The sequence below is a fragment of the Vibrio sp. nBUS_14 genome, from assembly GCF_051201655.1.
In the GTDB taxonomy this organism is placed as follows: domain Bacteria; phylum Pseudomonadota; class Gammaproteobacteria; order Enterobacterales; family Vibrionaceae; genus Vibrio.
Map to the genome: position 1 here is coordinate 980,416 of NZ_CP179206.1, position 57,671 is coordinate 1,038,086.

Here is a 57,671-nt window from a genome sequence, read left to right on the forward strand (position 1 = left end):
CGGTATAGACGTGGTGCTGTCTCTAGGTTGTGGTTGAAAACATCTGGCGGGTTGTCTTTCATTAGATCAAGTGCAACGTCCATACGACCACGGAAGTCAGGAACCAGCGTTTCAATGCGAATATTTGGATTCTGTTCGCGAATTTCACGGTTACAGTCAGCAAAATGCTGAGCACCACCATCACGCAGGTCATCACGGTCAACTGAAGTGATTACAACGTACTTCAGCTTCATGTCTTTAATCGTCTTAGCTAGTTTCTTCGGCTCTTCTGCTTCAGGAGCAACAGGACGACCATGGGCAACATCACAGAACGGGCAGCGACGAGTACAGATAGCGCCAAGAATCATAAACGTTGCCGTGCCGTGGTTAAAACACTCGGCTAGGTTAGGGCAAGACGCTTCTTCACAAACTGAGTGCAGATTGTTTTTACGCATTGCTGATTTGATTTCTTGAATACGATGGCTGTCTGAAGGAAGTTTAATCTTCATCCATGCAGGCTTACGTAGAACTTCTTTCTGTTCAGCAGGCATATTCTTTACGGGAATTAATGCCATTTTGTCAGCGTCACGATATTTAACGCCTTTTTCCATTTGGATTGGTTTGCTCATGATTTTATGCTTCTGCTGTAATGTTACTGGTGGCTTGAATGTCTACTTGGTCATATCCGAGTAGTTCTACTAGCTCTTGTATTAACTGTTGCTCAACGCTCTCTAATTCACTGGGTCCGCCTAACTGGCTTACCTGTGCCATTTCCATACCTTGGTAACCACATGGGTTAATGCGTAGGAACGGAGACAGGTCCATATCGACGTTGAGTGCAAGCCCATGAAATGAGCAGCCGCGTCGAATGCGTAATCCGAGTGAACAGATTTTCTTGCCATCGACATAGACACCAGGGGCGTCAGATCGGGCAGTTGAATTTATATTGTAAGCTTTCAGAGTGTTGATTACGAGGTTCTCAATATGAGTCACCAAATCACGTACTCCGAATTTTTTGCGGCGGATGTTAATCAAAAAGTAAGCGACTAACTGACCTGGGCCGTGATAAGTCACTTGGCCACCGCGATCGCTTTGAATCACAGAGATGTCACCAGCATTTAATACATGCTCGGCTTTACCTGCTTGTCCTTGAGTGAAGATAGGGTTGTGTTCAACCAACCAAACTTGGTCTACGTCTTCTTCTGTGCGTTCGTCTGTGAACTTATGCATGGCTTTCCATACAGGTTCGTAATCCTGACGGCCTAATTTTTTGACGATTAGCTTATTTTGCAAAGTAGCACTCCCCCAAGGATTAATAAAGTGAACGCATTATAAACGCGAAACAGGTTTCTAACTACAGACGGACTGCAAGGTTTTTCAACTTTCTTTGTATTTATTGAAAATTAAGTTGAATGATTTTGAGTCCGATAGGGTGCTTTAAACAAAAACAGCGGCAATAAGCCGCTGTTTTCTATGCGTAATCGTCTATTACAGAACCATACGAACGATTTCGATGTCGCCCAGTTCTTTGTATAGCGTTTCTACTTGTTCAATTGAAGTCGCTGTAATATTGATTGAAACAGAGTGGTAGTTGCCTTTCGCACTCGGTTTTAGTGTTGGGCTATAGTCACCAGGAGCATGACGCTGGATCACTTCTAGCACTAGCTCTGTAAGCTCTGGCTTAGCGTAGCCCATTACTTTGTAAGTGAATGAACAAGGGAACTCTAAGAGGTCTTTTAGTTTTGCATCAGAATTGATGTTCATGATTAGCTCCAAAAGGCTAGACTCTCGCAAATTGGCGAAATGTCGATAAAAAGCGTGTTCGGTCAACAGACACGAGTAATAAGGCGGAATATTACGTGTAAATATCACCGAACTCAAGATCAACAAAAGCCGCACGTAGCGGCTTTTGTTTCGTTAATGAGTAAATAAGTAATTTACTCATTAGGTTAGCTAGACAAGAAGTTTGTGTATTGCTTAAAACAAACCTTTGAACAGCAGTACTAGGTAGTCCCATAGACGGCTAAATAGGCTGCCTTGGTCTACATCTTCAAGTGCAAGTAGCGGGTATTCAGCAACATCTTCACCATCAACTTGGTAGAATAGTTTACCTACAACATCCCCTTTGCTAATTGGTGCTTCCAGCTCTTTTTCAAGAACGAAGCTAGCCTTTAGGTTCTTCGCTTGGCCACGAGGTAGAGTAACGAAAGTATCTTCGTCGACACCTAAAGCAACCGTGTCCTTGCTACCCATCCAGATTTTTTCTTCAACGAATGTCTCACCAGCAGTATGTGGTGCCACTGTTTCGAAGAAACGGAAACCGTAGCTCAGTAGCTTTTTGCTTTCTGTTTTACGGGCGTTCGCATTCTTGGTGCCCATCACAACCGCAACTAGGCGCATTTTGCCTTCTGTTGCTGAGCTTACTAGGCTGTAACCTGCGTTGCTTGTATGGCCAGTTTTAATGCCATCAACGTTCATGCTCTTATCCCATAACAGACCGTTACGGTTGTACTGGGTGATGCCGTTGTAAGTGAATTTTTTCTCTGAGTAGATACGGTACTCATCAGGAACGTCACGAATCAGTGCCTGACCAAGTAGAGCCATATCATAAGGCGTTGAGTATAGGTTTGGATTGTCTAGACCGTGCACGTTAGCGAAGTGCGTGTCTTTCATACCAATAGAGCTTGCCCAAGCGTTCATTAGGTCAACGAATGCGTCTTCAGAGCCAGCAATATGCTCAGCCATTGCGACACAAGCATCGTTACCTGATTGAATGATGATGCCATGGTTCAGTTCTTCAACTTTAACCGTTGTACCCACTTCAACGAACATCTTAGATGAGTCTGGGAAGTTTTTAGCCCAAGCGTTTTCGCTAATGACAACGTCGTCGTTTAAGTTGATGTTACCACGGTCAAGCTCTTGGCCAATCACGTAGCTCGTCATCATCTTGGTTAAACTTGCTGGAGAAAGCTGAGTGTTCATTTCTTTCTCTGCTAGTACTTTGCCTGAATGGTAATCCATCAGAACAAAACCTTTAGCGGCGATTTGAGGTGCATCAGGTACAACAATAGGAGCGGCGAATGACGATGTAGCTATCGTTGCAGAAAGAGCAACAGAAGTAGCAAAAATCGATTTAACAAGTTTATTAGATTTAATCATTTTGAATGCAATTATTTGGTGAACTATTCATATATTAACAGAATCACTCTGTCACACCAGAGCGCTTATTACCAGAAGTAACTGTTAGATTAATTAGCGAGTTAGCGTGTGCTTTTTTATATAAGCTGACGGGTAACCCATTAGCTTAACTTGTTCTAATTTCTCTTGAGTCAGAGCATAGTCATGAAATGGCCCAAGCATCAGACGGTAGTTGTCGTCATTTGGCTGCAAGAACGTTGCTACAGCTAGCTTTTCGCCTAGATCTTGGGCTAACTTCTCGGTTCTACCTTCATGTGGCGATGTAGCTACCTGAATAATAAATTGCGGCAAAGCAGCCTTTTTATTCGCGTCGGTTGGCATAGCCACAGTGATGACTTCTATCTCAACATTTGCTGTGCCTGTTCTCAAGACATCGAGCTTGTAAGCTGCCGCATAACTAAGGTCAATGATTCGGCCTTCATGGAATGGACCTCGGTCATTGATACGAACAATCGTCGTTTTATTGTTATCGGTATTTGTCACTTTTACATAGCTTGGAATGGGCAATGTTTTGTGCGCTGCTGACATGGAATACATGTCGTAGATCTCGCCATTTGAGGTTAAATGGCCATGAAATTTCTTACCGTACCAAGAGGCTTTTCCTTTCTCGGCAAACCCTTCGGTTTTTTTTACGATTTTGTAGTCTTCGCCACGCAGAGTGTAGTTAGTGTTACCACCTAAGCTGTAAGGTTCATACTGCGGGTGAGCGTCTTCTAAGTGCTCGACTGATATTGGCGCATTTGGCGCAATATCAGCATCAATGTCGTAACGGCCTTTTTGCTCTTGGGAAGAACAACCATTAATCAAAACCGCCAAGCCGACGATAGACAGCATTTTTTTGATTGGCAATTCATTGACCAAAGATGTTGTTAGGGGGAATGCTTTAATAGACATCAATTAGGTTGCCTTTGAGAATGCTTTTCTGTGTGTATGGATCGACATTAAAATACCAAATCCAGCCATGAGAGTAACCATTGAGGTGCCGCCGTAACTGACCAGCGGAAGAGGGACCCCAACTACAGGTAGAATGCCACTTACCATGCCAATGTTTACAAAAATATAAACGAAGAAGCTCAGTACAATACTGCCAGCCATCATTCGGCCAAATGCCGTTTGTGCTTGGCTCGCAAGAAATAAACCACGTCCAATAATGAAGAGGTAGATAGCGAGTAAAAACAAAATACCGATCATGCCCCATTCTTCGGCTATTACCGCAAAAATGAAGTCGGTGTGTCGCTCTGGAATAAACTCCAGCTGAGATTGCGTGCCTTGTAGCCAACCTTTTCCGGATACCCCACCAGAACCTATCGCAATTTTACTCTGAATGATGTGGTAACCCGCACCTAATGGATCTGATTCAGGATCAAAAAGGGTTCTCACACGTACTTTCTGATATTCACGCATCAAGAAGAACCACAAGATTGGAATAAACGCACCCAACGCAATTGCAGCACTCATAATTATTTTCCAGCTGATACCAGCAAGGAAGATAACGAAGATACCAGAGGCTGCAATCAGTATAGAGGTACCTAGATCAGGCTGTTTAGCGATGAGAATCGTCGGTACAAACACCATCACCAAGGAAATAGCTAAGGTTTGGAAAGTCGGTGGTAGTGAACGCTTACCAATAAACCTTGCCAGCATTAAAGGTACGGCAAGCTTTAGTAGCTCAGAGGGTTGGAATCGAACAAACCCGAAGTTCAGCCAACGCTGTGCACCTTTTGAGGCTTCACCAAAGAACAACACACCGAGTAGCAGAATAACGCCGCCAGCAAATAGCAACGGGGCTAAACTCTCGTAAGTGCGTGGTGAGATTTGAGCCAAGAAGATCATTACACCTAAAGACAGAGCCATACGCATTGCTTGGCGATCCATCATCGCAAGGCTTTGGCCGCTTGCGCTGTACATGATCAACAAGGCAAAGCCCATTAAAACCAGAATGCCGAGCAGTAGCGGCAGGTCGATATGTAGTCGCTCGAATAAGGCTCTATTTCGTCCAGTTGAAGGATCAAGTTTCATTATTTAATTGGCTCACTTTGATAATCTTCTGCAAGGATAATATGGTCTAAAATCCTTCTTACTACTGGGCCACCATTGGATGAACCGCCACCTGCATTTTCTAAAACAATGGTGACCACTGCTTCAGGGTTTTCAAAAGGAGCGTAACCAGTAAATAGGGCGTGATCGCGTAAATGCTCGGCAATCTCGTCCGCGTTATACTCTTCATCTTCCTTCAGGCCGAATACCTGTGCAGTACCGGATTTACCGGCAGAGACGTAAGACATCTTCTGGAATGAGCGTCTTGCCGTGCCTTTTTTGCCGTGGTTTACCAGTTTCATGCCTTTTTGGGCAATATCCCAATACTTCTGCTTTACACCTGTTACTGGTGGATAGGTCTCGATTTCCGAAAGAACTTGTTCATCGAATGGGCGGCCGTTCTCTATGGTTGAGCGCAATAGATGAGGTGCTGTTACTTCACCCTCATTAACCAATACCGAGGTCGCTTTCGCTATCTGCATGGGTGTCGCTGTCCAGTAACCTTGTCCAATACCAACGGGAATGGTGTCACCCTGATACCAAGGCACACGATGTCGCGCCATTTTCCATTCACGGGTTGGCATGTTGGCTTTACTTTCTTCGTAGATATCGATGCCCGTGTAATCGCCAAATCCGAACATCATCATCCATTTAGATAAGCGGTCGATGCCCAGATCAAAGGAGATTTGGTAGAAGAAGGTATCAACAGACTCTTCAATTGCTTTGACGATATCAACCTTACCGTGTCCCCAGCGCAGCCAGTCACGAAACGGTTTGGTTTTTGAATTGGGTATTTTCCAATAACCCGGGTCATTTCGTGTCGTGTTCGGTGTAATGACACCTTCTTGCAATGCTGCAACAGCAATGAAAGGTTTGATGGTCGAAGCGGGTGGGTATATACCTAAAGTCGCTCGGTTAACCAAAGGTCGGTTTTTATCCTGCAATAAAGCATTGTAACCCTTAGATGAAATACCGTGTACGAAGGCGTTCGGGTCATAGCTTGGACTTGATACCATCGCTAATACACCATTGTCTTTTGGAGAGAGAACGATTGCTGAGCCTCTGCGTCCGTCGAGCAATTTGTGCACGTACGTCTGCAGTTTGATATCGAGATTGAGCACGATATCTTTACCCGGCATTGAAGGGACAAATTTGAGTGTGCGAATTACGCGTCCGCGGCTATTTACTTCAACTTCTTGATAGCCAGCAGTTCCGTGCAACATGTCTTCGTAATAGCGCTCAATACCGAGTTTTCCAATATCACGAGTTGCTTGATAATTGGCGTCTTTTTCTTCTCTAACTAGACGTTGCATGTCGCGATCGTTGATTCGCGAGACATAGCCAATTACATGGGTGAGAACATCACCATAAGGATAGAAACGTTTTAAAGTTCCAGTGACTTCTACGCCTGGAAATTTATGCTGGTTGACTGAAAAAACGGCCACTTGTTCTTCAGTGAGCTGATTAAGAATCGGTACCGACTTAAAGCGTCGTGAATTACGACGATCACGATTAAAACGCTCGATACGTTCAGGAGGAATCTCAATTAAGGTTTGCAAACGGATGAGCGTGTCATCCATATCTTTAATTTTTTCTGGGATGATCTCTAGGTTGAAAACCGGGCGGTTTTCCGCAAGGAGTACTCCGTTTCGATCGTAAATTAGACCGCGATTGGGTGCGATAGGCACAACCTTAATTCGGTTGTCATTCGATCGAGTTTTATAGTCCTGATATTGGTTGACCTGAATGTTATACAGGTTCACAACCAGCATAGTCATCATGACTATGATCCCTATAAACGCAACAAAAGCACGGCTAGTGAATAGTCGTGCTTCTGCTTTGTAGTCACGGATTTGGCTACGTTTACGTAACATTAACGCTTATTCTCGGTGGTACGGGTGGTTAGCAGTGATGCTCCAAGCTCGATACAAGCTTTCAGCCATGATAACGCGTACTAATGGGTGAGGTAAGGTCAGTGCTGACAAAGACCAGCTTTGATCCGCGGCTGCTTTACATGCAGGGGCTAATCCTTCAGGCCCTCCAATGAGGATGGACACATCGCGTCCATCTAACTTCCAACTTTCTAATTGCTCAGCAAGTTGTGGTGTATCCCATTTTTTCCCTGGGATATCGAGCGTGACAATACGGTTGCCTTTTGGAACCGCTGCCAACATCGCTTCACCTTCTTTTTGAAGAATACGTGCAATATCGGCATTTTTGCCACGTTTACCTGCAGTGATCTCAATGAGCTCTAATGGCATGTCGTGAGGGAAGCGACGGCGATACTCTTGAAAGCCTTCTTCAACCCACTTTGGCATTTTAGTGCCAACAGCAATCAGTTGGATTTTCAACGCTTAGCTCCAAAGCTTTTCTAGTTGATACAGCTCACGATGCTCTTCTTGCATAACGTGCAGCATGCTCGTACCCATATCTAGGACAACCCATTCGCCTTCTTTTTGTCCGTCCATACCTAGCGGTTGTAGACCTACTTTTCTTACTTCATCTGCGACATGTTGTGCAATAGAGGCAACGTGGCGCTTAGAAGTGCCAGTACAAACAATCATGAAATCAGTCACACTTGATTTGCCTTCTACATCGATAGTTACAATCGATTCTGCTTTCATGTCGTCGGCTTTGTCTGCAAGAAAGTCTTTTAGTTCTTCACGTAACACTGGGTGTTCCTTTAATCTGAATTTAGCTTTGTTTAGGGTATTTTGACCCTAGAATATAACACGCTTTTATGCGTGAAACGGTATAGAAGCGGAAGGGATACAAAACTCTACGCTTAACTGATGAATTAGTGGCCAAGGCGACTGTTCATATTGGGTTTTTGTTATCAATTCAGCTTGAGTGAGCAACGCAAACAGGGAGTGTAATCGAGAAATTGAAACTCTTGTTAGCGCTGCGTTATAGAGAGGTTTCTTAGATTGCCATATACGGTGCTTGTCAAAAACCTGCCCGATTGGCATCTGTTTCATTTGTTGCTGCATTTGTAATAGCAGAGCAAGCTCACGTTGTATGCTGCGCAGTAAAATGACGGGTTCGACACCTTCGGCTTCTAACTGACGCAGAATTCTTTGTGCACGGTTACCTTTGCCTGCCAATAACGCATCACTCCAATGGAATGGCGTAAAGTGGTTATGTCGGCTGAGTGACTCTTCTAGTCGGACTAATGTGAGCTTTCCGTCTGGATACTGTAGAGCCAGCTTTTCAAGGCTTTGAGTTAGGGCGAAGAGGTTGCCCTCGTGCCATTGAGCCAGCATCTGAATCGCTTCAGGGTCGGGTAGCAGACCAACCTGACGACAACGCGCTTGGACAAACTGAGGTAAGCGGCCGACATCAGGAGTTAAACAGCTTACCCAATGCCCTTGGTTCGAGAGTGCTTTGAACCATTTTGCATTCTCTTGGGCTTTCGTCAGCTTAGTTCCAACCAATATCAATAATATGTCGTTGTGAATATGCTCAGAAATCGCGAGTAACTCTTTCGCGATCGCAGCGTTAACCCCAGATTCAGGCAGTTCAAGCTCGATGATCTGGCGACTCGAAAATAGACTTAATGCTTGAGTGCAGTCATAGACTTGGTTCCAGTCGAGGCTATTATCAATCGCAAAACGGAGACGTTCATCGAAGCCTTGCTCTTTGGCCGTCTTTTGAATCGCTTCTCGGCTTTCCTGTAGCAGCAAAGGCTCGTTACCAAAAATTAGGTAAACGTTGCTTAACTGCTTAGCAAGTTGCTCAGATAAACGATCAGCAAAAATACGCATCAAATGAACCTATTGCTCAACAGTTACGCTAGGCTCAGCGTCTGGTGCTGCACTGGTGTCGATCTCAACATCGTCAATTTCGATGTTCTTGATGTTGTACTGCTTTTCTAGCTCTTTTACTTGAATGTTTTCTAACGCATCTAGATCCATACTACCTGCCGCAATGTTCGCTTTCAATCGAGCCATCTGACGAAGGATTTGGCTTGAGGCAAGCTTACGCATTTCATCCTCAATTATGTCTCGTTCAACCGATTTTGCGAGTGCGGTTAGCGGGTTGTCAAGGTAACTACGAGTCACGCTAGTTGAGAATGTTTTTGAACCTAGATCGGGGATAGTTACTCGATATGAAGAACGGAACGTCAGCTCTTTTTCTGCGGCTCGAGTGTTTTGGTATAGAGACAGGGTTCGCTCGCCAACACTCTCACTAATAATGTGCAAGTTAGGTGTGTTCTCAGCTGGTGGCACAATTTCTACATCATTCATACGCAGTTGGCCTTTCATCATTCGTGTGAACGTACTGTATTGGTCGTAACTGGTCACAGAGATCTTGTTGAGTTCTTCTGGTACGGAGTAATCACCACGCAGGTGGAAACCACAGGCACTTAGCAGGCTAACGGTTAAAACAACAATAGTAACTTTCAATGAAGATAGTGAAATCAGGCGCATTATTTGATGGCTCTCATGACGGTAGAATACTTATTTAAAGGCTTTAGAGCTTTTGAATCGTAGGGCTCTGGGTCTAAAGCACTTAAATAAGTAGACAGGGCAATATTGCACCCTGTCTAAAGACTGCTGAAAACAGAATAAGTTCGCTCCAGCAGTTATATGTGCAGACTAAAGATAGTTCGCTTTAATCTGCAACTAGTTAGTTAGCCAATGTTAGTTAAACTAATATTAGTTAGCTACGATGTTCAGAAGCTTACCAGGTACAAAGATAACTTTACGAATAGTTAAGCCATCTAAGAACTTCTTAGCGTTCTCATCGTTTAGACCAAGCTCACGAACTTGCTCTTCTGTTGCGTCAGCTGCAACCGTTAGCTTCGCACGTAGCTTACCGTTGATCATTACAACGATAGTCTTCTCGTCTTCAACTAGCGCTTTCTCATCGAAAGTTGGCCATGTTGCTGAGTCTACGTTTGATTCACCTAATGCAATCCACATTTCGTAAGAGATGTGTGGAGTCATTGGGTAAAGCATGCGAACCACTGCTTTTAGCGCTTCATCAAGGATTGCACGATCTTGTACAGATTCTTGAGGTGCTTTCGCTAGTTTGTTCATCAGTTCCATGATCGCAGCGATGGCAGTGTTGAATGTTTGGCGACGGCCGATATCGTCCGTTACTTTCGCGATAGTCTTGTGAATATCACGACGAAGTGCTTTCTGATCACCAGACAGCGCAGAAGCATCAACAGATTCAGCAGCACCTTTAGCTGAGTGAGCGTGAACCAGTTTCCAAACACGCTTAAGGAAGCGGTTTGCGCCTTCAACGCCAGACTCTTGCCATTCCAGCGTCATGTCTGCAGGCGATGCAAACATCATGAATAGGCGTACTGTATCAGCACCGTACTTGTCTACCATCTCTTGTGGGTCGATACCGTTGTTCTTAGACTTAGACATTTTGATCATGCCTGAGTGATCAACGTCGCGGCCTTGGTTGTCGACTGCTTTTTCAATGCGACCTTTCGCGTCACGGTCGATAGTCACGTCAGTTGGAGCAATCCATTCCTTCGTGCCTTTCTCGTTCGTGTGGTAGAACGCGTCAGCGAGAACCATGCCTTGACATAGAAGCTGTTTGAACGGTTCATCAGATGTCACGTAACCCGCATCACGAAGAAGCTTGTGGAAGAAACGAGAGTAAAGCAGGTGCATACATGCGTGCTCAATACCACCAACGTATTGGTCAACTGGCAACCAGTAGTTTGCTTTCTCTGGATCTAGAATGTCGTCAGCTTGTGGTGAACAGTAACGTGCGTAGTACCATGAAGATTCCATGAAAGTATCGAACGTATCAGTTTCACGTAGCGCTGGTTCGCCATTGAATGTTGTTTCAGCCCAAGATTTGTCAGCTTTGATTGGGCTAGTAACGCCATCCATTACCACGTCTTCTGGAAGAATAACGGGTAGTTGGTCTGCTGGTACTGGATGAACTTCACCATCTTCAGTGGTTACCATTGGGATTGGAGCACCCCAATAACGCTGACGAGATACACCCCAGTCACGCAGACGGAAGTTTACAGTCTTCTTACCTTTGCCTTCAGCTTCAAGCTTCGCAGCGATTGCATTAAATGCTTCTTGGAAAGCAAGACCATCGAATTCACCTGAATCGAACAGTACGCCTTTCTCTGTGTAAGCTGCTTCAGAAACATCTAGCTCAGAACCATCTTCTGGCTTGATTACTGGGATGATATCGATGCCGTACTTAGTTGCGAATTCGTAGTCACGTTGGTCGTGAGCAGGAACCGCCATTACAGCACCTGTGCCGTAATCCATAAGGACGAAGTTAGCTACGTAAACAGGAACAACACGACCGTTAAGAGGGTGGATAGCCGTTAGGCCAGTATCCATACCTTTCTTTTCCATCGTTGCTAATTCTGCTTCAGCCACTTTGGTGTTACGACATTCTTCAACGAATGCTGCAAGCTCAGGGTTGTTCTTTGATGCTTTCTCTGCAAGTGGGTGACCTGCAGCGATACCAACATAAGAAACACCCATTAGTGTGTCTGGACGAGTTGTATAAACTTCTAGTGGCGCTTCTTCACCGTTGACAGCGAAAGATAGCTCAACACCTTCAGAGCGACCGATCCAGTTGCGCTGCATGGTCTTAACCATTTCAGGCCAACCTTCAAGGTTGTCTAGATCGTCTAGTAGCTCTTGAGCGTACTCAGTGATCTTAATAAACCACTGTGGGATCTTCTTTTGTTCTACTGGAGTATCACAACGCCAGCAGCAACCGTCTTCTACTTGCTCGTTCGCAAGAACTGTTTGGTCGTTTGGACACCAGTTAACAGAAGAAGTCTTCTTGTACACTAGGCCTTGTTCGTAAAGTTTAGTGAAGAACTCTTGTTCCCAACGGTAGTACTCAGGTGTACACGTTGCGAATTCACGTTTCCAGTCGTAACCAAAGCCCAAAAGTTTAAGCTGGTTTTTCATGTATTCGATGTTTTCGTAAGTCCACGGAGCAGGCGCTGTGTTGTTTTTTACAGCTGCGTTTTCTGCAGGTAGGCCGAATGCATCCCAACCGATTGGCTGCATTACGTTTTTGCCTTGTAGACGTTGGAAACGAGATACCACATCACCGATGGTGTAGTTACGCACGTGACCCATATGCAGTCGGCCACTTGGGTACGGGAACATAGAAAGACAGTAGAATTTTTCTTTATTTGGGTCTTCACTTACAACGAAAGTCTCGCTGTCATCCCAGTGTTGTTGAACCTTTTGTTCAATCTCTTGCGGGTTATATTGTTCTTGCATCGATGGTATCCGGTTATCTTGGAATTTGTGAGTTCGGTTAGAACAGAATCTTACAGATCGTCATAGAATACCTAAAGGAGCTTAGTACAACAATAGTTATACTCTTCATACTTGCAGTTGCAGCGTGGTTGATTGCGTAAATTCAACCGAATTACCTAGGACAGCTATACTTAAGGGTATGAATTGCATTTGTTTGTTAGGAACTGGTCGCTTAACGGCAGTCCCGTTCACTAAGATAAAGCTTGGTCATCTTAAGGAGGTCGTTATGCCGAAGAAAAAAGCACTCTATGAAGAAGTCGTCGAAGAGGTGATAGAAACGCTGAAGCATAGTCCTGAAGAGCTTAACAACAAAATCGAGACGTCAGGTAAGTATGCAAAAGCCGCCAATGACATGACCAAAGACGAGCTGTCGTTGATTTCCGCTTACGTGAAGTCGGATTTAAAAGAGTTTTCCGAAAGCTATGAAGAGAGTAAGGGTGGTCCATTTTATTTGATGATAACAGATTCTATCTGGCAAGGGTTGTTGGACATCACTGATCGTACTAAGGTGGAATGGGTTGAACTGTTTCAAGACGTAGAACACCAAGGCTTGTATCAAGCGGAAGAGGTTATAGGGCTCGGGACACTTGTCTGTGATGAGTGTGGACATCAAACCGAATATAACCACCCAACGACGATTATTCCGTGTATTAAATGTGGTTCGACAGGGTTTAGCCGTAAAGCGCTTAAGCCATAAATTCCTGAACCATATTAAACCGCAGCAATAAAAAGGGTTGACCCTATCAGTCAACCCTCAAATTACTTTTCGTCGAATCTCGAATCTCGAATCTCGAATCTCGAATCTAGTCTTTTCTTCTCATAAACCAGCCTGCTACCAAACTCAGCAATGCCCAGATATACAGTGGCCAAGTACCGACCACGTGATAAGGGGTTTGACCATCCGTTGAAATGAGTTCAACTTTCAATACTGCCGTTGTAAACTGCGGTATTTGTTTGATGATCTTGCCTTTGTGATCCGTTACTGCCGTTACCCCATTGTTGGTAGAGCGAATTAGCGGCTTCCCAAGCTCCAGAGCACGCATCTGTGCGATTTCCATATGTTGCAATGGACCAATCGAACGGCCGAACCACGCATCATTAGAGAGCGTTAGGATAAAGTCAGTTTCATCGGTCACATTTTGTCTAACTTGATCATTGAATATGATTTCATAACACAACGCAGGCGCTAGATGACGACCATTTGCCACGATGTTTGGTTGAACAAAGTCGCCACGGCTGAATGATGACATTGGCAAGTTAAAGAACGGTGCTAACGGGCGTAGGATATCCTCAAACGGAACAAATTCACCAAACGGTAACAGGTGATGCTTATGGTAGCGCTCGTCTGGATCATAGCTGTACTCACCATATGGATTCACACCAAGTGAAAGAACACTGTTGTAGTACTTCTTATCTTCAGATTGATTCAGCACGCCAGTAATGATTGAGCTGTTGTTCATCTTCGCTGCGCTATCTAAGTTACGTAGGAAAGATGGAATCTCAACTTCGAATGCTGGAATAGCCGCTTCAGGCCAGATGATGATATCAGCGTCCCAGTTTTCTCGGCTTAGGTCTGTGTATTTCATCATGGTTGGCCAGCGATGGCTAGGTAGCCATTTGCTGTCTTGATCGACGTTGCCTTGAATCAGCACCACTGACGTTGTTTTATCAGGATTCGGGGTTACCCAGTTGATATTTCGAATACCGAAACCAGCACTAAAGACAATCGCAGGGATAATGCCGACACTCCAAGCCTTATTTATGACCGTATAAGTGAGTGCAGAAGCCGACACAATAATTGCTAGAGTCACAAGCTCGACACCACCAATCGGTGCGAATGAACCTAGTGGCGAGTCGATTTGGCTGTAACCTAGCCATAACCACGGGAAGCCTGTCATTACCCAACCGCGTAGCCAATCACAGATTAACCATAGTGCAGGTGCAGCAAGAAAAAATCGGCTTAGGTTATTGCTCGGAAAGAATTTGTTTAAACTCCAAGTAAATAGACCAGAGTAGACCGCAAGATAACCAACAAGCAATGCCATTAAGAATAAATTGGCAGCCAGTGGCATTCCGCCAAAGCCATCAATACTGACGTATACCCAACTAATACCAGTCGTGAATTGACCTAAACCCCATGCGTAACCAATCCAAAGCGCACTTTTTGGAGAGCGATTGTTGATCAGTAACAGCAATAAAGCTGGACTGAGAATAGCAAGAGGCCATATTGAATACGGAGCGAATGAAAGGGTTGTTATAGCGCCAACAAAAACGGCCGCAAGCGGCCGTAATAGGCGATGATTAAATAGTTTAGTCATCTAATTTCTGTCATCTCTTTAGAGAGAAGTTGTTATTCTTCGATAGTTGGAAGAGGTTGTTCGTCAGGTATCGTTACCTGCAACTGAATCACACGGCGGTTATCAGCTGATGTCACTTTGAAATGGTAGTTTTCGATTTCTACAATTTCGCCACGAACCGGTAAGTGACCTAATGCTGTCATTACCATGCCGCCGACTGTATCCACTTCGTCATCACTGAAAGAGGTTTCAAACGTATCGTTGAAATCTTCAATAGTGGTTAAAGCTTTAACAGCGAAGGTATGCTTACTCAGCTTACGAATATCTACTTCTTCTTCATCGTCGAATTCGTCTTCAATTTCACCAACGATTTCTTCGAGGATATCTTCAATGGTTACCAGGCCAGAAACACCACCAAACTCATCAACAACGATAGACATGTGGTAACGCTCTTCTTGGAATTCCTTGAGCAGGCGATCAACTCGCTTACTTTCAGGAACAACCACGACAGGGCGAATCACTTGTTCGATATCAAATGGGGCACTTTCTGAACCCAAATACTTAAGTAGGTCCTTCGCTAATAGAATGCCTTCAACATGGTCTTTATCTTCACTGATCACTGGGTAGCGAGAGTGTTGAGCATCAGTAATAAGTGCAATCAACGTATCTAAATCGTCGGTGCGTTCAACTGTAACCATTTGAGAGCGAGGCAGCATGATATCGCGTACTCGCATCTCTGAAATTTCCATAACACCTTCGAGCATGTCGCGAGTGTCGTGGTCAATTAGGTCATTAATTTCAGAACCGCGGATAACATCCACAAGTTCTTGGCGATCTTTAACTTCGCCTTGAAATATTTGGCCTAGACGTTCAAAGAAGGACTTTCTACTCGGACCTTCAGATTTTTTACTTCCCTCAGAAGTGGGGGGGTTACCTTCGTTCATGATTTCTCAAAAAATAACGCTATCAGAAGTGTGATAGCACACATTAAAACTCAGATTCCTGTGAAAATAACAGGTTCGATGAGTTCTTGTTTCTCTGCAATCTACGTTACTAGAGTCAATTTACTTTTCTAGAATGTAAGGGTCTTCAAAGCCCATAGTTTGCATGATTTCTGTCTCGAGTGACTCCATCTCTTCAGCTTCATCATCTTCGATATGATCATAACCTAGCAGATGCAGACTGCCATGTACAACCATATGAGCCCAGTGTGCTAGCAGAGGCTTATTTTGCTCTTCTGCTTCTTTTTCGACAACTTGGCGGCAGATAATAAGGTCACCCAGTAGATCTAATTCCATTCCTGGTGGCGCTTCAAATGGGAAAGACAGCACGTTAGTTGGCTTATCTTTTCCACGATAATCATGGTTGAGCTGGTGGCTCTCTTCTGTATCAACAATACGAACGGTGAGCTCGGCACTCTCTTGAAACTGAGAGATTGTCTTATTCAACCAAAGCTGAATATCTTGCTCGGTTGGGAGACCTTGCTCATTTTCGACCGCTATTTGCAGGTCTAGTTCAATAGACATCTATTTATCACCTTGTTCTGCAATTACAGAGCTATTTTGTGTTGCTAATTGTGTCGTAACGGCTTGTTGAGCCTCAAGAAGCTTAGCTTCGCGTTCTTCACGCTTACGTTGTTCAAACTCTTTGCGCTCTTTCTGGTCTTTTGCTTCCCACTTTTCGTACGCGTTGACGATACGAGCAACCACAGGGTGACGAACGACGTCTTCAGACATGAAGAAGTTAAAGCTAATGTCATCAACGTCACTGAGCACTTCAGTCGCGTGGCGTAGGCCTGATTTCGCCCCACGAGGTAAGTCGATTTGAGTGATATCACCAGTGATCACAGCGCGAGAGTTAAAACCGATACGGGTTAAGAACATTTTCATTTGCTCTACTGTGGTGTTTTGGCTCTCATCTAGAATGATAAATGCATCATTCAGTGTACGACCACGCATGTAAGCCAGAGGAGCAACTTCAATCACGTTACGCTCAATCAGTTTCTCAACACGTTCAAAACCAAGCATCTCAAAGAGCGCATCGTAAAGTGGACGCAAATATGGATCGACTTTCTGGCTTAAATCACCCGGAAGGAAACCAAGCTTCTCACCCGCTTCAACGGCAGGGCGAGTCAGGAGGATTCGGCGAACTTCTTGGCGTTCAAGAGCATCTACCGCTGCTGCGACTGCCAAGTACGTTTTACCTGTACCAGCAGGGCCAATACCAAAGGTGATGTCATGAGTGACCATGTTCATCAAGTATTGAGCTTGGTTGGGTGTACGTGGCTTGATGACGCCTTTTTTAGTCTTAATGGTCACTTCTTTGCCGTAGTCGATTTCAGACTCGACATGCTGCTCTAAAATACCAGACTCGGTGACCGCGAGGTGAACCTGTTCAGGTTCAATATCGGACACGTTGCCTTTGACAGGAGCCGTTTCTACATAGAGGTGCTTGATGATATCTAGAGCGGCCGCTGTAGTGTGAGGCTTGCCTACTATGGTGAAGAAGTTACTACGGTAATTAATTTCAACGCCAAGACGGCGTTCAAGGTGTTTGATATTGTCGTCGAATGGACCACATAAGCTTGCCAGACGTAGGTTGTCGGCAGGTTCTAGGTTAATCTCTAAAGTAACGATTTTATTGCTCAAATTAGCCTCTCATTTTGTGCCACTCACTCTTAAATAAAAAAAGAGCAAGAAGCCCGATATAGACCGGGCTTCTGATGGTGATTCCCTATTTCTAAGATGGTCACTTAGTTAGGTAATTTCAAGCTTTTTCGTTTGAGCTTTGTTCTCAAACGTTATCTGACTAAGGCGTAAATGTCGCTACACCTAGCTCATCTTCGCGTTTTGTTTTTTCCATCATTTCTGCTGGCGTCATTGCCACGCGTAGGCCCATGTCTTTTTCTGTACGAACCAGTTCACCACGTAGAGAGTTGGTGTAAACCTCAGTGATCTTCACATCTACGAATTGGCCGATAAGATCAGCAGAACCTTCAAAGTTCACAACACGGCTGTTTTCAGTACGGCCACGAAGTTCCATTAGGTTCTTTCTTGAAGGACCTTCTACAAGAATACGCTGCTCTGTACCTAACATTAGGCGAGAGAAACGCATAGCTTGAGTGTTCACCGTTTGTTGCAGCTCGTATAGACGATCTTTCTTCTCTTGTGCTGGCACATCACATGGGTAATCTGCAGCTGGCGTACCTGGACGAGGAGAGAAAACAAAGCTGAAGCTCATATCGAAATCAACTTCTTTGATCAGTTTCATCGTATCTTGGAAGTCTTGCTTAGACTCACCAGGGAAACCAACGATAAAGTCAGAGCTGATTTGAATATCAGGGCGAGCTTTACGCAGTTTACGAATGATAGATTTGTATTCAATTGCCGTATGTGGACGCTTCATCATAGTTAGAATACGGTCACTGCCACTTTGTACTGGTAAGTGAAGGAAGCTCACTAGTTCCGGTGTGTCTTTGTAAACTTCAATGATGTCGTCGCCGAACTCAAGCGGGTGGCTTGTTGTGAAACGAATACGGTCGATACCATCAATAGACGCAACTAGGCGAAGTAGTTCTGCAAATGTACAGATGTCGCCTTCGTGAGTTGGACCACGGAATGCGTTTACGTTTTGGCCAAGTAGGTTTACTTCACGTACACCTTGTTCTGCAAGTTGTGCAACTTCGTAAAGTACATCATCCATTGGACGGCTAACTTCTTCGCCACGAGTATATGGCACAACACAGTAAGTACAGTACTTAGAACAACCTTCCATGATAGAAACGTACGCTGTTGCGCCGTCTGCTTTTGGTTCTGGAAGATTATCGAATTTTTCGATCTCAGGGAATGAGATGTCCATTACAGGTTTCTCGTTAGACAGAGATGACTTAATCATTTCTGGCAGACGGTGTAATGTTTGAGGACCAAAGATTACGTCAACATAAGGTGCGCGTTGACGGATATGGTCACCTTCTTGAGTTGCTACACAGCCACCCACACCGATCACCACACCTTCTTTTTTATCTTTAAGCGTTTTCCAACGACCAAGCTGGTGGAATACCTTTTCTTGCGCTTTTTCACGAATAGAACAAGTATTCAGGAGTAGTACGTCTGCTTCCTCAGGTACTTCAGTTAGCTCATAGCCATTTGCAGCGTTAAGCAGGTCAGCCATTTTTGATGAATCGTATTCATTCATCTGACAGCCCCAAGTTTTAATTAGCAGTTTCTTACTCATTTTTTGTTCGCTCGATCGTTAGTTTAATTTAAGGGAGCAAATTGCCCAGTATTCATCTGCAAGTACCGTTTGTCATATTAACTCATTCAGTTTTTATGACTGGCTCTGGCAGCAAGCCGCGTATTGTACTGGTTTCAAAACCGACTGACTAGTAGTCTGATAAAATCTCTTCGGTAGTTGTTTTTATTATCGTTAACGCTAGGTACAGCAAAGGGGACCCCTTTTTTGGAATAAGGTTTTTGGTTACAAGTTAGTTGTGAAAACGTACAATCGAAAACAGTCAAAGAATCAAAATGATAAGTACAAAATATGAACAATTACGACATTGTAGTAGTGGGTGGTGGCATGGTTGGTGCTGCGACTGCAATCGGCTTTGCTCAACAAGGACTGAATGTTGCCGTGATCGAAGGCTTTGCTCCAAAGGCTTATGATGACTCACAAGCGATGGATATACGTGTATCAGCAATTTCTCAGGCTTCAGTTGATTTGCTTGAAGAGCTGGGTGCATGGCAAAGCATCGCTGCAATGCGCGTCTGTTCTTACAAGCGTTTGGAAACTTGGGAGCACCCAGAGTGCCGTACTCGTTTTGATGCCGCATCTCTTGATTTACCTCGTTTAGGTTACATCGTTGAGAATCGATTAATCCAATTGGGTTTATGGGCTCAGTTTGATACTTATGATAATTTAGAGCTGTTATGCCCAGAGAAATTAGACGCTATTGAATTTGGCGAAACCAATATTGTGAAGCTTCAATCAGGTTCGCAGTTATCAGCGAGATGGGTGATTGGCGCTGATGGCGCGAACTCAGATGTTCGTCAGCAAGCTGGAATTGGTATTACGGCTTGGGATTACCGACAGCACTGCATGCTTATCAATGTCGAAACCGAGCAGCCTCAACAAGATATTACTTGGCAGCAATTCCTACCAAGTGGTCCTCGTTCATTCTTGCCATTGTGTTCTCTAACCTCTGACGGTCAAGACATCGGGCAGGGGTCGTTGGTTTGGTATGACTCCCCATCTCGTATAAAGCAACTGTCTGCGATGAGCCCAGAAAAATTACGTAATGAGGTTATCACTAGCTTCCCTGCAGAGTTGGGTGATGTAAAAGTGTTGAATGCAGGTTCATTCCCTTTGACTCGACGTCATGCTCAATCATACTCGAAGAATAATTGCATTCTCGTCGGGGACTCTGCGCATACGATTAACCCTCTAGCAGGGCAGGGTGTTAACTTGGGCTTTAAAGATGTGGCAGCGCTATTGAATATCACTAAAGAAAAAGGTGAATTGAATCAATCTGTGGCGAGACGCTATGAAGTGATCAGAAGAGGTGACAATCTAATGATGCAAAGCGGTATGGACTTTTTCTATAAAACGTTCAGCAATGATATTGGCCCGCTCAAGTTTGTGCGTAATGCTGCACTAAAGCTAGCAGAAAATTCAGGGCCGATTAAATCACAGGTGCTTAAATACGCTTTAGGGTTATGATTCGTAAGCCCAAATTATCTAGTGATAAAAAGAAGGAGAACAGAGGTTCTCCTTTTTTGATCTCGTGATAATGCTTAATGCTGTTGCGTCACACACACAGGCACATCAATGGCTAAAGAACATCCCGTATAGGTGAGAGAGCCGTCCTCAACATTTCGTTTGAATGATGTGAGGTTGTTGGAGTGCTGGTTTGCGGTGATAAGCCATTGGCCGTCATTAGTGATATGAAAGTCGCGAGGGAACTTACCTTCAACATCGTAGCTATCCATAAAAATGAGCTTTTGAGTGGTTGAATCTATTCGAAAACAACTGATTCTTGATTGATGTCGACAAGATACATAAAGGAATTGCTCATCTGGCGATAGCTTAATTGCCGCCGCCGCTTCTCCTTTCCCCATGTTAGGAAGTGCGTCAACCTCTTCCACAATATTCCACACCCCTAAAGACTTCTCCAAAATCAATATCGTTTCGGAGAGTTCGCACACCAAATAGGCTCGATCTTCAGCTTGGTTAAAGACTAGGTGACGAGGTCCATTCCCTGCAGGCACTTTAATAGACTGCATTGGCTCATCAAGGAACTCTTCTTGTTCTTCGTCGAAGCAATAGAAGTTGACTCGATCGGCCCCGAGATCGATGGTGACAAACTGAGGAGAATTCTTCAGAAAAAGGCTTTGATGAGCATGTGGGCCAGTTTGTCTTTCTGCATTAGGTCCAGAACCAACCATTTTAAGTGTTTTGAGTCGTTTATCGATATTGCCATTGATACTTAAACTAAATATATCGAATGTCCCTGATGAATATTGCGATGTAATAGCAAACTTATTGTGGGGATCTATCGCGATATGACAAGGATGCTCTCCTGAAATTAGCCCAGCATTTGACGAAATTTTTGAATCAGTATTAGGTATATGAATTAGCTGTGGTTGTATCTTCTGGTTAACTTCAGAAGCTGTGTAGATCCCTAGCTTGGTCGTGGTGACAAAGGAGGGGTTAGTGCAGGCTGCTATAAGCTCTAAAGGTAACAGCATTCCCGTCTCTAGATCTAACTGAGTTTGATATACACCTTGGCTATTACTTGGAGAATCTGTGTAGCAACCGATCGTTAAAGGGAGGGTTTTCATAGGAAGTCATACTCAGTTAGAAAATGGAGCTGAGATTGTCTAATAAAATCGGAGTAAAAGTGAGGTTATAGAAGAGAATACTTGGTGACTTGGCTAGCAGATTTACATATTCCAGATAAAACAAAACCCAGCTAAAAAGCTGGGTTCTATTCAATGATGGTGCGGTCGGAGAGACTTGAACTCTCACACCTCTCGGCGCCAGAACCTAAATCTGGTGCGTCTACCAATTCCGCCACGACCGCAGCAAATCTTTATAGTTATATCGACATTGGTGATTCAATATAACGTTGTTGTCTTTCTTTCTTTCATAAGGAAAGAATGGTGGCTACTGCGGGATTCGAACCTGCGACCCCATCATTATGAGTGATGTGCTCTAACCAACTGAGCTAAGTAGCCAATAATGAATTTATGTATTCACTATTTTATCTCTAATAAAAGAGAAAAAATGGTGCGGTCGGAGAGACTTGAACTCTCACACCTCTCGGCGCCAGAACCTAAATCTGGTGCGTCTACCAATTCCGCCACGACCGCAGCAAATCTTTATAGTTATATCGACACTGGTGATTCAATATAACGTTGTTGTCTTTCTTTCATAAGGAAAGAATGGTGGCTACTGCGGGATTCGAACCTGCGACCCCATCATTATGAGTGATGTGCTCTAACCAACTGAGCTAAGTAGCCAATAATGAATTTTATGTATTCACTATTTTATCTCTAATAAAAGAGAAATAATGGTGCGGTCGGAGAGACTTGAACTCTCACACCTCTCGGCGCCAGAACCTAAATCTGGTGCGTCTACCAATTCCGCCACGACCGCAGCAAATCTTTATAGTTATATCGACATTGGTGATTCAATATAACGTTGTTCTCTTGGTTTGCTGTTTAGCTTAAAAAAGCTAAGTAAAAAACAAAGAGTTTAAATAGTGGCTGGGCTACCTGGATTCGAACCAGGGAATGCTGGCATCAAAAGCCAGTGCCTTACCGCTTGGCGATAGCCCAACAGTGATATCATTTAAGATATCTAAATAATGGTGCGGTCGGAGAGACTTGAACTCTCACACCTCTCGGCGCCAGAACCTAAATCTGGTGCGTCTACCAATTCCGCCACGACCGCAGCAAATCTTTATAGTTATATCGACATTGGTGATTCAATATAACGTTGTTCTCTTGGTTTGCTGTTTAGCTTAAAAAAGCTAAGTAGAAAACAAAGAGTTTAAATAGTGGCTGGGCTACCTGGATTCGAACCAGGGAATGCTGGCATCAAAAGCCAGTGCCTTACCGCTTGGCGATAGCCCAACAGTGACATCATTTAAGATATCTAAATAATGGTGCGGTCGGAGAGACTTGAACTCTCACACCTCTCGGCGCCAGAACCTAAATCTGGTGCGTCTACCAATTCCGCCACGACCGCAGCAAATCTTTATAGTTATATCGACATTGGTGATTCAATATAACGTTGTTCTCTTGGTTTGCTGTTTAGCTTAAAAAAGCTAAGTAAAAAACAAAGAGTTTAAATAGTGGCTGGGCTACCTGGATTCGAACCAGGGAATGCTGGCATCAAAAGCCAGTGCCTTACCGCTTGGCGATAGCCCAACAGTGATATCATTTAAGATATCTAAATAATGGTGCGGTCGGAGAGACTTGAACTCTCACACCTCTCGGCGCCAGAACCTAAATCTGGTGCGTCTACCAATTCCGCCACGACCGCAGCAAATCTTTATAGTTATATCGACATTGGTGATTCAATATAACGTTGTTCTCTTGGTTTGCTGTTTAGCTTAAAAAAGCTAAGTAAAAAACAAAGAGTTTAAATAGTGGCTGGGCTACCTGGATTCGAACCAGGGAATGCTGGCATCAAAAGCCAGTGCCTTACCGCTTGGCGATAGCCCAACAGTGATATCATTTAAGATATCTAAATAATGGTGCGGTCGGAGAGACTTGAACTCTCACACCTCTCGGCGCCAGAACCTAAATCTGGTGCGTCTACCAATTCCGCCACGACCGCAGCAAATCTTTATAGTTATATCGACATTGGTGATTCAATATAACGTTGTTCTCTTGGTTTGCTGTTTAGCTTAAAAAAGCTAAGTAAAAAACAAAGAGTTTAAATAGTGGCTGGGCTACCTGGATTCGAACCAGGGAATGCTGGCATCAAAAGCCAGTGCCTTACCGCTTGGCGATAGCCCAACAGTGACATCATTTAAGATATCTAAATAATGGTGCGGTCGGAGAGACTTGAACTCTCACACCTCTCGGCGCCAGAACCTAAATCTGGTGCGTCTACCAATTCCGCCACGACCGCAGCAAATCTTTATAGTTATATCGACATTGGTAATTCAATATAACGTTGTTTGTACTTTTTCTTTCATAAAGAAAGAATGGTGGCTACTGCGGGATTCGAACCTGCGACCCCATCATTATGAGTGATGTGCTCTAACCAACTGAGCTAAGTAGCCATCTGAGAGCGAAGTAATATAATATAATCTCGCTTCTAATGCCATTATCTTTTTAAAGATAATTACACTTTAAATAGTGGCTGGGCTACCTGGATTCGAACCAGGGAATGCTGGCATCAAAAGCCAGTGCCTTACCGCTTGGCGATAGCCCAACAATGATGTCAATTAAGACATCTCAATATGGTGCGGTCGGAGAGACTTGAACTCTCACACCTCTCGGCGCCAGAACCTAAATCTGGTGCGTCTACCAATTCCGCCACGACCGCTTTATTTCCTAAAAACTCTTTGTTGTCAAAAGACATACGTTTTATAACAAACAGAGTGCTTAGGAAATGGTGGCTACTGCGGGATTCGAACCTGCGACCCCATCATTATGAGTGATGTGCTCTAACCAACTGAGCTAAGTAGCCATTTCCAAATTGTTGTTCATTTCGAGACGTTGCCGCTTCGTTGTGAACGGGGCGCATTATGCGGAGTTGAGTGAAACCCGTCAACTTTTTTTTTGAATAAATCACGAATAAACATCTGTTCGGTTTCTTTTTAGTCAAAGAGGCGTATTTGTCAGCAAAAAATAGGTTCAAATGCCGATATATATAGGAAGTTAAGTTTTGGATAAGAAGCTCTTTAGAAAGAGCAAAAACCAAAAAGGCCAGTGAATTCACTGGCCTTTTCTTCGATGTTTATCGGTAACTAAACGTTGAATCGGAAGTGAACAACATCGCCATCTTTAACGATGTATTCTTTGCCTTCAAGACGCCATTTACCAGCATCTTTTGCTCCGCTTTCACCGCCAAACTCGATGAAATGTTCGTAACCAACTACTTCTGCACGGATGAATCCTTTTTCGAAGTCGGTGTGGATCTTACCGGCTGCTTGTGGCGCAGTCGCACCTACAGGGATCGTCCAAGCGCGAACTTCTTTAACACCCGCAGTGAAGTAAGTCTGAAGAGTAAGTAGTTCGTAACCAGAGCGGATCACTCGGTTAAGGCCTGGTTCTTCGATACCCATGTCTGCAAGGAACTCTTCGCGATCTTCATCGTCAAGCTCAGAAAGCTCAGATTCGATTGCAGCACACACAGCAACGACAACGTTGTTCTCTTTTTCTGCATACTCGCGAACGGCGTCTAGATAAGGGTTGTTTTCGAAACCATCTTCAGCAACGTTTGCGATGTACATTGTTGGCTTAAGCGTTAGGAAGTTAAGATAATCGATTGCTGCGACTTCTTCTTTGCCCAGCTCAACAGTACGAGCCATACCACCTTCAGTCAGGATCGGTAGTAGCTTTTCAAGAACTGTCGTTTCAAACTTAGCGTCTTTATCTCCGCCTTTTGCTTTTTTAGCATTGCGGAAGATCGCACGTTCACAGCTATCTAGATCGGCAAGAGCAAGCTCAAGGTTGATCACTTCGATATCTTCGATAGGAGATACTTTGCCTGAAACGTGAACGATATTTTCGTTTTCAAAGCAGCGTACAACGTGACCGATAGCGTCAGTTTCGCGGATGTTAGCTAGGAATTTGTTACCTAGACCTTCACCTTTAGATGCGCCAGCAACTAGGCCTGCGATGTCTACGAATTCCATTGTCGTTGGAAGGATCTTCTGTGGATTAACAATTTTTGCTAATGCATCTAAGCGTAGATCTGGAACCGGAACGATACCTGTGTTTGGTTCGATCGTACAAAATGGAAAGTTTGCTGCTTCGATGCCTGCTTTAGTCAGTGCGTTAAACAGAGTTGACTTACCAACGTTTGGTAGACCAACGATGCCACATTTAAAACCCATGATATAAACCTTATTCTGCTTTGAACGTATGTAAGCGATTTTGTGCTTTTGGTAGGCCATCTTTTAATAAGATGTCTAGGCTGCGAACCGATTCGTCAACGACAGCCTCGATACACTCTTGCTCTTTCGCAGGAGCTTTGCCTAATACATAACCTGCAACTTTATCTTTATGTCCCGGATGGCCAATGCCTAACCTAAGACGATAGAATTCTTTATTGTTACCCTGCTTGCTGATGATGTCTTTTAGGCCATTGTGGCCGCCATGACCACCACCTTTTTTAAACTTACCAATACCAGGAGGGAGGTCTAACTCATCGTGAGCCACCATGATCTCTTCTGGTTTAATTTGGTAGAACTTTGCCAGTGCTGCAACTGCTTTCCCGGATAAGTTCATAAAAGTCGTTGGGATCAGCAAACGAAGATCTTCACCATGAACCATGATACGACCCGTTAGGCCAAAGAACTTTGGTTCGTTCTTCAGTGTCACGTTGTGTACACGTGCTAATTCTTCAACTACCCAAGCACCCGCATTGTGGCGAGTTTTGGCGTATTCTGGACCTGGATTAGCCAGTCCAACGAGAAGTTTTATTTGTTGGCTCAAGGTATGGATCTCTCTTGGGATTTCAAAAAGCGCCGTATGATATCACAGTTTATGAAAAAGGTGCGAGCTAGCTGATAGCAACTCAATGATTCGAAACTGTGGTCAAATTAACTTTGTGGTCGTTATACCAATCGTAGTAAATAACTGGTCACCCTAGCTGGTTAAAATGCTCGATAACTGCGTTATAATTTTTGATTGTAGAATAACTACTTATCAAAAAATTACGCCTTGTTCTCAAGCTTTTTTCCTGCGCTATTTCTGAACACTTACTTACTGTGATTGGTATTAGATATAAAAAAAGCACTTCATCGAATGAAGTGCTTAATATCTTTTTCAGATGGTTATGCTAAAGCAAAGCTATAGAGCTTTGATTAGTTGAACATCGCAGAGATAGACTCTTCGTTGCTGATACGACGAATCGCTTCAGCAAGCATGCGAGAAAGGCTTAGTTCAGTTACTTTGCCTGTCGCAGCCATTTCTGGAGAAAGCTTGATTGAATCAGTAACAATAACTTGGTCAAGAACTGAGTTACGGATGTTTTCTGCAGCAGTACCAGAGAATACAGCGTGAGTTGCGTAAGCGAATACACGCTTAGCACCGCGCTCTTTAAGCGCTTCAGCTGCTTTACATAGTGTGCCACCAGTATCGATCATGTCATCAACGATAACACAGTCACGACCTTCAACATCACCGATTAGATTCATTACTTCAGAAACGTTAGCACGTGGACGACGCTTATCAACGATAGCGATGTCAACATCACCTAGCGCTTTAGCTGTAGCACGAGCACGTACAACACCACCAAGGTCTGGAGAAACCACAACTGGGTTTTCTAGGCCACGGTTAGCCATGTCTTCTAGAAGAACTGGAGTACCGAAAATGTTATCAACAGGTACATCGAAGAAGCCTTGGATTTGCTCTGCGTGCAGGTCGATAGTCAAAACGCGGTCAACACCAACGTTAGAAAGGAAATCTGCAACAACTTTTGCAGTAATAGGCACACGAGCAGAACGTACACGACGATCTTGACGGGCATAACCGAAGTAAGGGATTACAGCAGTAATACGGCCAGCAGAAGCACGGCGCATTGCGTCAATCATTACCACCAACTCCATAAGGTTGTCATTGGTTGGTGCACAAGTTGATTGAATCAGGAATACATCGCTACCACGAACGTTTTCATTGATTTGTACAGCGACTTCGCCATCAGAAAAACGGTCTACTGTAGCATCTCCAAGAGAGATGTATAGACGATCAGCAATACGTTGGGCTAGTTCAGGTGTTGCGTTACCAGCAAATAGCTTCATATCAGGCACGGTGGAAACCTCGGGTTGCGTCCAGTTTTAAATAGATTATGGGTGGGCTGATTGGTATTCAGCCAAAGTTTCTTTTAAAGGCGAAATGTTTCGTCCTCTCGCGACAAACGCGGAAACTGTGTCAGGCAGTTGCTCTAGCACCGATTCGGCTTCTTTTTGCTGTTAAATTCAGCAAAAACGCATGAACCCGTACCAGTCAATCTCGACGGCGCGTATTGTAGCAGCCATGAAAGTTGCTTATCAACCTCTGGGTACAGCATTCGCACAATTTTTTCGCAATCGTTTACGTATTCTTGCTCTAGAAGCGTTGATAGTGCTCGCTTCGGCGTATTTCTAGTTAATTCTGAATGTGTAAATATGTCTACAGTTGCTATGCTCACTTGAGGTTTTACAACGAGATACCATTTTTCATCCGGATTAGCGGGTTGTAATTGTTCGCCAACACCTTCAGCAAAGGCGGCGTGGCCTCGAACGAAGACCGGAACGTCTGCACCAAGCTTTAAGCCAATCTCTGCTAACTGGTCATCAGACAGGTTGAGTTGCCATAAATAGTTGAGAGCGACCAACACGGTTGCGGCATTTGAAGAACCTCCGCCAATGCCACCTCCCATAGGAAGCACTTTCTTTAACTGAATATCCGCACCGAAAGTCGTCGATGAATATTGTTGAAGGGCAGTTGCGGCTTTCCAAATAAGGTTATCTTCTGTTGCAACGCCTGGAATTTCAGGTGTGATTGTTATCGAGCTTGTTTCTCGGTTTGCGGTAACCGTAAGTTCATCGCCAACGTCAACAAACTGAAATAGGGTCTGAAGTTCGTGATAGCCATTATCGCGTCGGCCAGTAATATAGAGAAATAAATTCAGCTTAGCTGGCGAAGGCCAGTGCGTTGGCGTTGTTATCATTTTTTCAGTGTCCACTTCGAAACTACAATGTTGATTTTGTTCTCGTCTTGTTTGAATGACAATCGAGTAGGGAGGGGGATTGTTTCTACCTTTGTGTTGCCTTCATCCGATAGTTGTTTGCTCGGCATCTCTGCATTTCGGTAGTTGTCAAAATTAAGTGTCCATAATTGACTGCTAACTTGTTTAGACAGAGATTCAAGCGTATTCGTTGTGTTCAATTGGTAACTGTCTGATTGGTCGGGAATACCAAGGAACCATTGTGGCAGATGATCAATAGGGATCTGCAATCCAGTAAGTTGCTCTACCAATACAGATGCACTTGCGTGAGTGAATACCTGGTCATCATAAGTGACTACCTTAGCGCCCGAACTGTCAATTGTGAGGTTCAAGGCGGTTTGACCAAGGAAAGTGGTCAGTCTTAGTTGGCTTTGATTGGGGGAGTACTTCCAAACGAAGTTAAGGCTTTGGCGTTGCTCCGGAGAAATGTAAGCGAGCTTGCCTGAGGCTTGGTAGTTTTCTATCTTCAGAAGACGGTTTTGGTGACTTTGCCACTCAACGCTGGTCGGTTGTTCTGGTATAGACGAGCAACCCACCATCATTATGGTCATAAAAATAAGAGACGTGATTTTACGAAGCTTGCTCATATTTGCTCACAACTTGTTCAAATTTATCTAAAAAACGCTTCAACTATAGCATTGAATTCACGAACTCAGGAAAACAAATCCCGCTTGCTCTTTAAATAGAGCCATGCATCAAGTAAAATTCGCCCCTTGTTTCCATTCCCTGATCGAGAACTTCTGATACATGTCTTTGCTTGCCGTAGGTATCAATCACAATACAGCGTCGGTTGAATTGCGAGAAAAAGTCGCTTTTGGTCCAGATAAATTATCTGAGGCACTCAAGCAACTTAACGCAAATGCATACGTAAATGGAAGTGTCATACTTTCTACCTGTAATCGAACTGAAGTGTATTGTGACGTCAAAGGCGTGGCAAAAAACAAGTTGATCGATTGGCTGTCTGTATTTCATCAAGTTAGCCCTGAAGAATTAAAACCGAGTATCTATATCCATGAAGAACAAGCCGCGATTAAGCACTTAATGCGCGTTGCCTGTGGTTTGGACTCTCTGGTTCTGGGTGAGCCGCAAATTCTTGGTCAGGTAAAGCAGGCTTACACCGATTCGCGAGAGAACAAATCTGTTGATGCTTCAATGGAAAAACTGTTCCAGAAATCATTTTCTGTTGCGAAGCGCGTTCGAACTGAAACCGAAATTGGTGGCAGTGCTGTTTCTGTTGCTTATGCAGCCTGTACGTTAGCTAAACACATCTTTGAATCGATTGCTGAATCAACGGTGTTGCTGGTGGGTGCGGGAGAAACCATTGAGCTGGTGGCTAAACACTTGTCCGCCAATGGTTGTACCAAAATGATCGTAGCCAACCGTACGCGTGAGCGAGCTTTAGGGCTCGCCAAAGAGTTTGGTGCAGAGGTCATTAGCTTGAATGAGATCCCAGATCATCTGCAAAGAGCGGATATTGTGATCAGTTCAACCGCAAGCCCGCTACCAATTATTGGTAAAGGCATGGTTGAAACGGCGCTGAAGCAAAGAAAACATCAGCCGATGTTGTTGGTTGATATCGCCGTTCCTCGTGATGTTGAATCTCAAGTCGGCGAACTGAGAGATGCTTACCTATATTCGGTTGATGATCTGCAATCGATCGTTGATGGTAATATTGAGCAACGTAAGGTTGAAGCGATTCAGGCTGAAGCAATCGTCAGTGAAGAAAGCGCCTCGTTCATGAGTTGGATGCGTTCACTGCAAGCGGTAGACAGTATTCGTGACTATCGTAAATCGGCTAATGAAATCCGAGAAGAATTATTAAGTAAGAGTTTACAATCACTTGCTGCTGGCGGTGACCCTGAGAAAGTCTTACTTGAGCTAAGTAATAAGCTCACAAACAAATTGATCCATGCTCCAACGCGTGCACTTCAAAGTGCAGCAGAGCAAGGAGAACCTGCAAAATTAATGGTCATTAGACAGAGTTTGGGTCTAGAAAACCCTCAATAATATTCGACCTCCAACAGAATAAGACATTATGAAAGCCTCGATTCTAATAAAGCTTGAAACACTTGTTGAACGCTATGAAGAAGTTCAACATCTACTTGGTGATCCCGATGTACTTGGGAATCAAGATAAATTCCGTGCCTTGTCAAAAGAGTATTCTCAATTAGAAGAGGTGACGGGGTGCTTTAAATCATACCAGCAAGCTCAAGAAGATTTAGAAGCTGCTGAAGAGATGGCAAATGAAGACGACGCAGAAATGCGTGAAATGGCTCAAGAAGAAATCAAAGATGCGAAAGCTAACATTGAACGTCTGACTGATGAGCTACAGATTCTTCTTATTCCAAAAGATCCAAACGATGAGCGTAACTGCTTCTTAGAGATTCGTGCTGGTGCTGGTGGTGATGAAGCGGGTATCTTTGCGGGTAACCTTTTCCGTATGTACTCTAAGTTTGCCGAGAAAAAAGGCTGGCGCGTCGAAGTGATGAGCAGCAATGTTTCAGAGCAGGGCGGCTTTAAAGAGATGATCGCTAAAATCAGTGGCGACGCAGTTTACGGCACAATGAAGTTTGAGTCTGGCGGTCACCGTGTACAACGTGTGCCTGAGACTGAGTCTCAAGGTCGTGTTCATACTTCAGCATGTACTGTTGCGGTTATGCCTGAGATCCCAGAAGCGGATCTACCAGAAATCAAAGCTGGCGATCTTAAAATTGATACTTTCCGTGCATCTGGCGCGGGTGGTCAGCACGTTAACACCACGGATTCAGCAATCCGTATTACTCACTTACCAACAGGTACAGTAGTAGAGTGTCAAGACGAGCGTTCTCAGCATAAAAACAAAGCGAAAGCGATGGCTGTTCTAGCGGCTCGTATCGTTCAAGCTGAAGAAGAGCGTCGTGCTGCTGCGATTTCAGATACGCGTCGTAACCTATTAGGCTCTGGTGACCGTAGTGACCGTATTCGTACGTACAACTACCCTCAAGGCCGTGTTTCTGATCACCGCATCAACTTAACTATCTACCGCCTGAACGAAGTTCTGGAGGGTGATATGCAAAGCCTGCTTGATCCTGTTCTACAAGAGCACCAAGCCGATCAACTAGCAGCACTTGCTGAGCATAACTAATTACTATGCATTCAGCATATACGGTTGAAAGTGCTTTAAAGTCAGCAATCGTACAGCTTCAAGAGGGCGATAACACATCGCCCTCGATTGATGCTGCGGTACTGCTTTGTCACGCTTTAGATAAACCGAGATCGTACCTACTGACTTGGCCTGAGAAGCACCTCACTTCAGAACAAGAATCCGAATTCCATACCCTTTTAAAACGACGCTTAACCGGTGAGCCTGTGGCTTATATTGTTGGTGAGCGTGAGTTTTGGTCACTGCCGTTAAAAGTATCCCCTTCTACTTTAATCCCACGTCCAGATACGGAACGTTTGGTTGAAGTGGCGTTAGACAAAACGTATGGCAAGCAAGGTGCGATTCTCGATTTAGGTACTGGTACTGGTGCGATCGCTTTGGCATTGGCGTCTGAGATGCCGAACCGACCAGTGACGGGGATTGATCTTCGCTCGGAAGCGCAGCAACTTGCGACAGAAAACGCTCAGCGATTAAATATCACTAACGCCACTTTTTTACATGGCTGTTGGTTTGAGCCTTTGAACTCGGCGAGTTCTGAAGAAGACGCTGCAAAGTTCTCATTGATAGTCTCGAACCCTCCTTACATTGAGAAGAATGACCCTCATCTATCTCAGGGTGATGTGCGTTTTGAACCGATCACCGCGTTAGTCGCTGAAGAGAAAGGTTTAGCTGATATTCGATACATTTCTGAAAACGCACGACGCTTTTTGGAAAACGAAGGTTGGTTGGCATTTGAACACGGCTATGACCAAGGTTTGGCGGTACGTGAGATAATGCAACAACTGGGCTATTTGGATGTGGTTACAGAAAAAGATTACGGTGGTAATGACCGAGTGACATTGGGTCGTTACTGTTCATAGATAGTAGTTGTTCATAGGCTACTGTTAATCATCTTTTGAGCAATAGATGATGAACTTGCTAAATTGATCCCTTTAACTCAATAATACACTTAACTCGATAATGCATTTAACGTAGAAATACAGAGAATTAACGCAGAAATACAGGGCATTAACGGGTATTGTGTGGCTCGTGTTAACGAAAGCACATATAAAAAGATTAAGGAATACCATGTACGAAGGTTTAAAACATTTTCACCTACTCACGATTGCTATAAGCGCGCTACTTCTTTCGATCCGTTTCGCTCTGATGATGGCTAACTCACCCAAGCTTAAGCATCCTTTCTTGCAGCGTTTCCCTCATATCAATGACTCGTTGCTGTTGCTATCGGGTATTGGTTTGATTTTTATTACTGGCTTTATTCCCTTTACACCAGCGGCACCATGGTTAACTGAAAAACTAACCTGTGTAATGGCTTACATCGCACTAGGCTTCTTTGCGCTTAAGTTAGGTAAGAACAAGCTATTGAGAGTTTTTTCATTCTTTGGCGCTCTAGGCTGGCTTGCAATGGCAGGCAAAATCGCAATGACAAAGACTCCAACATTTTTCGGTTAATGACGTATGTACGAATTTTTTGATGAAGACTTTGATCAGCTAGAACTTGCTGAAGGCGCATTGATCTTAAATAAGGCCATTGACCCTGAAACTCAAGATAGCTGGGCAGAGCAAGAACTCGCAAGATTATTAAAAGACGCCGAGTTTGCGTTAGTTAATGAAACCGACGAGCAACAGAAGTTTGAATCTTTTATTCGACTATTCTTTTACGAGTGGGGTTTTGCAGGCGATAAAGACGCTTACTTCTCATCGGAAAACGCGTTTATCGATAAAGTACTTGAGAGAAAGAAAGGGATCCCTGTCAGTCTTGGGGCAATCTTCCTTTTTCTTGGTCGCAAGCTAGGCTTTCCTGTAGAGGGTGTCTCTTTTCCGACTCAGTTTCTGCTTAAAGTCAGTTGGTATGGCCAAACTCCGGTCTATATTAACCCTTACAATGGCGAGTATGTTGGTCAGCAAACGTTACGAGCATGGTTAATTGGCCATGATGGCCCATTGGCTAAGCTGAAAAGTGAGCATTTGAAAGTCGCAGACCACCCAACCATTATTGGTAAGTGGTTGGCTTTATTGAAAAGTGCATTGCTGAGAGAAGAGCGTTATACGCTTGCATTGAAGTGTACTGATCTTGCGTTAACGTTTGTGCCTGATGATCCGTATGAAATCCGTGACCGTGGTTTCATCTACCAGCAACTGGATTGTCACCAGATTGCCGCCACCGATTATCAGTACTTTATTGATCAATGCCCAGATGACCCTGCATCTGAGTTACTTAAGTCTCAAGTGAATGTCATGACGGAAAAAGCCGTCGTCGTTCACTAATTAATTATTATTTAGAGAGAATATGATGGAACAGAAAATAGTTCATATTGGCGACATGCCAATTGCTAACGATAAGCCATTTACGCTATTTGCGGGCATGAACGTTCTTGAGTCTCGCGATCTAGCGATGCAGATTTGTGAGCACTACGTGAAAGTAACAGAGAAGCTGGGCATCCCTTATGTATTTAAGGCGTCTTTTGATAAAGCGAACCGCAGTTCTGTTCACTCATACCGTGGTCCTGGTATGGAAGAAGGTCTTAAAATCTTCCAAGAGCTGAAAGATACCTTTGGCGTGAAGGTCATCACTGATATTCACACTGAAGCACAAGCTCAGCCTGTTGCTGATGTGGTTGATGTAATCCAGCTTCCTGCGTTCCTTGCTCGCCAAACTGACCTTGTTGAAGCAATGGCTAAGACTGGCGCGGTTATCAATGTGAAGAAGCCTCAGTTCATGAGCCCAGATCAAGTAGGTAACATCGTTGATAAGTTCACTGAGTGCGGCAACGAGAACATCATTCTTTGTGAACGTGGTTCTTGCATGGGTTATGACAACCTAGTAGTTGATATGCTTGGTTTTGGTGTGATGAAAAAATCATCAAACGGTAGCCCAATCATCTTTGATGTGACTCACGCGCTTCAAATGCGTGACCCTTCAGGAGCTGCATCTGGCGGTCGTCGTGAGCAAACTGTTGAGCTTGCTAAAGCGGGTCTTGCTACGGGTGTTGCTGGTCTGTTCCTTGAGGCACATCCGAACCCAGATCAAGCGCGTTGTGATGGCCCATCAGCTCTACCACTAGATAAGCTAGAGCCGTTCTTGAAGCAGATGAAGGCACTTGATGACCTTATCAAAGGCTTTGAGCATATTGATATTAAATAATTGAGATGGATGTGAAGTAACGAAAACGTTATTTAACAAAAGTTGATTTGAGAAAGCCCAGTTCTTTGAATTGGGCTTTTTTTATCTCGTAAAAGCAGCCAAACATAAACCGTTCATTTAAAGAGTTGTTAATGAGGCGGGTTGTTATCTAAGAAACTCGTATATAAGTGTGAGGTCAGTCCTGTTTGCAGTAAATTACTGATGTTCATCACACTTTGTAAGTAAACGATTGCTTGTGATGCAGGGGAAGTTTGAGTGTAATCTCATAATTTTGTTACACTTAACTGCTGAACTATGCGTGACCAATCCGACATAAATATGAAATCATCATGTTACATCTGAAATGTTAATTTAAGATAAGTGATGTGAAGTCTTATTGTTCGAACTCCAAATAAGGGGTCGCAATAGATCATAAAAAGCAGTGGATTCCCCTAAAAAGTTCAAAGGTATGACAATGAAGCAACGCCTTATTCTAAAGACAGCACTAAGTGCTGCAATCCTAGCTACTCTAGCTGGGTGTGCGTCTCAATCAACTCAAGGTTGGAACCAAGACGAAACTTACAAGCTAACGGTTCTACACACTAACGACAACCATGGTCGTTTTTGGCAGAACAAATACGGTGAATACGGCATGTCTGCGCGTAAAACGCTTGTTGATCAACTTCGTGCTGAAGTTGAAGCAGAAGGCGGTAGCGTGTTGCTTCTATCTGGTGGTGACATCAACACTGGTGTGCCAGAGTCAGATCTTCAAGATGCAGAACCTGATTTCAAAGGTATGAATAAAATTGGTTACGATGCAATGGCATTGGGTAACCACGAGTTTGACAACTCTTTAACCGTACTACAAAAGCAGATCGACTGGGCTAACTTCCCAATGCTATCTGCAAACATCTACGACAAAGCAACAGGCGAACGCAAGTTCCAAGCTTACGAGATGTTTGAAAAGCAAGGTATCAAGATTGCGGTTATCGGTCTAACAACTGAAGATACGGCAAAGATCGGTAATCCTGAGTTCATCGCGAGCATTGACTTCCGCGACCCTAAAGAGGAAGCGAAGAAGCTAATCGCTGAACTTAAAGAAACAGAGAAGCCAGACTTAATCTTCGCTGTGACTCACATGGGTCACTACGAAAACGGCCAACGTGGTGTTAACGCACCGGGTGACGTAGCACTTGCTCTTTACCTAAACGAAGGCGACCTAGACATGATCGTTGGTGGTCACTCTCAAGAGCCTGTATGTATGGAAGGCCCTAACGTTGCGAAGAAAAACTTCAAGCCGGGTGATGAGTGTAAACCAGACGTACAGAACGGTACTTATATCGTTCAAGCTCACGAGTGGGGCAAATACGTAGGTCGTGCTGATTACGAATTCCGTAACGGTGAGCTAGAGATGGTGAGCTACGATCTGGTTCCAGTTAACCTTAAGAAGAAAGTTAAGATTGACGGTAAGAAACAACGTGTTCTGATTCAAGATGAAATCGCACAAGACCCAGAGCTACTTGAATTCCTACGCCCTTTCCAAGAGCAAGGTCAAGCACAGCTAGAAGTTCAGATTGCTGAGACAAATGGCAAGCTTGAAGGCGATCGTAACGTGGTTCGCTTCCAACAAACTAACCTAGGTCGTTTGATTGCGACTTCCCACATGGAGCGTGCACAAGCAGATTTCGCTGTGATGAACTCTGGTGGTGTTCGTGACTCAATTGAAGCGGGCAATGTCACTTACAAAGATGTGCTGAAGGTACAACCTTTTGCAAACATCCTGACTTACACAGACATGACAGGTAAAGAAGTTCTCGATTACCTAAATGTTGTGGCGACGAAACCAATCGACTCTGGTGCTTACGCACAGTTTGCTGGCATTTCAATGACAGTGACGAATGGTGAAGTATCGAACGTATTCATTGGTGGCAAACAGCTTCGTTTAGACGACACATACCGCTTCACAGTGCCAAGCTTCAACGCGGCTGGTGGTGACGGTTACCCTAAACTGTCTGACCACCCAGGTTACGTGAACACAGGTTTTGTTGATGCTGAAGTACTGAAAGAGTACCTAGAAGCGAACAGCCCGGTTGACGTGAACAAGTACGCACCGTCTGGTCAAATGGTTTACAAGTAACTGAACCCGGTTAATTGAATCATTAGGTGCTAAATTAGATTGACTCTAGCACCATGATAAATTTAACTAAAGCGACGCCTCGGCGTCGCTTTTTGTTTATCTATCGTTTGGATTTTTTATGACCCCTGCAATCAATCTTGCCAAGAAAAAGAAAATCGCTCATACCGTGCATCAGTATCATCACGATGCAAACAACACCAACTATGGGTTAGAGGCGGTTGAAGCTCTGGGTCAAGATCCCAAACGCGTGTTCAAAACGCTTTTATTTTGTTTGAACGGCGTCGCTAAAGATTTGGCTGTGGCTGTTATTCCTGTCGACCAGAAGCTAAACCTTAAGCTTGCAGCTAAAGCGGCGAAAGGAAAAAAAGCAGAGATGGCCAATCCGGATATTGCACAGAAAACCACAGGTTATGTTGTGGGTGGAATCAGTCCGCTTGGTCAGAAAAAAGCATTACCTACTTTTATCCATTCCAGCGCTACCAGTTTTGAAACGATATGTGTGAGTGCAGGGAAGCGAGGGCTAGAAATTGAGTTAGAACCAAAGGACTTAGCGATGCTGACTCGCGGCCAGTTTGCTGATCTATGTTTATAGATTGTCGTCGTTATGATGATAAAACTATAGAATAACAAATAAAAACGCCCGCTAGACTAATCTAGCGGGCGTTTTTACATCGAGTGTCCGTCTTACTGGTTCTGACTACTTCTTCAGGCCTAATGTACCACCAACGCGTTTTGCTGCTGGTTTATTTGGTCGGTTTGAGTCTTGGCTACGGTTTGCAGGCTTACCGCTTCTACGATCGTTTTTGTCTCGGTCTGCGCGATTGCGATCTGAGCTGTTTCGATCTGAGTTTGAACGCTCTGAACGAGAGTTCGATTTCCAGTTCTCGGTGTTGCCGCCGCTTTCACTATTCGAGGACTTACGACCACGCTTCGAGTTTGGCGCATGGCGGAATTCATCCGCGTTATTACCACGATAGGTGCGAGTTCGATTCTCGTTTTGATTACGTCGCGCTGTTGAGGTTTGATTTTCCTCACGGCTATCAAATAACTTAGCATCGGTTGCTTTGCGGATTCGCTGACCTTTTGCGTTCATTTTTGATGCATCTTCAGTGCTGACTGAACCTTCGCACATCGCTAGTATCTCAGCGATTTCTTCTTCGTTCAGGTAGCGCCACTTTCCGTTAGGAATGCCATCAAGTGAGATGTTCATAATACGAACGCGACGTAGTTTGAAGACTTCATAGCCTAACGCTTCACACATACGGCGGATCTGGCGGTTAAGGCCTTGAGTCAACGTAATTCGGAATGAGAATTTAGTCTCTTTCTCGACATTACATGGCAAGGTAACGGTATCCAAAATAGGGACACCAGAAGCCATTTTCTTCAAAAATTCCGTCGTAATCGGCTTATCTACACGAACCACGTATTCTTTTTCGTGATTGTTACCCGCACGCAAGATCTTATTGACGATGTCGCCATCGTTGGTCAAAAAGATAAGGCCATCAGAGGGCTTATCTAGGCGGCCTATAGGGAAGATACGCTTGTGGTGTCCAATGAAGTCGACGATGTTGCCTGGAATATCACGTTCAGTTGTACAGGTAATGCCGGTCGGTTTATTGAGGGCAATGTAGATGGGCTTTTCTTTTGAACGTACTGGCTTGCTGTCGATCTCAACATCATCACCTGGCAATACTTTCGTTCCCATCTCAGGGATCTTGCCATTAATAGTAACTCGGCCTGCATCGATCAATTTGTCTGCTTCACGACGTGAACAAAAACCAGTTTCACTGATGTATTTATTAAGGCGTTTAGCTTGGGATTCTTGTGACATGATATTCTCTTAGCGTTTCACAACGGAAATATAGATAAACAAAAAGCAACTATGGACAGTTGCTTTTACGTTTTAATTCGTTAACCGAGGCAATTTTAACACCTAGTGTGAGCTTCGGCACTAAATATCTATTTTCGGCAATAAATATCAATTGTGGTGTTCAATGTGTTTAGCGGAATGTTCGAAGATGATGGTCTTTTTTCACTAAGCTTCTCATGATTTAGCGAGTCCGTTTTTGGTGACGTTCTCTATTCTCTAGTTTTTTGTCATTACTCTTTCTGAGCATGACGTAAACGGCTCCAGTACCACCATGAAATTGCTGCGCTGAGTGAACACATTGAACATCATTAATTTGCGATAGCCAATTGGCCACATAGCTTTTCATCATGGCTGGTGGATTCGAGCGTTCCCCCTTACCGTGAACAATTATGACGGTGCGCACATCCATTCTTAAACATTGGCGCAAAAATGAAAGTACTTCGTTACGAGCATCTTTCAATGTTTTCCTGTGGAGATCGAGCTTAGCTTGAATTGGATATTTACCTAAGCGCAGTTTTTTGTACACGCCTTCTTGAACGCCATCTTTTTTATACGCAATAACGTCATCAGGTTTTAGCATTGGAGAGTAGTCGAGAGAGAGGTAATCTTTTTCGTCCTCAGACAGCCACATAGCCGCCTCACGCTTGGCGAGTTGAGACTCGGTAACTCGATGCACTTTTTGGTGCTCAGCGGTGTCATGGTCGATACGTTTCACATCGCCCATCATTTCTTGGAATAGATCTAAGTCGTCATCATGAGACATGGTGTTCATCTCAAGTTGTAGAAGGATAGGGTAAGTATACCTAAGTTGTGGCTGAGTTTAAAAATGAAAAAACCGGAGGAGACAAGAGAAGTCAACTCCGGTGCAAAGCGTTTTAACATCTATGTATCAACGAGATGATACTTAAAAGTAAATGATTTAGGCTGAGCGATACTAGTGAGGAGATTTTTCAGTCATAACTTTGTATATGAAGAAGCCTCCATAAAACATCATGAGACCCAGAGCCCCGAATATTACTATCATTGAAGATAGCCCCACTGCATTACCAAATAGGAGTTCTAGCCAAAAGTCCATGTGTATACCTCAAAGTTATATGACATGGCTTAGTGTATTAAGTAGCGTTATCAATTCACTGATCTAAATCAATCCTGTTTCATAAGTTAAATACTTGTTGGTGAGTGTGTGTTTTTCGTCACATTAGCTGTTAGGTTGTACGTCTTTTGTTCGAACGATTCGATATTGTAAAAAAGAGTGAAAAAAGCCCTTGCGGATAAATTCAGAACCCGTACTATACGCTCCATCGACAGGCAATCAGCCAGTTAGATATCTCGGTGAATAGCGCAGCTTGGTAGCGCATCTGGTTTGGGACCAGAGGGTCGGGGGTTCGAATCCCTCTTCACCGACCACATTTAGAAAGCCTGCTCATCGAGCAGGCTTTTTTCGTTTCAGATCATAGGAAATAGGATCAGAACCAAAGTGGGGTTCGCCTGATATTCAAAATAAGCCCTTCACCGGCCACATTTAGAAAGCCTGCTCATTGAGCAGGCTTTCTTCGTTTTAGGGTGTGGGAAATAGGGTTTGCACCTAGGTGGGATTCGCCTGATGTTCAAAATAAGCTCTTCACCGCCACATAAAATAAAGCCGTAGCACTCTCTGTAATAGAGGGGACTACGGCTTTTTTGCGTTCTGGTATATGTGTTACTCACTAGAGTAGCGAATGAGCGATTCGGGAATCTCTTGTTGTTCTAAACATCCTGCATAGAGAAAATGATTGACCCAATAAGCCAGTCCCAAAATTATTTACTTCACATCGCATGTCATGTCTTTTATTGGTGTTTCCGAGGTAACAAAGCAAACATACGCTTCAACAGGGTTATTTGGACCAATTCGAATGTAACCTGCCTGTACTTCATCTCCGTTAAAAGTAACCGAGTGAGAGTTACCCGTTTGGCCATCGTAGAAACTTGCTTCAAAATTACTATTAATTTGGCTTGCAATACGGTTACGTGTTGTAGAAGTCGTGAATGTAATATTCGCGCATCGCATTGGTGGCTTCTCAGTAATCAGAAACTGGCCGCTTTCTTTATCTAGCACACCGCCTTTTGTATCAGGCTGAATGTCTATTGGCTGGAATTGTTCGATAGTACAAGTTTCTTTGGCAGACGCTGCCGTAGACATCAGGATTGCGAGGACTAAAGGTAAAGCGAAGAGTACTGGTTTCATGAGAACAACACCGTATATAAAAAGAGCGAAAGATAATAGCACCTTTATGGTGCTATTAAATGTAATGATTCTGTTATTAGGTAATGGTTATATTATGAGAAAGTCATGGTATTGAATTGAGCTAGCTGTCATCATTCATCTCAAATTGACACTGGGCCTGTTGGCTTTGTGATTGTTGAGTGACCTTGAAATCTTTCTCTTCTAATAACTGCAAAAGGTTACCTTCACCAATCAGGTGTAAAGTGCCGACGACCAATAAGTAGTTCCCTTTCGAGTCAAGTTTCCAATCATTAGCGGAGAGCTTGTTTGCCCAATCGATATTGCGATCGGTTAAAAATGCTTTCTCTAGTTCAGATGGCATTTCAGACAGCTTCGCAAACTCCTCAAGCTTCGCTACATCACCGGCTTTCCAACTTTCAATTAGGCAGTGAACCACACGATCAGTTTGGTCAAATTCGTTAAGGCTACTGACTAGCCATTCTTTACCGGAATCTTTTTGCCCTGTGATGAGGTCTATTTGAAATTGTAGAGCCTCTAAGCTGATGACGGGAACATCCGCGATTGTTGCTTTATAGGCGAGTGTGGCATCAACACCGTCAGCCGAACCATAGCCAAGCTTCTTTAACTGCTGCGTCTGTATCGATAGAGAGGTTGCCCAAGGTGGTGAGCTAAGTAGCTGCTGAGTCGGCATATCCAATGATTTTGAGATGCTCGTTAATAATTGTTTTTGTTCTTTATTTAATACATCACCCGTGGTCACTGTGGTCGTGGGATACACCATGCCTTCTGTCTTTCTTATATCCGTCTCTACAATTAATCCGTCGCTCTCTTTTAGCGTATCAGTGATCTGTGCGGGAAGCGGATACATGCTCTCATCCCCAACGTGCACAGAACCTAAGATAGTGAGGATCAAATCTTCTTTCTTTGCTTGCCAATAAAGAGGTTCGGCGACCGCTTGCTTTGCTGAAAAGGCGAGAGTGAGTAACGTAAGGTAAAAGAAAGTGCGCAAAGAGAGCTCCTTTAGAAAGAAATAAACTCGTTAAAAAGGGTTTTGACGGAGTTTTTTAACGGTTTTTTTTGAGAACGATGTCACGTTGTTTGTACGAAAAGTATAACAATACGAACAAACTCTTAAACCTTTCTCTCTATTAACGACACGATTTTATGAAATCCATTAAAAAGATTGTGATTTAAATCTCAATTATTACGTCAAAATAAAACTGACGGAAGTGCCGCTGAAACTAACCTAATGATTTTATTGATATTAATTTCATTGCTGTTTTTGAGATTTGAAGCTGATCACTGAATTAGCCTAATTTAATTCACGCCAAAAAATAAGCACATATAGTTTATTTAACTTTCGAAGCGCTCCACTTTGCTTCTGACTCAATTTTTAAATTTATGGGTGAATACGATGTTGAAGAGAAACTTACTATCTGTAGCGGTATTGGCTGGCCTGACGGGTTGTGCAGTCACACAAGCACCAGAACAACAGGTTGTTAACGCACTGGCTGATAACCTAGATGTGCAGTATGAAATTTTAACCAATCACGGTGTGAATGAAGGCATGGCTTGTCAGGAGTTAGGTGCTGAGTGGGCATCATGTAATAAAGTGAACATGACCCTGACCAATGACGGTGAAGCGATTGATTCGAAAGATTGGAGTATCTACTTCCATAGTATTCGCCTTATTTTAGATGTTGATAACGAACAGTTTAAAATTACTCGTGTAACGGGTGACCTACACAAACTAGAACCTACAGACAAGTTCGATGGCTTTGCGGCTGGTGAAGAGGTGGTTCTTCCGTTGACGAGTGAATACTGGCAACTGTTTGAAACCGACTTCATGCCAGGTGCATTCGTTACTGCGCCAAACGCAGAACCTAAGATGATTGCTTCATTGAATACTGAAGATGTCGCGTCGTTTGTGACAGGTTTAGAGGGTAACAACCTTAAGCGTACACCTGATGACAACAATGTCATGGCAACCGCAGTTACTCGCTTTGAAAAGAATGCGGATCTAGCAACGCAAGATGTATCAACAACGCTATTACCAACACCAATTTCGGTAGAAGCTGGCGAAGGTTCAGTGAGCATTGCTGGTGGTATTGCACTGCCGAAAGAGGCATTTGATGCTGAGCAATTTGCTGCAATTGAAGAACGTGCAGATGTGGTAAACGTAGATGTGAGTGGCGACCTACCTGTGAGTGTTGCTGTTGTTCCTATTCAGTTTACGGGTGATTTAGCAAAATCTGGCGCTTATGAACTAAGCATCTCGGAAGAGGGAATTGCGATTGAAGCGTTTGATAAAACAGGTGCTTTCTACGCAGTTCAGTCTATTTTTGGCCTAATAGACAGTCAGAACGCTGAATCATTACCACAACTGTCGATCAAAGATGCGCCACGTTTCGATTACCGTGGTGTTATGGTGGATGTTGCTCGAAACTTCCACTCAAAAGATGCCATCCTAGCAACGCTAGATCAAATGGCGGCATACAAGATGAATAAACTGCACCTTCACTTAACAGATGATGAAGGCTGGCGTTTAGAAATCTCAGGTTTACCAGAGCTAACGGATGTAGGAGCTAATCGTTGTTTTGATTTGGAAGAGAAAAGCTGTTTACTGCCTCAGCTAGGTTCTGGTCCAACAACAGACAACTTTGGCTCTGGTTTCTTTAGTAAAGCGGATTACGTCGAGATCTTAAGCTACGCAAAAGCGCGCAGCATCGAAGTAATTCCAGAAATTGATATGCCAGCACACGCTCGTTCTGCTGTGGTATCGATGGAAGCGCGTTACACTCGCCTAATGGCAGAAGGTAAAGAAGCGGAAGCGAACGAATACCGTCTGATGGATCCACAAGATACATCGAACGTAACCACGGTTCAGTTCTACGATAAGCAAAGCTTCATTAACCCATGTATGGAATCATCAACTCACTTTGTAGATAAAGTAATCTCTGAAGTGGCGGCAATGCACCAAGAAGCGGGAGTTCCACTAACGACTTGGCACTTTGGCGGCGATGAAGCGAAAAACATCAAGTTAGGCGCGGGCTTACAAGATATTAATGCAGAAGATAAAGTGGCTTGGAAAGGCAATATCGACTTGTCTGAGCAAGATAAGCCATTCCAACAGTCTCCTCAGTGTCAGTCTTTGATCGCTGATGGAACGGTAAGCGACTTCGGCCACTTGCCAAGCCACTTTGCAGAGCAGGTATCTAAGATTGTTGCTGACAAAGGCATTCCTCACTTCCAAGCATGGCAAGATGGCCTGAAATACAGCGAAGGCGAGAAAGCATTTGCAACCGAAAGTACTCGCGTGAACTTCTGGGATGTTCTTTACTGGGGCGGCACTTCATCAGTATACGACTGGGCAGCAAAAGGGTATGACGTAATCGTCTCTAACCCAGACTACGTATACATGGATATGCCATACGAAGTTGATGCTTCAGAGCGCGGTTACTACTGGGCAACACGTGCAACCGATACTCGTAAGATGTTTGGCTTCGCACCAGAAAACATGCCACAAAACGCAGAAACATCCTTAGACCGTGACGGCAATGGTTTCTCTGGTAAAGGCGAGATTGAAGCGAAACCTTTCTACGGTTTGTCTGCACAACTTTGGTCTGAGACAGTACGTACCGACGAGCAGTATGAATACATGGTGTTCCCTCGCGTACTTGCAGCAGCAGAGCGTGCATGGCACAGAGCGGATTGGGAAAACAACTACAAAGTGGGCGTTGAATATTCTCAAGATACAGACTTAGTGAATAAGCAGGCTCTAAACAGCGACTTTAATCGCTTCGCGAATATTGTTGGTCAACGTGAACTGGCCAAGCTTGAAAAAGCGGGCATTGATTACCGTCTACCAGTTCCAGGTGCTCAAGTTGTTGATGGTAAGTTGGCGATGAACGTTCAATTCCCAGGCGTAGAGCTTCAATACTCTGCTTATGGCGAAAGCTGGATAACGTACGATGAGCAACAACGTCCATCGGTTTCTGGCGAAACGTACATTCGCTCTATCTCTGAAAGTGGCGAGAAAGTAAGTCGAGTAACCTCAGTTAAATAATCGATAAGCAACATTAATAGAAGAGCTCCCTAGCTGTCACCTTAATCAAGGTTAAAAGTGGGAGCTCTTTTTGTGCATTTATTTCTCTCTTAGTGTTCGTGTGCTTTAGTTGCCTGTGTAGTGTCGGTACTCAAACACCTGACCTTTCTCGTTAAACGCATACACAGAATATTCGTCTTTCTTATCGCCATACTCCATGCCCGGAGAGCCCATTGGCATGCCTGGAACCGCCAAGCCAATCGCATTGCGTGGTGGGTTTTCTAAAAAGGCTTTCACGTCCTCTGCTGGAATGTGTCCTTCAAATACGTAACCGTCGATCTCTGCCGTATGGCAAGAAGCCAGCTTTGGCGTTACTCCTAACTTCTGCTTGATAGGATTCATGTCATCATGGAGTTTCTCTGTGACATCGAACCCTGCGTTTTGCATGTGTTCTGTCCACTCTGTGCAGCAGCCACAGTATGGAGACTTATGGTTCAGAATATCAGTCGCTAAAGCTTGTCCTGAAATTGCAGCGAGTGCTGTAAGAGTCATAACTTTACGAATCATGGTTAACCTCATGAATATGGTTGTTATTGATATTAGAATGAGTGGGCTTGAATAATCTCAGCCTGTTGGCATTGCTCACTACCGTAATTGACGACATCGCCATCGCTGCACCTGCAACGACTGGGCTTAGTAGAAATCCGAAAAATGGGTAGAGCACACCGGCTGCGATGGGAATACCAAGTGAGTTATAGATGAAGGCACCAAAGAGGTTTTGCTTCATGTTTCTTACGGTCGCTTGGGACAACTCGATCGCATTGCTTACTGATAATGGCGATGAGTTGAGTAGCGTCATTTGCGCACTTTCAATCGCGACATCACTGCCACTGCCCATTGCGATTCCTATATCTGCTTGAGCAAGAGCTGGTGCATCGTTAATGCCGTCTCCGACCATAGCAACACTCTTATATTGCTGTTGCAGCTGAACAATGTGCTGAGCTTTCTGCTCTGGAAGCACTTCCGAGATAACTTCGTCGATACCGACGCTTTTACCTATTGCTTGAGAAACAGAGTCGTTGTCACCCGTTAATAGCACGGTGTGAATTCCGGCGGATTTTAGTTGAGCTATCGCTTGTTTGCTATCTATTTTTAACGCGTCTGAAATGCCCAATATGCCTTCGAGTTTTTGATCGATTACAACGAAGATGGGTGTCCATGCTTGCGAGCGGCAAAGCTCGATAAAATCTGCGCCAATCTCAGTATTGATGCCTAATTGGGTTAGGTACTTAAGTGAGCCGACTTGCACGTTCTTGCCGTTTATTGTTGCTTGTACGCCAAGTCCTCGTTGGTTTTCGAACTCGCTATGAGGTAGTGCTGAAATTTGTAGGCTCTCTGCATATTGGCAAACGGCTTTGGCGAGTGGGTGCTCAGATCCCACTTCTACTGAATAAGCATAAGCCAGTAACTCTTGCTCCGTTAGATTAGAGTAAAAGGCCTGTTGAACGGTTGGTTTGCCTTGGGTCAACGTACCTGTTTTATCAAACACAACAGCATCGATCTTGCTGGCAGACTGCAATACATCCGCATCTTTAATAAGAACGCCAAACTCAGCGGCTTTACCCACGCCAACAGTAATCGACAGTGGCGTTGCTAGGCCTAACGCACATGGACAGGCGATAATCAGTACTGTGGTTGATACTACGAGCATGTAGCTCGCGCTTGGCTGTGGGCCAAAGAAAAACCAAACTAAGGCGGCAACGGCTGCGATTGCGACCACAACCGGAACAAAAACGGCTGAGATAGAGTCAGCAAGCTTAGCAATCGCAGGTTTGCTGCTTTGCGCTTGGCGAACCATCTGAATAATTCGAGCCAACATAGTGCTTGAGCCAATTCCCGTAGCTTCAATGATTAAGCTGCCGTCACCATTAATGGTTCCTGCTGAAACGCCATCATTTAGCGATTTAACCTTGGGAAGCGGTTCGCCAGTCAGCATCGATTCATCGATATAAGATTCGCCCGATACCACAACGCCATCGACAGGGACTTTTTCTCCGGGTTTCACTCGAACTTGTATGCCGACTTGAATGGCTTCTACGGCGATGGTTTGCTCTTTACCATCGACGATAACCACGGCTTTTTGAGGCTGTAAGTTTATCAGCGCTTGTAAAGACTTAGTGGTGCGTGCTTTGGCTTTGGCTTCAATGTAGTGACCTAAAGAAATAAGGCCAACAATCATGGCGCTGGCTTCAAAATAGACATGACGAGAAGCTTCAGGGAACCACGATGGGATCAGAACAACCAACATTGAGTAGAACCACGCTGCGCCTGTACCCAAAGCAACTAACGTATCCATGGTCGCACGCTTGTGCATCAGTGATTGCCAAGCGTTAGTGAAGAAGCTGCGTCCCGAGGTCGCAAGCAATATCAAACAGACAATTCCGATTAACCCCCAAGCCAATTGGTCGTTAAATGTAGCAATGGTCATGCTGCCACCGAACAGACCCCACGCCATCAGCGGGGCACCGATAAACAGCGCGCTTACTGAATTCTTTAGAAAAGCTTTTTGGGTCCGAAGTTGCTGTTCTTGCTGTTTTTGTTGTTGAGTTGCCGCGTCATCAACGAACTCGGCACCATAACCTGCGGTTTTCACCGACTCTATTAGAGCTGCTTCGATGACGTCTCGTGTTTTAGAGGTGAAAACTAAGGCCGTCTGTTCAGCGAGGTTGATCTGAGCTTGGTCGACGAACTCATTCTTTTTCAGCGCTTTCTCTACCGAAGAAACACAACTCGCACACGTCATTCCCTCAAGAACAAGGTGATAGGTATATTGGCTAGTTGCAGGTTTAGCTTGTGCTGATTCTGCAGGTGTTGGTTTTTTATCTTCTTCTGAATCTGAACTCGATAAAAGATCATTAGCTTCAGAGTAGGGATTCGCGTGATAACCCACGCTTTCGATCAGCTCAATAAGTTCGGATTGAGAAAGCAGAGTAACCAACGTCAATTCATGCTTGCTGACTTCTAGGTTTGAGGTTTGCTCGGTTTGTTCAAGTGCCTGAGTCAGTTTGTTCACGCACTTACCGCAGCTAAGACCAGATAGCGATAGGTGCAGTTTATTGCCCATGCTATAGCCAAGCGTCGCTAACTGTTCGTTGAGTTGAACGTAATTAAATGGAGTCGAAATATCGATGCATGTCGGCGATATATCATTGATCGTGGTATTGTCGAGATCGACAAACAGGGTGCGAACTTTCTTCGCACAGCCCATGCAATTTAGGCCGTTGAGCGCGGTGGTGTAATGCTTCATATCGATACTCCAATTCTCATTTACGCCTAACATAAACCTTACCGTAAGGGTAAGGTCAAACATAAATTCAAGAATTTGATCTTAGTAGCATATGAATGGGTGGGTTAAGTTTGTGGGATAGGTGAGAGTTAAAGAAAAGCGTGGCTATAATTTATTGGTTCAGGCTATAGATTTGCTACATCGAAGCTGAATTTGGCCTTTCTACAGTGGCTTTCGCACAAGATCCGCGCATTAATCATTCACTACTGATTGTAGATTTAAGCGGTGGTGATAAAATAGCGCCCAAAATTTAGTGATATTTGGCTATTACAGACTTTGTATTAGACCCCACTAAAAGAATCACCTACATAATCAAGGTATTTAAATGACGGTTAAAACTCGTTTTGCTCCTAGCCCAACTGGCTATCTTCACGTTGGTGGTGCACGTACTGCACTTTACTCTTGGCTATTCGCTAAGAACCAAGGTGGTGAATTCGTTCTACGTATCGAAGACACGGACCTTGAGCGTAACTCTCAAGAAGCGGTTGATGCAATTCTAGAAGGCATGCAATGGATGGGTATGGAATGGGATGAAGGTCCTTACTACCAATCTAAGCGTTTTGACCGTTACAACGAAATGGTTGATAAGCTACTTGCTGAAGACAAAGCATTCAAATGCTACGCGTCTAAAGAGCTGCTTGACGAAATTCGTACAGAGCAAGAAGAAAACAAAGAAATGGCTCGTTACGATGCGAACCACCCTAAAATTGTTGCAGCAAACGAAGCAGCAAAAGAAGGTGATGCGTGCGTTATCCGTTTCCGTAACCCAAAAGAAGGCAGCGTAGTATTTGATGACCAAATCCGTGGTCGCATTGAAATTTCTAACAGCCAACTTGATGACCTAATCATTCGTCGTACAGACGGTGCTCCAACTTACAACTTCGTCGTTGTAGTGGATGACTGGGATATGGGTATTACACACGTTGTTCGTGGTGAAGACCACATCAACAACACACCTCGTCAAATCAACATCTACGAAGCACTAGGCGCGCCAGTTCCAACTTTCGCTCACTGTGCAATGATTCTTGGTGATGACGGTGCGAAACTTTCCAAGCGTCACGGTGCTGTTTCTGTAATGCAATACCGCGATGAAGGTTACCTACCAAATGCACTGAACAACTACCTAGTTCGTTTAGGTTGGTCTCACGGTGACCAAGAGATCTTCTCTCAAGAAGAGATGATTGAGTTCTTCAGCCTTAAAGCCATCAGCAAGTCTGCATCTGCATTCAACACTGAAAAGCTACTTTGGTTGAACAACCACTACATCAAGACTTCTGAGCCTGAGTACGTTGCAAAATACCTGCAATGGCACCTAGACGCACAGAAGATCGATACGACAAACGGCCCAGCGATCACTGAAGTGATCACGCTAGTTGGCGAGCGTTGTAACACGCTTATCGAACTTGCTGAGCAGTCTCGTTATTTCTACGAAGACTTCTCTGAGTTTGAAGCTGGCGCGGCTAAGAAGCACCTACGTGGTGTTGCTAAAGGCCCACTAGAGCTTGCTCTTGCTAAGGTTGAAGCACTTGAAGATTTCACTACTGCAAACATCAAAGACGGTGTTATCGCAGCGGTTTGTGAAGAGCTAGAGATCGGCATGGGTAAAATCGGTATGCCACTTCGCGTAGCAGTAACAGGTGGTGGTCAGTCTCCTTCTGTTGATGCTGTGATGGAGCTTGTTGGTAAAGAGCGCGTAATCGCTCGCATCAAGATGGCTCTTGAGTTCATCGCAGAGCGTGAAGCTAACGCTTAATAGAGCGATTGCTAGATTCAAAAAAGGGTCAGTAACTTGGTTATTGACCCTTTTTATATCTGATAAATATCGGCAGCTGATTCTCAGCTAACTTGCTTTACTGAGGTTGATACTACTTCAGGTCGATGCTGTTGAGTCGTCCCATGAAGATAAGCAGCTCAACCACGTCTTTGTGGGCCTCAAGGAGTGCTCGTTTGGTTTGGCTGTAGGCAGCGAGTCGCCCGTGTTTGCGTATAGAACAGACTTTGGTTCTGTATTTGTATTCACCACTTTCAGAGAATACGCGCCACTTAGCGATGTAGCATTCATCGCGATGTTCAGGATCTGTTTGAGTAGGATTAGGTTTGAATACTATTTTAGGTTCTAAACTGTGCGGTAAACGTGTCATCAGGTAGGGCTCTCTAAGGACTTTTGGCCAAAACTTTCCCCAGAGCTGTCTGCCAAGCTCATCTCTTAACTTGATGGTTTTCTTTAGTGCTTTGTCTTCACCCATACGAACAAAACCTACAGAACGATGTAACACCGTATCTTCAGGAGTATGGATGTGGATTTTAAAAGCGGTTTGGCCTTTCGATATAAATCGATAACCGGTCGCACCAATCAGATTATTCTGGCTCATAGTTTGCTAAATGATGATTATGTTATTAATAAGGTTACGACAAATACGTTAAAACCGAAACTGATCATCATGAAAAAAATAAAGCCTTAACAAAAGTGCTAAGGCTTTATTAGAAACTATGGGGCGGGAGTGACGCTAATTACATGATTTTCTGCATCACATCACCTATTTGAATGCTTCCAGCTAGGCTAGGTTGATCAATCGTGAGTTCGGCTTCATTTTCATACACGCGAGAAACCGTCAGCGTGATATCACTTTGAGATACCTTGTTACGCGGTAAACCTCGTTGGTCGATAAAAGAACCTGTGTGCCACAGTTGCAGTTTGTCCCCTTTCTGCACGCCATGCATTCGCCCTAAGTCAATGGTCACCGTATGTCCAAATACAGCGGCAACCTCTGGAAGGGTGATCTTACAAGACACTTCAGACTCTAAATCCAACATGATGTTACGGCTGACGCGTAGCATCATACTGCCGTAGGTTGATGCCCAGAAGCGAGCACTGCGGGTATCAACTTCACTGGTCTTTGCAAATGGCCACTTAGCTACTTCGCGATAGCTGCGGTTGTAAACCTGATGACCCGTCTTGCCGTCAAAAACTTGCATCTCTAACGCAAACTGGCGGTTGATAACGTCGTTCTTTAACAGTTTAGATTCAATCGTTGCGGTTAAGTCGGTAATGTCGCCACCAATGATGTATTGCGCGCCCGTGTCTTGGGCAATCATTTTGATCACTTCTGGTTGGCGCTTATCAATGTCGAAGTCAGTTGTGCCCACAGAAACGAAACTGCGAGACTCTTGCGCCAATTGTCTGTCTACAACATGGCTGAAGTCATCACCAATGTTATAGATTCTGCCCATAACGGCTTGTTGCGGTGAGGTAACATCAATATTGCTGACGAGAAATGTCTTTTTGTATTGGTTCTCATGGCAAGCATTTGCCGAAGGATAGATGTCGATCCTTGCGGTGATCATTAAATTGCCACCGCGAGTTTTCTCTTTCTGAACCAAGATGTAGCGCACTTCATGGTTGGTAAACTGGAATTCTTTTTTACTCGAATCTAGATAGGGCGTGAGGTTGGAGATACTACCAATATCAGCACCTGAGAACTGCACCGCTTTATATACAGCGTCTTCCAGCGCGTGGATGCGTGCGCTTTCTTCCGATGATACGATGGCTGCTGTACCGGTAACTTCATACCAAGAGGCATGAGCACTGAAGCTTATGGTTATCAGTGAACTTATTGAAAATAAGTAAGATATTATTTTTTTCATCTATTCGTTACCAGTTGGGTATAAATATTGCTTAACAAATAACTATAAGCTTGAAGCTGACTTAAGTGCGTTTTTCTTAATCTGACCATTAATGAAAAGCAAAGACTGTTCCAACATTGTAATCCATTGAAAAGAATAATGGTGAGAACATATTGGAATAGGTAGCACTAAATATATCTGGAGATAAGAGAATGAAAAACTGGCTCGTAGTAATGAGTGTCATGTTGATGACATCATGTGCTTATTCGCCCATCTATAACGGCAAGTCTGAGTATTCAGGCAGTCAGTTTATGTTGATGGACAGCCCTCGTCATACCATGGACTTTTTCGTAGAAAGTATGACTGAAGATCTGATCATTTCGAATACGAGTATTTCAGCGAGAACTCCAATTGCGATTACTTCGTTTGTGGATCTTCAACATATGGACACAACAAACTGGCTAGGTAATTCCGTTTCAGAAGGCTTCATTCATCAGTTTCAGCGTCGAGGCTTCAAGGTCGTTGATTTCAAAACAACAGGGTCTATTCAAGTGACTCACCAAGGTGACTTCGCGTTAAGCCGTGATTGGAAAGACCTCGCACAGGAACAAGACGTGCAATACGTGCTAACAGGTACGATGTTACGCCAAGAGGGCGGTGTGCTTGTTAATGCTCGCGTGGTGGGCATGCAAACCCGTATTGTGGTTGCTTCTGCACAAGGCTTCTTGCCTGCAGACCGTATCGGTCGTGACCTAGATACTCTAAACAGTATACGAACTCAAGATGGCGTCATCATTCGTTCTGATCCAACGATGACTCAGCCATACACTGTTATTCTTCGCCCTTAGGAGTTCGTGATGAAGAAGTTAATATTTGTTGTTGCTGCCTTACTGCTTGTTGGCTGCCAGCCATTGCAAAGTATGCGACCAGACGACTTTTTAGTTGCTGTTGGTTACGCAAGTATCAGTGAGCAATCAGGCCGTAACGACGAAGAAAAACGCATCCGTGCTATGCGTGCATCTAAAATTGATGCTTACCGTGAACTTGCTGAGCAAGTGTATGGCATGCGAGTGAGTGGCCGAGCTGAATTATCAGATCAGCGTTTGGGCACCGAACGAACGACAGGTGCTGTTGACGGCGTGATTCGTGGTGCGGAAGTGGTGCGTAGTTACCCTGTTGGTGATAGTTACGTGACCGAACTTCAGCTCGATATTCGTAAGATGGAGCAGTTGCGCGATTACGGTGAAGTTCAAGCTGTGCCAGAGAAGAGACAACAAACGCTGTTCTAGTCTTTATGACCATTTAAGTCATATGACCGACGAGTTGTATAAGTTGCTCTCGCTTTCCAGATGGCAGGGCGGCAATAAATAACGACAGTGAATGTAAAAGCGGCAAGTATGAAAATACTTGCCGCTTTTTTGGTGCGCCGAGCATGGCGTTGATCTAGGAGGTGAAAGTCCTCTACGGGCTCAGTCGAGCGAGAACCGTTAGCCTATGCAAGGGTGTTCACCGTGAGGTGAAATCTGAAGGAAGCAAATGGCAAAACTTGGTTGTGACGAACAGAAATCTGATAGTAGGCCATTACAACTTGGGCAACCTAGCCATAGATAGAATAGTCCAATGCCTCGACGGGAAGTGTGTAGTGGTAAATCAGGCACAGCCAAGGGAAAGAACAACGCCTTACCTCGGGAGATCTTATTGTTTGTCTCAATAGAGACTAATACAGCAGTGATGTTGTGTGATGGACAATAAGAAGTCAGCAGAAGGCATAGTACTTTGAGAATGTACAACTCAAAGGAAGGCCTGAACTGAATATATCAAGAAGCAGTCACTAGACACTCAATCATGTGGAGTCATAGCAAGATGAAACTCATCTCTACGTCCCAAAGGGCAATACCGCAAGTAAAGCTCATGGATACGAAGAATGACAAGCATGGTCGGCGTAGACAGGAGGGCGAGTCTTGGTGACCTCAACTTCGTTGATGGAGCAAATTTGCTCTTCAACCAATTTGAATCAAGCTCTTAGACGCGTGAAGAAGAACAAAGGGTGTGCAGGAGTCGACAAGCTCGACATCAACGCCACTATCTCAAGACTTCGACAGGCATCAAACGGGCAAGAGCTTCGCCAGATTCTTCTGGATGGAAGCTATCAACCTCAATCTGTTCTTGGTGTAGAAATCCCCAAAGCTAGTGGTGGCGTAAGGCAATTAGGTATCCCAACAGTCCTTGATAGGGTAGTCCAACAGGCAATCACATCAGTGCTGTCATGTATCTATGAGCCGAAGTTCTCCGACAATAGTTACGGGTTTAGACCCAACCGCAGTGCGCACCATGCATTGGCGGCCGCCAGTCGCTACATCCGAGAGGGTCGAGGTTATGTAGTAGATATAGACCTAGCAAAATACTTCGATACAGTGAATCACGATAGGCTAATGCACAGGCTGTCACAAGATATTGCTGATAAACGCGTGTTAAAGCTAATTAGGTCATACCTACAGGTAGGCATAATGCGACATGGACTAGTTGAGCAGAGACAACGAGGCACACCCCAGGGTGGGCCATTATCTCCGCTACTATCAAATATTGTATTAGATGAACTGGATAAAGAGTTAGAGCGTAGAGGGCATAAGTTCTGTCGATATGCAGATGACTGTCAAATCTACGTGCGTAGTGAGGAAGCCGCTCATCGAGTCAAAGAGTCGATAACGGAGTTCTTGGAGCAGAAACTAAAGCTGACGGTAAACCGTAAGAAAAGTGCAGCAACGAGAGTGACAAAGCGAACTTACCTAAGCCATCGCTTCCAGATAGACGGAACAATCGGGATATCGAAGACGGCACAAGCTCAAATGAAGAAGCGAGTACGTCAGATAACGAAGCGAAATCGAGGACGAGAGTTACAGGTGATAATCACGGAGTTAACTCAATATCTAAGAGGATGGCAACACTACTTCAAGCTTACTGTTCGTAAAAGTGCAATGCAGCGCTTAGATGAATGGATACGGCGTAGACTAAGGTGCTACCGACTAAAGCAGCGCAAACGCAGACACAGCATAGCGACATGGTTACAGCGACAAGGTGTAACGGAGCGTAATGCGTGGAAGCTAGCGATGTCAGATAAGGGTTGGTGGCATCTAGCTTTAACGCCACAGGTTAATCACGCCATGCCAATAAAATGGTTCGAGGGGTTGGGGCTGTACTCATTAAGAGATGGGTACGAGTCACTGAAAGTATATTCGGAACCGCCGTATGCGACCCACGCTTGTACGGTGGTGTGAGAGGACGGAGGCTGCGAGGCCTCCTCCTACTCGATTATTTACAGGTTGGGTGTGGAATCTAGGTCTTGCGAAAGGTACGGGTTGAATTACGGTACTGGCTAGAGAATAGAGAATAGAGAATAGAGAATAGAGAATAGAGAATAGAGAATAGAGAAGGCTGGTGGCTTGATTAGGCTTTAACGTTGGTACCAAGCGTAGAAATCGTATGCGTTTGACCGCCGGCATTGTAGGTCATGCCGATTTTTCCGTGGCTTTGCTGCATCATATTACTGAGTTTTTTAAAGCTGAGGTGTGCTCGATTCAAGGCTTCACCATTAACAAGATTGGCTTGATGGCAATCGTACACAATAGATTTGATGGTTTTAACTAACTGAGCCAGATCTGGGTTCTCGGTCAGTTCGGAGATATTGCTATGCGCTTCGATTCGTTGATCGGTTGTTCTTAATTGTTCAACTAGGACAACTTTCTCTTTAGCGATGCGTTCAATGTCGGTCGATTTTCGGCTAGTAATAGCGGTTTTCTCTGAATCTAATAGATCAGATAGGGCTTTGGCATTTTGAAGTTGGAAATTAACTAAATCTGCTAGTGCCGCCATAACGTTACCCTACTAAAACCTTGGTGTTCTTTAAGTGGAGATAGCTTGAATTAGGAATCTATCGCTTAAAGACCTTTTAATTCATTTTCGAACTTGATCATGTTGTCAGCCAGTTTTTCTGGGTCGACAGTGTATGAACCGTTCGCAATCGCTTCTTTGATCGCTGCAACTTTTACGGTGTCAAAGCTTGGTTGTGCTGCCATATCTTGTTGGAGCTGGCCAATTGCTTTGCTTTGTTGACTTAGTGAAACCGCGTCTTTGTTTGTCGGTGATTTAGCTGCAACATCAGAACGTGATGTCTGAGAGCTAGAATCAGAGCGCGCTGCTGATCGGTTTGTGGTCGTTAGGGTTTGCCCTGAACGAATATTATCGATGCCTGCCATAGTTAAGCCTTTTTCTTCAAAAATGGGAACCTGTACAGTCAATATCGACCAAGGGTTCGATTACTTTAGCAATTTTTAACCCAATAGTCGAAAAGGGGCAAAACACCGCAGCCGTCATATTCAACGTTAGAATTGAGAGTAAAATCACTAACGATTACCACGCCTTTAGAAGTAAAGCGTTAAAAGTAAACCGTGACTTCAGACATGTTGGTAACAATACCTTCGATTATACGCTGAGATTTGTTATTTTTCACTCTTACTTGATCGCCCATCGAGCCATCGGTTAACGCAGTACCTTTGGTGGTAATGGTCATGCCACCTTTTACTGCCTGTATGATAACCTTCTCGTTTCGACACACGACACAGATATCACCTCTTTCGACAACATCACCCGGTCTTAGGTTCTTTTTTACTTTAGCGCCGATGACTTGCTTGGGAAGAGTGAACCCTTGACGACGAAACTTGTTAAGCGAAATCATGGCTGTGGTGACATCGTATTGACCAACGATCTCGCCTCTTGCCAAAGAACGAGTGGTGGTAACGAGCGATACCGACATTGAGAGTCGAACGGGCACGTAAATCCGCCACTCATCCGGTATACATTGGACTAAAACCGTGATACTACTGCGGGTATTTGTCGTGGTTGAAGCGCTGGTTTCAAGAGGGGTTGGGCAATCTGTTGCTTTTACTCTTGAGTCAATATTTGCTGCATTAACAAAGAGTTCACCTCCTCGGGGCTGGTCAATGGTCTCAAGGATGTGTTGCTCTGCCGCAGACTGAATCATTTCAATTTGTTCTGGAGTCGCAGCTTGTACAAAAAAACTAAACAATATTGACAAAATGCCGATAAACTTAGCGACAGTTTTAAAAGTAGCTCTACACATTGCTATAGAAAAAGGAGGCAGATTTGCTTTATAATACGTCATTCTGTTTCTCTGGTAGTTCGTAGCCTGCAGTAGACTAACACTTTTTATCCAAAAAAGTTTGATATGGAGATGAGCTCATGACGGGTATTCTTGATTCGGTGAATCAGCGTACGCAACTCGTCGGTCAAAACCGATTAGAATTACTAACCTTTCGCCTAATGGGGCGTCAGCGTTACGGCATAAATGTCTTTAAAGTAAAAGAAGTGCTTCAATGCCCTAAGCTGACAAAGATGCCAAACTTG

50 protein-coding genes, 20 tRNA genes and 1 pseudogene (2 of these 71 only partly in view) are annotated in these 57,671 nt (G+C 44.2%); 17 read left to right on the plus strand and 54 right to left on the minus strand.

Translation table 11 applies throughout. From position 1 onward, the window contains the following. The 12 genes from lipA to leuS form a co-directional block, all read right to left on the minus strand. Nucleotides 1-608: the 5' portion of a lipoyl synthase gene (gene lipA, locus ACMAZD_RS04460; protein WP_017110197.1), read on the minus strand. It extends 358 nt beyond the left edge of the window; only the first 608 of its 966 coding nucleotides appear in the window; it begins with the start codon at nucleotides 606-608; its stop codon lies off the left edge, out of view. 4 nt (nucleotides 609-612) lie between these two features. Next, nucleotides 613-1,272, minus strand: coding sequence for a lipoyl(octanoyl) transferase LipB (gene lipB / locus ACMAZD_RS04465; RefSeq protein ID WP_435248724.1), 660 nt, complete (start codon nucleotides 1,270-1,272; stop codon nucleotides 613-615). 195 nt (nucleotides 1,273-1,467) lie between these two features. Continuing rightward, nucleotides 1,468-1,746 carry a DUF493 family protein YbeD gene (ybeD, locus tag ACMAZD_RS04470; protein ID WP_029223455.1) on the minus strand — a complete coding sequence of 93 codons (279 nt, stop codon included), beginning with the start codon at nucleotides 1,744-1,746 and terminating at the stop codon, nucleotides 1,468-1,470. Nucleotides 1,747-1,956: 210 nt separating this feature from the next. Beyond that, nucleotides 1,957-3,138, minus strand: a complete 1,182-nt coding sequence (locus ACMAZD_RS04475; protein ID WP_435248725.1) for a serine hydrolase — start codon at nucleotides 3,136-3,138, stop codon at nucleotides 1,957-1,959. A gap of 93 nt (nucleotides 3,139-3,231) precedes the next feature. Beyond that, on the minus strand, nucleotides 3,232-4,071 hold the full coding sequence (locus ACMAZD_RS04480) for a septal ring lytic transglycosylase RlpA family protein (protein ID WP_435248726.1): 840 nt from the start codon (nucleotides 4,069-4,071) through the stop codon (nucleotides 3,232-3,234). 3 nt (nucleotides 4,072-4,074) lie between these two features. Further along, a complete protein-coding gene (gene rodA / locus ACMAZD_RS04485; protein ID WP_102437490.1) occupies nucleotides 4,075-5,196 on the minus strand; it encodes a rod shape-determining protein RodA in 1,122 nt (373 codons plus the stop codon). Beyond that, a complete protein-coding gene (mrdA, locus tag ACMAZD_RS04490; RefSeq protein WP_435248727.1) occupies nucleotides 5,196-7,088 on the minus strand; it encodes a penicillin-binding protein 2 in 1,893 nt (630 codons plus the stop codon). The genes rodA and mrdA overlap by 1 nt, the downstream gene beginning before the upstream one ends. 6 nt (nucleotides 7,089-7,094) lie before the next feature. Then, nucleotides 7,095-7,565 (minus strand): 23S rRNA (pseudouridine(1915)-N(3))-methyltransferase RlmH, encoded by a 471-nt coding sequence (gene rlmH / locus ACMAZD_RS04495; protein WP_065104956.1) that lies wholly within the window; start codon nucleotides 7,563-7,565, stop codon nucleotides 7,095-7,097. 3 nt (nucleotides 7,566-7,568) lie between these two features. After that, a complete protein-coding gene (gene rsfS, locus ACMAZD_RS04500; RefSeq protein ID WP_017104431.1) occupies nucleotides 7,569-7,886 on the minus strand; it encodes a ribosome silencing factor in 318 nt (105 codons plus the stop codon). Nucleotides 7,887-7,952: 66 nt separating this feature from the next. Then, nucleotides 7,953-8,978 carry a DNA polymerase III subunit delta gene (gene holA, locus ACMAZD_RS04505; RefSeq protein WP_435248728.1) on the minus strand — a complete coding sequence of 342 codons (1,026 nt, stop codon included), beginning with the start codon at nucleotides 8,976-8,978 and terminating at the stop codon, nucleotides 7,953-7,955. A 9-nt stretch (nucleotides 8,979-8,987) separates the two neighbouring features. Continuing rightward, complete coding sequence (gene lptE / locus ACMAZD_RS04510) at nucleotides 8,988-9,644, minus strand: LPS assembly lipoprotein LptE (protein ID WP_435248729.1); 657 nt, start codon at nucleotides 9,642-9,644, stop codon at nucleotides 8,988-8,990. 228 nt (nucleotides 9,645-9,872) lie between these two features. Then, nucleotides 9,873-12,449: a leucine--tRNA ligase gene (gene leuS / locus ACMAZD_RS04515; RefSeq protein ID WP_435248730.1), complete on the minus strand. Its 2,577-nt coding sequence runs from the start codon at nucleotides 12,447-12,449 to the stop codon at nucleotides 9,873-9,875. A 265-nt stretch (nucleotides 12,450-12,714) separates the two neighbouring features. Between leuS and ACMAZD_RS04520 the strand changes: the two genes are divergently transcribed. Further along, nucleotides 12,715-13,185 carry a zinc ribbon-containing protein gene (locus ACMAZD_RS04520; RefSeq protein WP_435248731.1) on the plus strand — a complete coding sequence of 157 codons (471 nt, stop codon included), beginning with the start codon at nucleotides 12,715-12,717 and terminating at the stop codon, nucleotides 13,183-13,185. A 106-nt stretch (nucleotides 13,186-13,291) separates the two neighbouring features. Here the strand turns inward: ACMAZD_RS04520 and lnt are convergent, their stop codons facing one another. The 5 genes from lnt to miaB all read right to left on the minus strand — a co-directional run bounded on the left by lnt (nucleotide 13,292) and on the right by miaB (nucleotide 19,018). Next, nucleotides 13,292-14,806: an apolipoprotein N-acyltransferase gene (gene lnt, locus ACMAZD_RS04525; RefSeq protein ID WP_435248732.1), complete on the minus strand. Its 1,515-nt coding sequence runs from the start codon at nucleotides 14,804-14,806 to the stop codon at nucleotides 13,292-13,294. Nucleotides 14,807-14,838: 32 nt separating this feature from the next. Continuing rightward, nucleotides 14,839-15,729, minus strand: a complete 891-nt coding sequence (corC, locus tag ACMAZD_RS04530) for a CNNM family magnesium/cobalt transport protein CorC (RefSeq protein ID WP_017104425.1) — start codon at nucleotides 15,727-15,729, stop codon at nucleotides 14,839-14,841. 120 nt (nucleotides 15,730-15,849) lie between these two features. Next, the gene (gene ybeY / locus ACMAZD_RS04535) at nucleotides 15,850-16,311 is read right to left on the minus strand and encodes an rRNA maturation RNase YbeY (RefSeq protein WP_435248733.1); all 462 of its coding nucleotides are present in this window, start codon (nucleotides 16,309-16,311) and stop codon (nucleotides 15,850-15,852) included. Continuing rightward, the gene (locus ACMAZD_RS04540; protein ID WP_065104948.1) at nucleotides 16,312-17,433 is read right to left on the minus strand and encodes a PhoH family protein; all 1,122 of its coding nucleotides are present in this window, start codon (nucleotides 17,431-17,433) and stop codon (nucleotides 16,312-16,314) included. Nucleotides 17,434-17,593: 160 nt separating this feature from the next. Then, nucleotides 17,594-19,018 (minus strand): tRNA (N6-isopentenyl adenosine(37)-C2)-methylthiotransferase MiaB, encoded by a 1,425-nt coding sequence (miaB, locus tag ACMAZD_RS04545; protein ID WP_017104422.1) that lies wholly within the window; start codon nucleotides 19,016-19,018, stop codon nucleotides 17,594-17,596. Nucleotides 19,019-19,327: 309 nt separating this feature from the next. Here miaB and ACMAZD_RS04550 point away from each other — a divergent pair, with 309 nt between their 5' ends. Next, nucleotides 19,328-20,503: a 2-octaprenyl-3-methyl-6-methoxy-1,4-benzoquinol hydroxylase gene (locus ACMAZD_RS04550; protein ID WP_435248734.1), complete on the plus strand. Its 1,176-nt coding sequence runs from the start codon at nucleotides 19,328-19,330 to the stop codon at nucleotides 20,501-20,503. A gap of 74 nt (nucleotides 20,504-20,577) precedes the next feature. Here the strand turns inward: ACMAZD_RS04550 and ACMAZD_RS04555 are convergent, their stop codons facing one another. From ACMAZD_RS04555 to lolB, 25 genes and pseudogenes are all read right to left on the minus strand, one after another. Continuing rightward, complete coding sequence (locus ACMAZD_RS04555; RefSeq protein WP_435248735.1) at nucleotides 20,578-21,624, minus strand: lactonase family protein; 1,047 nt, start codon at nucleotides 21,622-21,624, stop codon at nucleotides 20,578-20,580. Between the two features lie 157 nt (nucleotides 21,625-21,781). Then, nucleotides 21,782-21,866: transfer RNA gene (locus ACMAZD_RS04560), tRNA-Leu, on the minus strand. A 77-nt stretch (nucleotides 21,867-21,943) separates the two neighbouring features. Next, nucleotides 21,944-22,020, minus strand: a tRNA-Met gene (locus ACMAZD_RS04565). 50 nt (nucleotides 22,021-22,070) lie between these two features. Next, nucleotides 22,071-22,155, minus strand: a tRNA-Leu gene (locus tag ACMAZD_RS04570). 73 nt (nucleotides 22,156-22,228) lie between these two features. Next, a tRNA-Met gene (locus ACMAZD_RS04575) sits at nucleotides 22,229-22,305 on the minus strand. Nucleotides 22,306-22,356: 51 nt separating this feature from the next. After that, nucleotides 22,357-22,441, minus strand: a tRNA-Leu gene (locus ACMAZD_RS04580). Between the two features lie 107 nt (nucleotides 22,442-22,548). Further along, nucleotides 22,549-22,623: transfer RNA gene (locus ACMAZD_RS04585), tRNA-Gln, on the minus strand. Nucleotides 22,624-22,653: 30 nt separating this feature from the next. After that, nucleotides 22,654-22,738 (minus strand) — tRNA-Leu (locus ACMAZD_RS04590). Nucleotides 22,739-22,845: 107 nt separating this feature from the next. Then, nucleotides 22,846-22,920, minus strand: a tRNA-Gln gene (locus ACMAZD_RS04595). A gap of 30 nt (nucleotides 22,921-22,950) precedes the next feature. Continuing rightward, nucleotides 22,951-23,035: transfer RNA gene (locus tag ACMAZD_RS04600), tRNA-Leu, on the minus strand. A gap of 107 nt (nucleotides 23,036-23,142) precedes the next feature. Beyond that, a tRNA-Gln gene (locus ACMAZD_RS04605) sits at nucleotides 23,143-23,217 on the minus strand. A 30-nt stretch (nucleotides 23,218-23,247) separates the two neighbouring features. Further along, a tRNA-Leu gene (locus ACMAZD_RS04610) sits at nucleotides 23,248-23,332 on the minus strand. Between the two features lie 107 nt (nucleotides 23,333-23,439). Further along, a tRNA-Gln gene (locus ACMAZD_RS04615) sits at nucleotides 23,440-23,514 on the minus strand. Between the two features lie 30 nt (nucleotides 23,515-23,544). Next, a tRNA-Leu gene (locus ACMAZD_RS04620) sits at nucleotides 23,545-23,629 on the minus strand. A gap of 107 nt (nucleotides 23,630-23,736) precedes the next feature. Continuing rightward, nucleotides 23,737-23,811: transfer RNA gene (locus tag ACMAZD_RS04625), tRNA-Gln, on the minus strand. Between the two features lie 30 nt (nucleotides 23,812-23,841). Then, nucleotides 23,842-23,926: transfer RNA gene (locus ACMAZD_RS04630), tRNA-Leu, on the minus strand. A gap of 77 nt (nucleotides 23,927-24,003) precedes the next feature. Then, a tRNA-Met gene (locus tag ACMAZD_RS04635) sits at nucleotides 24,004-24,080 on the minus strand. Nucleotides 24,081-24,157: 77 nt separating this feature from the next. After that, a tRNA-Gln gene (locus ACMAZD_RS04640) sits at nucleotides 24,158-24,232 on the minus strand. A 29-nt stretch (nucleotides 24,233-24,261) separates the two neighbouring features. Beyond that, nucleotides 24,262-24,346, minus strand: a tRNA-Leu gene (locus tag ACMAZD_RS04645). 67 nt (nucleotides 24,347-24,413) lie between these two features. After that, nucleotides 24,414-24,490 (minus strand) — tRNA-Met (locus ACMAZD_RS04650). Between the two features lie 280 nt (nucleotides 24,491-24,770). After that, nucleotides 24,771-25,862: a redox-regulated ATPase YchF gene (ychF, locus tag ACMAZD_RS04655; protein ID WP_029223453.1), complete on the minus strand. Its 1,092-nt coding sequence runs from the start codon at nucleotides 25,860-25,862 to the stop codon at nucleotides 24,771-24,773. A 10-nt stretch (nucleotides 25,863-25,872) separates the two neighbouring features. Beyond that, on the minus strand, nucleotides 25,873-26,463 hold the full coding sequence (gene pth, locus ACMAZD_RS04660; protein WP_010439162.1) for an aminoacyl-tRNA hydrolase: 591 nt from the start codon (nucleotides 26,461-26,463) through the stop codon (nucleotides 25,873-25,875). 371 nt (nucleotides 26,464-26,834) lie between these two features. Then, on the minus strand, nucleotides 26,835-27,779 hold the full coding sequence (locus tag ACMAZD_RS04665; RefSeq protein WP_012603389.1) for a ribose-phosphate pyrophosphokinase: 945 nt from the start codon (nucleotides 27,777-27,779) through the stop codon (nucleotides 26,835-26,837). 36 nt (nucleotides 27,780-27,815) lie between these two features. Continuing rightward, nucleotides 27,816-28,681 (minus strand): annotated as a pseudogene (gene ispE, locus ACMAZD_RS04670) (4-(cytidine 5'-diphospho)-2-C-methyl-D-erythritol kinase). Further along, a complete protein-coding gene (lolB, locus tag ACMAZD_RS04675; protein WP_435248736.1) occupies nucleotides 28,678-29,325 on the minus strand; it encodes a lipoprotein insertase outer membrane protein LolB in 648 nt (215 codons plus the stop codon). Before lolB ends, ispE begins: the two are co-directional and overlap by 4 nt. 160 nt (nucleotides 29,326-29,485) lie before the next feature. Here lolB and hemA point away from each other — a divergent pair, with 160 nt between their 5' ends. The 8 genes from hemA (at nucleotide 29,486) to ybaK (ending at nucleotide 37,733) form a co-directional block, all read left to right on the plus strand. After that, complete coding sequence (hemA, locus tag ACMAZD_RS04680) at nucleotides 29,486-30,745, plus strand: glutamyl-tRNA reductase (RefSeq protein WP_435248737.1); 1,260 nt, start codon at nucleotides 29,486-29,488, stop codon at nucleotides 30,743-30,745. A 28-nt stretch (nucleotides 30,746-30,773) separates the two neighbouring features. Beyond that, nucleotides 30,774-31,862 carry a peptide chain release factor 1 gene (prfA, locus tag ACMAZD_RS04685; RefSeq protein ID WP_009848728.1) on the plus strand — a complete coding sequence of 363 codons (1,089 nt, stop codon included), beginning with the start codon at nucleotides 30,774-30,776 and terminating at the stop codon, nucleotides 31,860-31,862. A 5-nt stretch (nucleotides 31,863-31,867) separates the two neighbouring features. Next, nucleotides 31,868-32,740, plus strand: a complete 873-nt coding sequence (gene prmC, locus ACMAZD_RS04690) for a peptide chain release factor N(5)-glutamine methyltransferase (RefSeq protein WP_435248738.1) — start codon at nucleotides 31,868-31,870, stop codon at nucleotides 32,738-32,740. 208 nt (nucleotides 32,741-32,948) lie between these two features. Continuing rightward, entirely contained in the window at nucleotides 32,949-33,332 is a 384-nt protein-coding gene (locus tag ACMAZD_RS04695; RefSeq protein ID WP_009848726.1) for a SirB2 family protein, read from the plus strand. Nucleotides 33,333-33,338: 6 nt separating this feature from the next. Then, nucleotides 33,339-34,148 carry a SirB1 family protein gene (locus ACMAZD_RS04700; RefSeq protein ID WP_435248739.1) on the plus strand — a complete coding sequence of 270 codons (810 nt, stop codon included), beginning with the start codon at nucleotides 33,339-33,341 and terminating at the stop codon, nucleotides 34,146-34,148. 22 nt (nucleotides 34,149-34,170) lie between these two features. Then, nucleotides 34,171-35,025, plus strand: a complete 855-nt coding sequence (gene kdsA / locus ACMAZD_RS04705; RefSeq protein WP_435248740.1) for a 3-deoxy-8-phosphooctulonate synthase — start codon at nucleotides 34,171-34,173, stop codon at nucleotides 35,023-35,025. Nucleotides 35,026-35,479: 454 nt separating this feature from the next. Then, nucleotides 35,480-37,141 carry a bifunctional UDP-sugar hydrolase/5'-nucleotidase UshA gene (gene ushA / locus ACMAZD_RS04710; protein WP_435248741.1) on the plus strand — a complete coding sequence of 554 codons (1,662 nt, stop codon included), beginning with the start codon at nucleotides 35,480-35,482 and terminating at the stop codon, nucleotides 37,139-37,141. Nucleotides 37,142-37,259: 118 nt separating this feature from the next. Then, complete coding sequence (gene ybaK, locus ACMAZD_RS04715) at nucleotides 37,260-37,733, plus strand: Cys-tRNA(Pro) deacylase (protein WP_435248742.1); 474 nt, start codon at nucleotides 37,260-37,262, stop codon at nucleotides 37,731-37,733. A gap of 105 nt (nucleotides 37,734-37,838) precedes the next feature. Here the strand turns inward: ybaK and rluF are convergent, their stop codons facing one another. The 3 genes from rluF to ACMAZD_RS04730 all read right to left on the minus strand — a co-directional run bounded on the left by rluF (nucleotide 37,839) and on the right by ACMAZD_RS04730 (nucleotide 40,086). Continuing rightward, entirely contained in the window at nucleotides 37,839-38,972 is a 1,134-nt protein-coding gene (rluF, locus tag ACMAZD_RS04720) for a 23S rRNA pseudouridine(2604) synthase RluF (protein ID WP_435248743.1), read from the minus strand. Between the two features lie 220 nt (nucleotides 38,973-39,192). Then, nucleotides 39,193-39,774 (minus strand): DNA endonuclease SmrA, encoded by a 582-nt coding sequence (smrA, locus tag ACMAZD_RS04725; protein WP_029223450.1) that lies wholly within the window; start codon nucleotides 39,772-39,774, stop codon nucleotides 39,193-39,195. A 171-nt stretch (nucleotides 39,775-39,945) separates the two neighbouring features. Continuing rightward, on the minus strand, nucleotides 39,946-40,086 hold the full coding sequence (locus tag ACMAZD_RS04730) for a DUF3149 domain-containing protein (RefSeq protein WP_004736246.1): 141 nt from the start codon (nucleotides 40,084-40,086) through the stop codon (nucleotides 39,946-39,948). A 255-nt stretch (nucleotides 40,087-40,341) separates the two neighbouring features. Here ACMAZD_RS04730 and ACMAZD_RS04735 point away from each other — a divergent pair. Beyond that, a tRNA-Pro gene (locus ACMAZD_RS04735) sits at nucleotides 40,342-40,418 on the plus strand. Nucleotides 40,419-40,812: 394 nt separating this feature from the next. Here the strand turns inward: ACMAZD_RS04735 and ACMAZD_RS04740 are convergent. Next, entirely contained in the window at nucleotides 40,813-41,235 is a 423-nt protein-coding gene (locus ACMAZD_RS04740; RefSeq protein WP_435248744.1) for a hypothetical protein, read from the minus strand. Between the two features lie 121 nt (nucleotides 41,236-41,356). Further along, nucleotides 41,357-42,244: a TraB/GumN family protein gene (locus ACMAZD_RS04745; RefSeq protein ID WP_435248745.1), complete on the minus strand. Its 888-nt coding sequence runs from the start codon at nucleotides 42,242-42,244 to the stop codon at nucleotides 41,357-41,359. 405 nt (nucleotides 42,245-42,649) lie between these two features. Between ACMAZD_RS04745 and ACMAZD_RS04750 the strand changes: the two genes are divergently transcribed. Continuing rightward, complete coding sequence (locus ACMAZD_RS04750; protein WP_435248746.1) at nucleotides 42,650-45,301, plus strand: beta-N-acetylhexosaminidase; 2,652 nt, start codon at nucleotides 42,650-42,652, stop codon at nucleotides 45,299-45,301. A 105-nt stretch (nucleotides 45,302-45,406) separates the two neighbouring features. Here ACMAZD_RS04750 and ACMAZD_RS04755 read toward each other — a convergent pair whose 3' ends face one another. Then, nucleotides 45,407-45,847: a DUF411 domain-containing protein gene (locus ACMAZD_RS04755; protein WP_435248747.1), complete on the minus strand. Its 441-nt coding sequence runs from the start codon at nucleotides 45,845-45,847 to the stop codon at nucleotides 45,407-45,409. After that, a complete protein-coding gene (locus ACMAZD_RS04760; protein WP_435248748.1) occupies nucleotides 45,837-48,650 on the minus strand; it encodes a copper-translocating P-type ATPase in 2,814 nt (937 codons plus the stop codon). Before ACMAZD_RS04760 ends, ACMAZD_RS04755 begins: the two co-directional genes overlap by 11 nt. 301 nt (nucleotides 48,651-48,951) lie before the next feature. Here ACMAZD_RS04760 and gltX point away from each other — a divergent pair, with 301 nt between their 5' ends. After that, nucleotides 48,952-50,379, plus strand: coding sequence for a glutamate--tRNA ligase (gene gltX / locus ACMAZD_RS04765; protein ID WP_102536114.1), 1,428 nt, complete (start codon nucleotides 48,952-48,954; stop codon nucleotides 50,377-50,379). Between the two features lie 112 nt (nucleotides 50,380-50,491). Here gltX and ACMAZD_RS04770 read toward each other — a convergent pair whose 3' ends face one another. Both ACMAZD_RS04770 and ACMAZD_RS04775 read right to left on the minus strand, forming a co-directional pair. Then, complete coding sequence (locus ACMAZD_RS04770; protein ID WP_435248749.1) at nucleotides 50,492-50,998, minus strand: Fe3+-citrate ABC transporter substrate-binding protein; 507 nt, start codon at nucleotides 50,996-50,998, stop codon at nucleotides 50,492-50,494. 139 nt (nucleotides 50,999-51,137) lie between these two features. Then, entirely contained in the window at nucleotides 51,138-52,271 is a 1,134-nt protein-coding gene (locus tag ACMAZD_RS04775) for a flagellar assembly protein FlgT (protein WP_435248750.1), read from the minus strand. Between the two features lie 191 nt (nucleotides 52,272-52,462). Here ACMAZD_RS04775 and ACMAZD_RS04780 point away from each other — a divergent pair, with 191 nt between their 5' ends. From ACMAZD_RS04780 to ltrA, 3 genes are all read left to right on the plus strand, one after another. Further along, nucleotides 52,463-53,098, plus strand: a complete 636-nt coding sequence (locus tag ACMAZD_RS04780; protein ID WP_017106341.1) for a FlgO family outer membrane protein — start codon at nucleotides 52,463-52,465, stop codon at nucleotides 53,096-53,098. Nucleotides 53,099-53,107: 9 nt separating this feature from the next. Further along, entirely contained in the window at nucleotides 53,108-53,539 is a 432-nt protein-coding gene (flgP, locus tag ACMAZD_RS04785; protein WP_102436433.1) for a flagellar assembly lipoprotein FlgP, read from the plus strand. 693 nt (nucleotides 53,540-54,232) lie between these two features. Further along, on the plus strand, nucleotides 54,233-55,525 hold the full coding sequence (ltrA, locus tag ACMAZD_RS04790; RefSeq protein WP_435249317.1) for a group II intron reverse transcriptase/maturase: 1,293 nt from the start codon (nucleotides 54,233-54,235) through the stop codon (nucleotides 55,523-55,525). 169 nt (nucleotides 55,526-55,694) lie between these two features. Here ltrA and ACMAZD_RS04795 read toward each other — a convergent pair whose 3' ends face one another. The 3 genes from ACMAZD_RS04795 to flgA all read right to left on the minus strand — a co-directional run bounded on the left by ACMAZD_RS04795 (nucleotide 55,695) and on the right by flgA (nucleotide 57,429). Continuing rightward, a complete protein-coding gene (locus ACMAZD_RS04795; RefSeq protein WP_102436435.1) occupies nucleotides 55,695-56,120 on the minus strand; it encodes a flagella synthesis protein FlgN in 426 nt (141 codons plus the stop codon). Between the two features lie 65 nt (nucleotides 56,121-56,185). After that, nucleotides 56,186-56,503, minus strand: coding sequence for a flagellar biosynthesis anti-sigma factor FlgM (gene flgM, locus ACMAZD_RS04800; protein WP_435248751.1), 318 nt, complete (start codon nucleotides 56,501-56,503; stop codon nucleotides 56,186-56,188). Between the two features lie 179 nt (nucleotides 56,504-56,682). Continuing rightward, on the minus strand, nucleotides 56,683-57,429 hold the full coding sequence (gene flgA, locus ACMAZD_RS04805) for a flagellar basal body P-ring formation chaperone FlgA (RefSeq protein ID WP_435248752.1): 747 nt from the start codon (nucleotides 57,427-57,429) through the stop codon (nucleotides 56,683-56,685). Nucleotides 57,430-57,506: 77 nt separating this feature from the next. Here flgA and ACMAZD_RS04810 point away from each other — a divergent pair, with 77 nt between their 5' ends. Beyond that, a protein-coding gene (locus ACMAZD_RS04810) for a chemotaxis protein CheV (protein WP_017106345.1) crosses the window boundary here: on the plus strand, nucleotides 57,507-57,671 show its 5' portion. 762 nt of this gene lie beyond the right edge of the window; the window shows 165 of its 927 coding nt (coding positions 1-165); it begins with the start codon at nucleotides 57,507-57,509; the stop codon falls past the right edge of the window.

Bases quoted from the DNA above. Each gene is read 5' to 3' on its own strand.
- ACMAZD_RS04475 (WP_435248725.1), bottom strand. From the start codon at position 3,138: ATGATTAAATCTAATAAACTTGTTAAATCGATTTTTGCTACTTCTGTT.
- ACMAZD_RS04480 (WP_435248726.1), bottom strand. From the start codon at position 4,071: ATGTCTATTAAAGCATTCCCCCTAACAACATCTTTGGTCAATGAATTG.
- rodA (WP_102437490.1), bottom strand. From the start codon at position 5,196: ATGAAACTTGATCCTTCAACTGGACGAAATAGAGCCTTATTCGAGCGA.
- mrdA (WP_435248727.1), bottom strand. From the start codon at position 7,088: ATGTTACGTAAACGTAGCCAAATCCGTGACTACAAAGCAGAAGCACGA.
- holA (WP_435248728.1), bottom strand. From the start codon at position 8,978: ATGCGTATTTTTGCTGATCGTTTATCTGAGCAACTTGCTAAGCAGTTA.
- lptE (WP_435248729.1), bottom strand. From the start codon at position 9,644: ATGCGCCTGATTTCACTATCTTCATTGAAAGTTACTATTGTTGTTTTA.
- leuS (WP_435248730.1), bottom strand. From the start codon at position 12,449: ATGCAAGAACAATATAACCCGCAAGAGATTGAACAAAAGGTTCAACAA.
- ACMAZD_RS04520 (WP_435248731.1), top strand. From the start codon at position 12,715: ATGCCGAAGAAAAAAGCACTCTATGAAGAAGTCGTCGAAGAGGTGATA.
- lnt (WP_435248732.1), bottom strand. From the start codon at position 14,806: ATGACTAAACTATTTAATCATCGCCTATTACGGCCGCTTGCGGCCGTT.
- corC (WP_017104425.1), bottom strand. From the start codon at position 15,729: ATGAACGAAGGTAACCCCCCCACTTCTGAGGGAAGTAAAAAATCTGAA.
- ybeY (WP_435248733.1), bottom strand. From the start codon at position 16,311: ATGTCTATTGAACTAGACCTGCAAATAGCGGTCGAAAATGAGCAAGGT.
- miaB (WP_017104422.1), bottom strand. From the start codon at position 19,018: ATGAGTAAGAAACTGCTAATTAAAACTTGGGGCTGTCAGATGAATGAA.
- ACMAZD_RS04550 (WP_435248734.1), top strand. From the start codon at position 19,328: ATGAACAATTACGACATTGTAGTAGTGGGTGGTGGCATGGTTGGTGCT.
- ACMAZD_RS04555 (WP_435248735.1), bottom strand. From the start codon at position 21,624: ATGAAAACCCTCCCTTTAACGATCGGTTGCTACACAGATTCTCCAAGT.
- ychF (WP_029223453.1), bottom strand. From the start codon at position 25,862: ATGGGTTTTAAATGTGGCATCGTTGGTCTACCAAACGTTGGTAAGTCA.
- lolB (WP_435248736.1), bottom strand. From the start codon at position 29,325: ATGAGCAAGCTTCGTAAAATCACGTCTCTTATTTTTATGACCATAATG.
- hemA (WP_435248737.1), top strand. From the start codon at position 29,486: ATGTCTTTGCTTGCCGTAGGTATCAATCACAATACAGCGTCGGTTGAA.
- prfA (WP_009848728.1), top strand. From the start codon at position 30,774: ATGAAAGCCTCGATTCTAATAAAGCTTGAAACACTTGTTGAACGCTAT.
- prmC (WP_435248738.1), top strand. From the start codon at position 31,868: ATGCATTCAGCATATACGGTTGAAAGTGCTTTAAAGTCAGCAATCGTA.
- ACMAZD_RS04695 (WP_009848726.1), top strand. From the start codon at position 32,949: ATGTACGAAGGTTTAAAACATTTTCACCTACTCACGATTGCTATAAGC.
- ACMAZD_RS04700 (WP_435248739.1), top strand. From the start codon at position 33,339: ATGTACGAATTTTTTGATGAAGACTTTGATCAGCTAGAACTTGCTGAA.
- kdsA (WP_435248740.1), top strand. From the start codon at position 34,171: ATGATGGAACAGAAAATAGTTCATATTGGCGACATGCCAATTGCTAAC.
- ushA (WP_435248741.1), top strand. From the start codon at position 35,480: ATGAAGCAACGCCTTATTCTAAAGACAGCACTAAGTGCTGCAATCCTA.
- ybaK (WP_435248742.1), top strand. From the start codon at position 37,260: ATGACCCCTGCAATCAATCTTGCCAAGAAAAAGAAAATCGCTCATACC.
- rluF (WP_435248743.1), bottom strand. From the start codon at position 38,972: ATGTCACAAGAATCCCAAGCTAAACGCCTTAATAAATACATCAGTGAA.
- smrA (WP_029223450.1), bottom strand. From the start codon at position 39,774: ATGTCTCATGATGACGACTTAGATCTATTCCAAGAAATGATGGGCGAT.
- ACMAZD_RS04730 (WP_004736246.1), bottom strand. From the start codon at position 40,086: ATGGACTTTTGGCTAGAACTCCTATTTGGTAATGCAGTGGGGCTATCT.
- ACMAZD_RS04740 (WP_435248744.1), bottom strand. From the start codon at position 41,235: ATGAAACCAGTACTCTTCGCTTTACCTTTAGTCCTCGCAATCCTGATG.
- ACMAZD_RS04750 (WP_435248746.1), top strand. From the start codon at position 42,650: ATGTTGAAGAGAAACTTACTATCTGTAGCGGTATTGGCTGGCCTGACG.
- ACMAZD_RS04755 (WP_435248747.1), bottom strand. From the start codon at position 45,847: ATGATTCGTAAAGTTATGACTCTTACAGCACTCGCTGCAATTTCAGGA.
- ACMAZD_RS04760 (WP_435248748.1), bottom strand. From the start codon at position 48,650: ATGTTTGACCTTACCCTTACGGTAAGGTTTATGTTAGGCGTAAATGAG.
- gltX (WP_102536114.1), top strand. From the start codon at position 48,952: ATGACGGTTAAAACTCGTTTTGCTCCTAGCCCAACTGGCTATCTTCAC.
- ACMAZD_RS04770 (WP_435248749.1), bottom strand. From the start codon at position 50,998: ATGAGCCAGAATAATCTGATTGGTGCGACCGGTTATCGATTTATATCG.
- ACMAZD_RS04775 (WP_435248750.1), bottom strand. From the start codon at position 52,271: ATGAAAAAAATAATATCTTACTTATTTTCAATAAGTTCACTGATAACC.
- ACMAZD_RS04780 (WP_017106341.1), top strand. From the start codon at position 52,463: ATGAAAAACTGGCTCGTAGTAATGAGTGTCATGTTGATGACATCATGT.
- flgP (WP_102436433.1), top strand. From the start codon at position 53,108: ATGAAGAAGTTAATATTTGTTGTTGCTGCCTTACTGCTTGTTGGCTGC.
- ltrA (WP_435249317.1), top strand. From the start codon at position 54,233: ATGGAGCAAATTTGCTCTTCAACCAATTTGAATCAAGCTCTTAGACGC.
- ACMAZD_RS04795 (WP_102436435.1), bottom strand. From the start codon at position 56,120: ATGGCGGCACTAGCAGATTTAGTTAATTTCCAACTTCAAAATGCCAAA.
- flgM (WP_435248751.1), bottom strand. From the start codon at position 56,503: ATGGCAGGCATCGATAATATTCGTTCAGGGCAAACCCTAACGACCACA.
- flgA (WP_435248752.1), bottom strand. From the start codon at position 57,429: ATGACGTATTATAAAGCAAATCTGCCTCCTTTTTCTATAGCAATGTGT.